General features: G+C 59.8%; 46 protein-coding genes and 2 pseudogenes. 22 read left to right on the top strand and 26 right to left on the bottom strand.

Features of this window, described 5'->3' with window-relative positions:
- The first annotated feature begins 1553 nt into the window (after positions 1–1553).
- Complete coding sequence (locus tag BJF89_RS18980) at positions 1554–1772, top strand: hypothetical protein (RefSeq protein ID WP_187344674.1); 219 nt, start codon at positions 1554–1556, stop codon at positions 1770–1772.
- 243 nt (positions 1773–2015) lie between these two features.
- On the opposite strand, the pseudogene BJF89_RS04445 reads toward BJF89_RS18980, so the two are convergent.
- From BJF89_RS04445 to BJF89_RS04400, 10 genes and pseudogenes are all read right to left on the bottom strand, one after another.
- A pseudogene (locus BJF89_RS04445) lies at positions 2016–2360 on the bottom strand (YsnF/AvaK domain-containing protein); the annotation flags it as partial.
- A 267-nt stretch (positions 2361–2627) separates the two neighbouring features.
- Positions 2628–4142: a sodium:alanine symporter family protein gene (locus BJF89_RS04440; RefSeq protein ID WP_255372486.1), complete on the bottom strand. Its 1515-nt coding sequence runs from the start codon at positions 4140–4142 to the stop codon at positions 2628–2630.
- A 319-nt stretch (positions 4143–4461) separates the two neighbouring features.
- Positions 4462–5169 carry a GntR family transcriptional regulator gene (locus BJF89_RS04435; RefSeq protein WP_075812619.1) on the bottom strand — a complete coding sequence of 236 codons (708 nt, stop codon included), beginning with the start codon at positions 5167–5169 and terminating at the stop codon, positions 4462–4464.
- A 409-nt stretch (positions 5170–5578) separates the two neighbouring features.
- Positions 5579–6481: a dihydrodipicolinate synthase family protein gene (locus BJF89_RS04430; protein ID WP_075812617.1), complete on the bottom strand. Its 903-nt coding sequence runs from the start codon at positions 6479–6481 to the stop codon at positions 5579–5581.
- A 134-nt stretch (positions 6482–6615) separates the two neighbouring features.
- On the bottom strand, positions 6616–8139 hold the full coding sequence (locus tag BJF89_RS04425) for an aldehyde dehydrogenase (NADP(+)) (RefSeq protein ID WP_075812615.1): 1524 nt from the start codon (positions 8137–8139) through the stop codon (positions 6616–6618).
- A 36-nt stretch (positions 8140–8175) separates the two neighbouring features.
- On the bottom strand, positions 8176–9177 hold the full coding sequence (locus BJF89_RS04420) for a proline racemase family protein (protein ID WP_075812613.1): 1002 nt from the start codon (positions 9175–9177) through the stop codon (positions 8176–8178).
- Between the two features lie 12 nt (positions 9178–9189).
- The gene (locus BJF89_RS04415; RefSeq protein WP_083650488.1) at positions 9190–10677 is read right to left on the bottom strand and encodes an FAD-dependent oxidoreductase; all 1488 of its coding nucleotides are present in this window, start codon (positions 10675–10677) and stop codon (positions 9190–9192) included.
- The gene (locus BJF89_RS04410; protein WP_075812608.1) at positions 10677–10985 is read right to left on the bottom strand and encodes a (2Fe-2S)-binding protein; all 309 of its coding nucleotides are present in this window, start codon (positions 10983–10985) and stop codon (positions 10677–10679) included. The genes BJF89_RS04415 and BJF89_RS04410 overlap by 1 nt, the downstream gene beginning before the upstream one ends.
- Complete coding sequence (locus BJF89_RS04405) at positions 10982–12190, bottom strand: FAD-binding oxidoreductase (RefSeq protein WP_075812606.1); 1209 nt, start codon at positions 12188–12190, stop codon at positions 10982–10984. The genes BJF89_RS04410 and BJF89_RS04405 overlap by 4 nt, the downstream gene beginning before the upstream one ends.
- Positions 12191–12849: 659 nt before the next feature.
- A complete protein-coding gene (locus BJF89_RS04400) occupies positions 12850–13809 on the bottom strand; it encodes an ornithine cyclodeaminase family protein (protein ID WP_075812627.1) in 960 nt (319 codons plus the stop codon).
- Between the two features lie 1365 nt (positions 13810–15174).
- On the opposite strand from BJF89_RS04400, the gene BJF89_RS04395 reads away from it, so the two are divergent.
- Both BJF89_RS04395 and BJF89_RS18830 read left to right on the top strand, forming a co-directional pair.
- Positions 15175–16668 carry a helix-turn-helix domain-containing protein gene (locus BJF89_RS04395; RefSeq protein WP_075812604.1) on the top strand — a complete coding sequence of 498 codons (1494 nt, stop codon included), beginning with the start codon at positions 15175–15177 and terminating at the stop codon, positions 16666–16668.
- A 283-nt stretch (positions 16669–16951) separates the two neighbouring features.
- Entirely contained in the window at positions 16952–17101 is a 150-nt protein-coding gene (locus BJF89_RS18830) for a hypothetical protein (RefSeq protein WP_158026034.1), read from the top strand.
- Between the two features lie 175 nt (positions 17102–17276).
- Here the strand turns inward: BJF89_RS18830 and BJF89_RS19325 are convergent, their stop codons facing one another.
- Positions 17277–17642 (bottom strand): helix-turn-helix transcriptional regulator, encoded by a 366-nt coding sequence (locus BJF89_RS19325; RefSeq protein WP_083650485.1) that lies wholly within the window; start codon positions 17640–17642, stop codon positions 17277–17279.
- A gap of 47 nt (positions 17643–17689) precedes the next feature.
- On the bottom strand, positions 17690–18169 hold the full coding sequence (locus BJF89_RS04385) for a hypothetical protein (RefSeq protein ID WP_075812600.1): 480 nt from the start codon (positions 18167–18169) through the stop codon (positions 17690–17692).
- Positions 18170–18252: 83 nt separating this feature from the next.
- On the opposite strand from BJF89_RS04385, the gene BJF89_RS04380 reads away from it, so the two are divergent.
- The 5 genes from BJF89_RS04380 (at position 18253) to BJF89_RS04360 (ending at position 22095) form a co-directional block, all read left to right on the top strand.
- A complete protein-coding gene (locus BJF89_RS04380) occupies positions 18253–18483 on the top strand; it encodes a helix-turn-helix domain-containing protein (protein WP_075812598.1) in 231 nt (76 codons plus the stop codon).
- A gap of 102 nt (positions 18484–18585) precedes the next feature.
- A complete protein-coding gene (locus BJF89_RS04375; RefSeq protein WP_075812596.1) occupies positions 18586–20184 on the top strand; it encodes an ATP-dependent endonuclease in 1599 nt (532 codons plus the stop codon).
- On the top strand, positions 20181–21263 hold the full coding sequence (locus BJF89_RS04370) for a UvrD-helicase domain-containing protein (protein WP_075812594.1): 1083 nt from the start codon (positions 20181–20183) through the stop codon (positions 21261–21263). Before BJF89_RS04375 ends, BJF89_RS04370 begins: the two co-directional genes overlap by 4 nt.
- Before the next feature lie 178 nt (positions 21264–21441).
- Positions 21442–21666 carry a hypothetical protein gene (locus BJF89_RS04365; protein WP_139311872.1) on the top strand — a complete coding sequence of 75 codons (225 nt, stop codon included), beginning with the start codon at positions 21442–21444 and terminating at the stop codon, positions 21664–21666.
- The gene (locus BJF89_RS04360) at positions 21667–22095 is read left to right on the top strand and encodes a hypothetical protein (protein ID WP_083650484.1); all 429 of its coding nucleotides are present in this window, start codon (positions 21667–21669) and stop codon (positions 22093–22095) included.
- Between the two features lie 538 nt (positions 22096–22633).
- Here the strand turns inward: BJF89_RS04360 and BJF89_RS04355 are convergent.
- A complete protein-coding gene (locus BJF89_RS04355; RefSeq protein ID WP_075812590.1) occupies positions 22634–22891 on the bottom strand; it encodes a toxin in 258 nt (85 codons plus the stop codon).
- Complete coding sequence (locus BJF89_RS04350; protein WP_075812588.1) at positions 22881–23150, bottom strand: ribbon-helix-helix domain-containing protein; 270 nt, start codon at positions 23148–23150, stop codon at positions 22881–22883. Before BJF89_RS04350 ends, BJF89_RS04355 begins: the two co-directional genes overlap by 11 nt.
- A 473-nt stretch (positions 23151–23623) precedes the next feature.
- Here BJF89_RS04350 and BJF89_RS04345 point away from each other — a divergent pair, with 473 nt between their 5' ends.
- Positions 23624–23893: a hypothetical protein gene (locus BJF89_RS04345; protein WP_075812586.1), complete on the top strand. Its 270-nt coding sequence runs from the start codon at positions 23624–23626 to the stop codon at positions 23891–23893.
- A 156-nt stretch (positions 23894–24049) separates the two neighbouring features.
- On the opposite strand, the gene BJF89_RS04340 is transcribed toward BJF89_RS04345, so the two are convergent.
- From BJF89_RS04340 to BJF89_RS04325, 4 genes are all read right to left on the bottom strand, one after another.
- Positions 24050–24310 carry a hypothetical protein gene (locus BJF89_RS04340; RefSeq protein ID WP_075812584.1) on the bottom strand — a complete coding sequence of 87 codons (261 nt, stop codon included), beginning with the start codon at positions 24308–24310 and terminating at the stop codon, positions 24050–24052.
- A gap of 17 nt (positions 24311–24327) precedes the next feature.
- Complete coding sequence (locus BJF89_RS04335) at positions 24328–24582, bottom strand: antitoxin VbhA family protein (protein ID WP_075812582.1); 255 nt, start codon at positions 24580–24582, stop codon at positions 24328–24330.
- 301 nt (positions 24583–24883) lie between these two features.
- Positions 24884–25714: a DNA-binding protein gene (locus BJF89_RS04330; RefSeq protein ID WP_075812580.1), complete on the bottom strand. Its 831-nt coding sequence runs from the start codon at positions 25712–25714 to the stop codon at positions 24884–24886.
- Positions 25715–26177: 463 nt separating this feature from the next.
- On the bottom strand, positions 26178–26999 hold the full coding sequence (locus BJF89_RS04325) for a hypothetical protein (protein ID WP_158026033.1): 822 nt from the start codon (positions 26997–26999) through the stop codon (positions 26178–26180).
- Between the two features lie 1737 nt (positions 27000–28736).
- Here BJF89_RS04325 and BJF89_RS04320 point away from each other — a divergent pair.
- The 3 genes from BJF89_RS04320 (at position 28737) to BJF89_RS04310 (ending at position 31401) form a co-directional block, all read left to right on the top strand.
- Positions 28737–29576, top strand: a complete 840-nt coding sequence (locus tag BJF89_RS04320) for a hypothetical protein (RefSeq protein WP_075812576.1) — start codon at positions 28737–28739, stop codon at positions 29574–29576.
- 525 nt (positions 29577–30101) lie between these two features.
- Complete coding sequence (locus tag BJF89_RS18825; RefSeq protein ID WP_075812574.1) at positions 30102–30785, top strand: hypothetical protein; 684 nt, start codon at positions 30102–30104, stop codon at positions 30783–30785.
- A gap of 16 nt (positions 30786–30801) precedes the next feature.
- Positions 30802–31401, top strand: a complete 600-nt coding sequence (locus tag BJF89_RS04310; protein ID WP_075812572.1) for a pentapeptide repeat-containing protein — start codon at positions 30802–30804, stop codon at positions 31399–31401.
- A gap of 318 nt (positions 31402–31719) precedes the next feature.
- Here the strand turns inward: BJF89_RS04310 and BJF89_RS04305 are convergent, their stop codons facing one another.
- Positions 31720–32124 carry a hypothetical protein gene (locus BJF89_RS04305; protein ID WP_075812570.1) on the bottom strand — a complete coding sequence of 135 codons (405 nt, stop codon included), beginning with the start codon at positions 32122–32124 and terminating at the stop codon, positions 31720–31722.
- Between the two features lie 148 nt (positions 32125–32272).
- Between BJF89_RS04305 and BJF89_RS04300 the strand changes: the two genes are divergently transcribed.
- From BJF89_RS04300 to BJF89_RS04295, 3 genes are all read left to right on the top strand, one after another.
- Positions 32273–32530, top strand: a complete 258-nt coding sequence (locus BJF89_RS04300) for a hypothetical protein (RefSeq protein ID WP_075812568.1) — start codon at positions 32273–32275, stop codon at positions 32528–32530.
- An 8-nt stretch (positions 32531–32538) separates the two neighbouring features.
- Positions 32539–32670, top strand: coding sequence for a hypothetical protein (locus BJF89_RS19320; protein WP_255372485.1), 132 nt, complete (start codon positions 32539–32541; stop codon positions 32668–32670).
- Positions 32671–32750: 80 nt separating this feature from the next.
- The gene (locus tag BJF89_RS04295) at positions 32751–32981 is read left to right on the top strand and encodes a hypothetical protein (RefSeq protein WP_075812566.1); all 231 of its coding nucleotides are present in this window, start codon (positions 32751–32753) and stop codon (positions 32979–32981) included.
- Here the strand turns inward: BJF89_RS04295 and BJF89_RS04290 are convergent.
- From BJF89_RS04290 to BJF89_RS19315, 3 genes are all read right to left on the bottom strand, one after another.
- Positions 32978–33163, bottom strand: coding sequence for a hypothetical protein (locus BJF89_RS04290; protein ID WP_075812564.1), 186 nt, complete (start codon positions 33161–33163; stop codon positions 32978–32980). The genes BJF89_RS04295 and BJF89_RS04290 overlap by 4 nt on opposite strands.
- Before the next feature lie 173 nt (positions 33164–33336).
- Positions 33337–34260, bottom strand: a complete 924-nt coding sequence (locus tag BJF89_RS04285; RefSeq protein WP_075812562.1) for a nucleotidyl transferase AbiEii/AbiGii toxin family protein — start codon at positions 34258–34260, stop codon at positions 33337–33339.
- A gap of 336 nt (positions 34261–34596) precedes the next feature.
- Positions 34597–35328 (bottom strand): type IV toxin-antitoxin system AbiEi family antitoxin domain-containing protein, encoded by a 732-nt coding sequence (locus BJF89_RS19315; protein ID WP_075812560.1) that lies wholly within the window; start codon positions 35326–35328, stop codon positions 34597–34599.
- Positions 35329–35558: 230 nt separating this feature from the next.
- Here BJF89_RS19315 and BJF89_RS04275 point away from each other — a divergent pair, with 230 nt between their 5' ends.
- Positions 35559–35909: a hypothetical protein gene (locus BJF89_RS04275; protein ID WP_075812558.1), complete on the top strand. Its 351-nt coding sequence runs from the start codon at positions 35559–35561 to the stop codon at positions 35907–35909.
- A 291-nt stretch (positions 35910–36200) separates the two neighbouring features.
- Here the strand turns inward: BJF89_RS04275 and BJF89_RS04270 are convergent, their stop codons facing one another.
- Positions 36201–36521 (bottom strand): hypothetical protein, encoded by a 321-nt coding sequence (locus BJF89_RS04270; RefSeq protein WP_075812556.1) that lies wholly within the window; start codon positions 36519–36521, stop codon positions 36201–36203.
- A 1927-nt stretch (positions 36522–38448) separates the two neighbouring features.
- Here BJF89_RS04270 and BJF89_RS04265 point away from each other — a divergent pair.
- From BJF89_RS04265 to BJF89_RS04250, 4 genes are all read left to right on the top strand, one after another.
- On the top strand, positions 38449–39933 hold the full coding sequence (locus BJF89_RS04265) for a hypothetical protein (protein ID WP_075812554.1): 1485 nt from the start codon (positions 38449–38451) through the stop codon (positions 39931–39933).
- 418 nt (positions 39934–40351) lie between these two features.
- Positions 40352–40942 (top strand): ParA family protein, encoded by a 591-nt coding sequence (locus tag BJF89_RS04260; RefSeq protein WP_075812552.1) that lies wholly within the window; start codon positions 40352–40354, stop codon positions 40940–40942.
- Complete coding sequence (locus tag BJF89_RS04255; RefSeq protein ID WP_075812550.1) at positions 40939–41196, top strand: hypothetical protein; 258 nt, start codon at positions 40939–40941, stop codon at positions 41194–41196. The genes BJF89_RS04260 and BJF89_RS04255 overlap by 4 nt, the downstream gene beginning before the upstream one ends.
- Positions 41197–41486: 290 nt before the next feature.
- Positions 41487–42026, top strand: a complete 540-nt coding sequence (locus BJF89_RS04250) for a MerR family transcriptional regulator (protein ID WP_075812548.1) — start codon at positions 41487–41489, stop codon at positions 42024–42026.
- Here the strand turns inward: BJF89_RS04250 and BJF89_RS04245 are convergent.
- Both BJF89_RS04245 and BJF89_RS04240 read right to left on the bottom strand, forming a co-directional pair.
- Entirely contained in the window at positions 42023–42412 is a 390-nt protein-coding gene (locus tag BJF89_RS04245) for a hypothetical protein (protein ID WP_075812546.1), read from the bottom strand. The two genes, BJF89_RS04250 and BJF89_RS04245, sit on opposite strands and share 4 nt — an antisense overlap.
- A 36-nt stretch (positions 42413–42448) precedes the next feature.
- Positions 42449–42664, bottom strand: coding sequence for a hypothetical protein (locus BJF89_RS04240; protein ID WP_075812544.1), 216 nt, complete (start codon positions 42662–42664; stop codon positions 42449–42451).
- A gap of 335 nt (positions 42665–42999) precedes the next feature.
- On the opposite strand from BJF89_RS04240, the gene BJF89_RS04235 reads away from it, so the two are divergent.
- Positions 43000–43575 carry an SOS response-associated peptidase family protein gene (locus tag BJF89_RS04235; protein WP_255372484.1) on the top strand — a complete coding sequence of 192 codons (576 nt, stop codon included), beginning with the start codon at positions 43000–43002 and terminating at the stop codon, positions 43573–43575.
- 528 nt (positions 43576–44103) lie between these two features.
- On the opposite strand, the gene BJF89_RS04230 is transcribed toward BJF89_RS04235, so the two are convergent.
- Positions 44104–44748 carry a LysE family translocator gene (locus BJF89_RS04230; protein WP_075812540.1) on the bottom strand — a complete coding sequence of 215 codons (645 nt, stop codon included), beginning with the start codon at positions 44746–44748 and terminating at the stop codon, positions 44104–44106.
- A gap of 86 nt (positions 44749–44834) precedes the next feature.
- On the opposite strand from BJF89_RS04230, the pseudogene BJF89_RS04225 reads away from it, so the two are divergent.
- Positions 44835–45069, top strand: a pseudogene (locus BJF89_RS04225) (cupin domain-containing protein); the annotation flags it as partial.

Raw genomic sequence — 45069 nt, 5'->3', positions numbered from 1 at the left:
TACTTCTTCTTGTCCACCCACTGTTGTTCTTCAGCGGTGAACCCGTTGTCTGCGGCGACACCACCCTTGGCAGGTGACGTCTTCTTGTCTGTTGTCGTCATGGCTAGGCGACCTCCATCTGACTGGCATGAAGTGTGTTGTGGAACACACACTACATATTGTGTGGCTGATGTTACCCAGGCAACACATGTCTGGCAACGCTGGATACGTGTCCGGCGAGAGGGGTCGCAGGACAGTCGTGCGGGTGGTATCGCAGAGTGAGGGGGTGGTGCTGAACACTGCGACAGCAGCTGCTGACCGGTTTCACCTCGGAGGTGGCGCCGAGGAGCTGCCTTGAGCAGTCGGAGCCTGTCGAGCCGGATACCGTCTCCCGCACCTCGGCGGGGATGACGCGGCAGTCGGCAGGTCCAGGGTGTCAGGTGGGGCTGTGGCCGGGGATGGGCAATATGACCTAGAAGACCCTGCTGGGAAAGCGCTCCACAGCGAAACCGGCAGGGCCATGCCGGTGACTTGAGTTTGCCCCTCGAGCTCCCGGCACCACAGATAGTACGTACAACCCAGGCAGCGTGCAGAAATAGTGGATCCCCCTCAGCGAGCAGCGAAAGATGCTGAGGGGGATCGATGGTCGTTAGTACACCACATGCTCACGACCGCTTTACTGACACGTGTACCGGCGACGCCGCTACAGAGAATGCTGACCCATAAGCCAGCATGCATAAGCATACCTAAGATCGAGCGCCGTTCCGTCGACAGGCCCCAACGTCTACACCTCGCAACATAGAGCGACCCCCGCCGTGGCAATTACTCTACGGTTCAGCGGGGGTCTGCCGGGTCGCGTGACATGGAGCCGACCGGCAAGTGCCATGCTACTGAACGACGTTAAGAGAGCAAGGGGCACCCCTGAAGGTGGGAGGGGATACCTGTAGGCCTGCCAGGCGGGTAGTAGTCTGTAAGGGCTAGCCCCTATCGACAACTGTCCTCGCCGGTAGGGGTTAGTTGCTGTCGGCAGCCATTGCACAGAATTCCCGACCCCATGACGCTAGAAGACCCTCACCCTGGCTAGCGATAGAACAAGGTGAGGGTCAACCCGCTCTGATACCACAAGAGCGAGTGTGTCTACTTCGACCAAGAAAGTAGACTGGCGAAACCGGCCACACTACATAACCGATCTAGCTTTCTGACCTGCATATCGGCGAACCGATTCGGCAAGTGCCGATCCCGAGATCGGCAATTCCCATGCTACTTCAGGGCACTTTTTCAGCAACCACTTTCTGTCGACTCACCCCCGAAGATGGGAGTAACCTCAGCCGACACGGCGGCTTACAGCACGGCCACTTACCCAGGTACCCCCTGACGGCGCGGGCGGTCGTACCGGCAACCCTAGCGCGAGGGTCGAAGCACTTGATTAAATTTAATCGCCAGGATCAGCGTGTTTGCTACATGGGGGTGATTTACGGGGGTGTTTTTCTCTCGTCAAACGATCACGATTAGGTAACGTCGGCCTAGCCACCGCAGCACGAGCTGACGGTGACCCAATCTCCAAGGAGTACAGCATGTCCGAAGTCGTCACTGATCTGATCTCGAACCTGCCGGAATCCATCCAGGGATTCTTCACCGACCTCGTGGACGGGATTTCCGGCTCGCTCGGATCCGACGCCCCTGAGGCCCCCGAAACCCCTGATGTGCCAGAAACCCCGGAAACCCCGGAAACCCCGGAAACCCCTGAGGTTCCCGACACCGAGGCGCCCGAGGCTGAAGCACCTGCTGCGTAAGCACCCCTCGCCAGTTGTAAGCCCCCACTTCCGAGGAATAGAGGAGGAGTGGGGGCTTCGCTGTGTCTGCCGCAGGGGATACGCTAACTCGTCCACGTTGACAGGCCGCCCACGGGCAACCAACAGGCTGCATTCCCAACGCTGAGGAGAAAACGATGATCACCAGATCGTGGGTCGGTTCACCATTGAGCACTTTCTCCCACCGCCGTCGAGGTTTCGCGCGGTAAGCAGCGCCTGTCGGCGCTACTTCGTGTCGGCATCAACCCTGGAGGCATCCGTGTCGATGTGCTCCTTGCGAACATCATCCGAGGACGTCTTGGTTTCCTCGACGTCCTCCTTGCAAATCGACACCTTCTCCACCGGCTTGGTCTCCTTGTTCACACTCACCTGGTCCTCATACAGAGTGACCGAGGCCTCCTGCTCACCGATATCATCAGGGTAGCTGGAGGCATCGTCGCTGATAGGGGAGCGCTCGACGGTGACCTGATCACGGGACACTGGAACCTCCACCGTCTCGGTCTCGGTGCTCACGTACTTACGAAGACGAACTTCTTCTGTGTCCAATCGCTGCTTGTCGACATCGAGGTGCTCTTCAGAGCGTACAACTCCATTAGCGGAGGAGTCAGTGAACTATCCGCACAGCGCCGTCAGCGCTCTGGGGTGCTCTTTAACAGGGCGGATCTGTTCAGGCGGGGATGGGCGTTGGCCACCGTAAAACCCCGGCGGTGAGAGCTCACTATTCAATCATCCATGATGTGACAGTGAATGCCCCAGACGATAGCCATGACCTCCCTCAGTGCCATCCGGCGGCGCACTGGCCGGTACTGGCTCCAGCTGCAACAGGAAGTATGTATCCTAGGCCTGACTAATGTTCTTCTGATTCGTCAACTCTTGCGCCCTCCTACCCTCGATATTCGTATACCTTTCGTTCCAGAATGCGGCATTTTTTATACCCAGACTAGTTGGATCGAATTCCGGCTCCAGCCCCTGCTTTCTTTGCCTCTCGTAATCTCTGTGTACCTTGAATACGATCGGAGAGAGCAGGGTGATGACGATCATATTAATCCACCCAAGTGTGGCGTATCCTATGTCACCAGCTGCCCACATTGCCTTTGCGGGGACGACTCCACCGATGAAAGATATCACCAATGCGCCGAGACGGAGAATCCAGGTAGCGACCTTATTTTCCTTCTGGCCAGTGAGGTATTGCAGATTCGACTGGGCGATGTAAAAGAATGCGACCTGGCTTGTGAAAGCAAACAGGAATATTGCCACCGCTACGAACGGTGATCCGAACCCATGCATCGTAGTATCAATTGCGTGCTGTGCGAATTCCGGACCGGCAGCGATTGCTTCATTGATGTTTGTGTGAATTCTGTCACCGGTGGACGTGATGACATTATAGGAATCCGTGGCAACGATGAGGGTGCCGGTGGCCATACAGACGAAGAGAACATCAACATAGATGCTAAACGCCTGAACTAGTCCCTGCTTGGAGGGGTGGCTGACGTGCGCTGCCGCTGCTCCGAAAGTACCTTCACCGACGCCGGCAACAGATGTGAAAATCGCCCGACGGATACCCCAGGTCACGGCATACCCTGCGATCCCGCCGAAGATTTGATTGACTCCCATAGCACTGCCAAAGATCACAGAGATCGTCTCAGGTATGGAAGTGATGTTAATGAGGATAACGACAATCGCGATGATGATGTATCCCGCAGCCATGAATGGCACGATCGTTTGCGCCACATTAACAATCCGCTTTGTTCCGCCGATGAGAACGATCCCGAGAATCACGGTGACAATAGTTGCTGTGATCCATGCTGGTATGTCGAATGCGTAGCTGACGCTGTTTGAGATATTGTTCGACTGGATTCCGGGAACCAGAAATCCGTAGGCAAGGAAGGCGACAAGCGCGGCGATTGCAGCGAGCCAACGCCATCCCAGACCGTATCGGATGTAATAAGGGATTCCTCCGCGATGTTCTCCGTCGATCTTTCTCTTGTATACCTGTGCGAGTACAGATTCGGCATAACTACTGGCTGCACCAACGAATCCAGTTACTGCCATCCAGAAAATGGCACCTGGCCCGCCAAAGCCGATCGCAGTTGCAACGCCACCGATTGCTCCGACTCCGACGCGACTAGCTAGAGTCATCGATAGCGCCTGGAACGAGGAGATTCCTTCGTCATGTTCATCTTTTGCTCTGCCATCGCTTACCTGACGGCCGGCAATCTGCTTCATCATGTCTGGTAGACGTCTGATCTGGATCGCTCGAGAGCGGAACGTGAAGTAGAAGCCTAGAAGGAGTGCGGCGTAGGCCATCCACTCCCACATATGGTCCGAGATGGTCTGAAGGGTTTGGGTCACAGTTCTCGTCTCCGTTCGGGTTCAGAAGTGGACCAATGCACCTGAGCAACCTCACCCACAGTGCTATGGCATGTGTGACATGGTACATAGCACAAGCCTACGAGCGGAAGGGTTTCGCGGAACTTGCATCGGACAGCAGGGAGCGCCCGGCCGGTCTGTGATGGAGAATCGGCGCCCTACCTGGTCATTCCCAGATATGAAGTTGGGGTAACATTCTTGTTGCAGGAAAACTTGCTTGCTTGAAACGGCGGATGTCGCTGTGTGCGGAGGGTAAATGTGTCTATTTACCGGAGGTAAATGGGTGGCGGGAGTCCTGCGCTCAACTGGAGGATTTCGGCGCTTTAGTGTTTAACGATCGCGCGGGTGGGGCTGACCATTCACCTCGGACGTGGTTGATGTGATCTTTCATGGCGGTCTCGGCCGCGCCGGCATCTCGGCTCTCTAACGCGTCAAGGATGGCGTGATGCTCCTGGGCAGAATCAACAAGTAACCCAGCTTCTGACAGGTCTTTGAGGCCGAAGAGTCGTGTGCGATTCCGTAGGTCGGAAATAATGGACGAGAGCTCGGCATTCTCTGTGAAGGAGATCAACCTGAGGTGGAATGTTCGGTCACTGTCGAGGTAGCGTACGAGGTCTCCCTGGACTGCTGCATTAACGATGGATTGCGCCATGTCCCGGAGCTCTGGAAAACAAGACTCAGGCACAAGAGGGGTGATGTCTCGAACGCTGGGCGGTTCGAGAAGTAGCCTGATCTTTGCGATCTCATTGAGTTCTCGTGGGGACGGTTGCGTGACTCCAAAGCCTTTATTTCGTACGGGCTCCACCAGTCCTTCGCGCGCGAGGTCGACCATCGACTCCCTGATCGGGGTCGGTGAGACACCGAACTGTGCAGCAAGCGTAGGAGCTGAGTACACCTCACCGGGCGTCATTTCTCCTGCGATGATCGCCCCGCGTAGCGTGGAGGTGACCGTCTCACGGATACTTCGCCGCGGCGCCAGGGTGCCGATCCGGTCCTGGTTTGGGAACACTACAACTCATCTCCGGGTACTGTTGAGCCTCGCATTGTGACGTTCATCGCCGCTGGTTCACAGTGCCCTATTGTCCCTGGCTATTGCAGGTGAAAGGGTATGTGGTCATTGGATCATACGTGTGATCTGGTGACCACACTACCGGCCGTGGTGGCCCAGAGCGACGATGGAGGGGATACTCACTAGAAGCCTATCGCGCTGTGATCTCAAGGCGCAGAGGGTCCCGAGATGGGTGCTAGAAGTGCGTCAGCATGACCCGGTGCGCCGTTCTGTTGCTGCTTTGCCGTGGTTATGCGTACACCGAACAGCGAAACGACCAGGCATAATGCCTGGTCGTTACCTTCTACTCTGCCTCGACGCTGTGCGAAGCGGCGTGATGGAGCACGTGTGTTAACACTTGATAGTGGGGCTATTTGTAGCCGAGCTCCAAGACCTTCTCGGTAGCCTTGATGATCTCTTGGCGGATCTCAGCCGGCATGTCCATGCGCGGAGGACGGCACTTACCGCCCCAGCGCCCGGCGACCTCCTGGGACAACTTAATAGCCTGCACAAAGTACGTCTTCGAATCCCAACGCAAGAGCGAGTGAAGGTCTCCGTAGATCTGTCGAGCCTTTGCCCAGTCCTCAACGTTCCCGGAGGTGGAGAGGCGGAACAGCTCCGTGGTGGACTGTGGAATCGCATTGGTGTAGCCGGCCACCCAGCCCACAGCGCCGGCAATGCCCATCTCGAGGACGACATCATCGCTGCCGATCGACAGTGCGAGGTCTGGGGCGAGCTCCCGGGTCTCGTATGCCCTACGGACGTCTCCTGAGAACTCCTTAACGGAAACGATGAGGTTCTCGTCGCTGAGCTTTTGCAGCAGAGGCGGAGTCATATCGATCTTGGTGTCGATCGGGTTGTTGTAGGCCAGAATCGGCAGACCTGCTGCAGCCACGCGACGATAGTGATCAAGAACCTCTTCGTCGGAGGCGCGGTAGGCGTTCGGGGGAAGCAGCATCACGCCGTTGGCGCCTGCTTCTTTCGCATGCTCTGCATGGCGGACGCTCTCTAGTGCGCCGTATGCACCTACCCCGGGGATCACGTTGAACCCATCTGGGGCAGCCTCGATGGCGACCTCCACAACTTTCTGTCGTTCTTCGGGAGTCAGCGTCTGATATTCGCCGAGTGAACCATTGGGGCAGACGCCATCAGCACCATTCTCAGCCAACCACTCGACATGATCAGCGAAGGTGTCATAATCGACGGTGAGGTCTTCTTTGAAGGGCAGGGTGGTGGCAACATTAACCCCGAGCCAGGGTTTCTGGTCAGTCATTGACTACTCCTAGGTGAGTGGTGGTGGGAATCTGGGCCATGCTGGCCAGTGCACCTCTAGTGTAACAGTACAATTTCACATTGTACATGGTGAGAGTCCTCTCTGTTAGAACGGAGGGGTGCTCCCTCGAAGTGTTAGTTTTTGCGCAAACCCCAGGACTGGGATTCGCCAGCGGGGCCATGGTGACGGGGGATACCCCATGGGTTCGTATCCTGCAATGCTGGCGGCAGGACGGACTGGGGGGCATTCTGAAACGCCACCCCGCGCAGGAACCTGCTGATTGCCGCAGTCCCTACAGAAGTGGAAGAGTCATTGGTGGTTGCCGGGTACGGGCCACCATGCTGCTGGGCATAGCTCACAGCCACCCCGGTCGGCCACCCGTTGAACAGCACCCGGCCCACCTTGCGGGAGAACACAGAGATCAGCGCCGACAGGTCCGAGCTTTCCTCGTTGTCACCGATGTGGATTGTCCCGGTGAGGTTGCCCTCGAAGAACGTTTCGATCACTGCGGGAACATCGGCCTCGTTGTCGTACTCGACAAGGACAGAGAACGGGCCGAAGACCTCGTCGAGGAACTTGCCGTCATCCTTGGCCAACTTGCTAGCGGGAACCGACACAATGGTCGGGGTCGCCCACACTTGGCCATCCTCGTCAAGCTCAGCGGAGCCTTCCACGACAACACGGACATCGGGGTCAGACAGGAAGATGTCGGTACCGCCGATGTAACTCTGTCCGATACTCGGGTTGAGCAGGCGGTGCTTCGGTACGTCAGCGGCGGCCTTGGAAATTTCTTCCTCGAAACCGGCGACATCACCCTTGGAAGGTATCCAGAGGAACCCAGGCTTGGTGCACAGCTGTCCTGCCGACCCAGCAACGGATCCCAGGAAGCCCTGAGCGATGTCTTGGCCGCGCTGCTCGAAGGCGGCGGTGGTCACCACAGCAGGGTTGACGCTGCCCAACTCCCCGAAGAAGGGAATAGGACGGGGGCGGGCCGCAGCGATGTCAGCCAACATGCGTCCGACCTTGATCGATCCGGTGAAGGTACCGATGTCCACCCGATCGTCGTTGAGTGCTGCGGTTCCTGCCTTCTGTCCCTGGATGAGAGCAAAAACTCCGTCGGGTGCGCCAGCGGCTGCAAATGCATCGACAACGACTTGTGCTGTTTCAACCGAGAGATCCGGGTGCCCGGAGTGTCCCTTCACAATCACCGGTGATCCCGCGGCGAGTGCAGCTGCGGAGTCGCCGCCAGCAACCGAAAAAGCGAAGGGGAAGTTGGAGGCAGCGAAGTTGAGCGTGACACCGGCAGGCACCAGAACGCGACGAAGGTCCGGACGTGTACCGAGAACGAAATCGGGGTCAGCATCATCGATGCGGGCGTCCAGGTAAGAGCCGTCCCGAATGACATCGGCGAACAGGCGGAGCTGGACAGTGGTGCGCTTGAGCTCACCGGTCAGCCGGCCGTTGGACAGGCCAGTTTCACGCTCGGCCGTTGTGACCAGAGAACTCGCATGCTCGTCGAGCGCGTCGGCAACGGTGACAAGAGCAGCGGCCCGGTCAGCAGGGCTTGTCGCGGCCCAGGCCGGTGCTGCGCCAGCAGCCGCGGTGAGGATCGATTCGAGCTGGTCCTGGGTGGTGTGTCCAGAGGAAATGGTCGTCATGATCTTGCTCCTATCTGTAGTGGTGTCTTCTGGGGTTCAGAAGTCGAATCCGGCAGGGAACGGATCCGTGGGATCGAGCATGTACTGCCCGATCCCCGTGACCCACGCACGGCCGGTGATCGTGGGGGTGACTGCGGTGCGGTCACCGACTGTGGTCGTGCTCACCAATCGGCCGATGAAGCGCGTACCGATGAAGGACTCATTGATGAAATCGGTGTCGAGCTCCAGCTCACCGCGCGCATGAAGCTCAGCCATACGTGCAGAGGTACCTGTGCCACAGGGCGAGCGGTCGAACCAGCCCGGGTAGATGGCCATGGCGTGCTTGGAGTGGTGAGCATCCGATCCCGGAGCGATGAACTCGACATGGTGGACGTGATCGACCCCGGCGATTTCCGGGTGAGCGGGGGCATCCTGGGTGTTGATAGCTTCCATGATCGACATCCCCATCCGACTGATGTCCTCTTTGCGGGACCGGTCGAACGGCAACCCGACATCTTCAAGGTTGACCATCGCGTAATAGTTACCGCCGAAGGCCAGAGAATAGGGTACTTGCCCAAATCCCGGCACATTGATAGTCGCATCGAGACGCTCACAGAAGCTTGGCACGTTCTCAATCGTGACCGAGTCGGCGTGGCCTTCGCTTACCGCGACACGGGCAATGACCAGGCCGGCCGGGGTGTCCAAGCGAATGACCGTCTCGGGTTCCACAACCTCAACCATCCCGGTTTCCACCAACACGGTGGCAGTACCGATAGTTCCGTGGCCACACATGGGAAGAAGCCCGGAGACCTCGATAAAGAGAACACCCCAATCCGCATCCGGCCGGGTCGGAGGCTGGAGGATGGTTCCGCTCATCGCCGCGTGGCCACGGGGTTCACAGACCAGGAAGCGGCGTAGATCATCACGTTCGTGCATGACGTGCAGGCGCCGCTCGTTCATTGTGCTTCCCGGGAGCACCCCGACCCCGCCGGTGACCACGCGTGTGGGCATGCCTTCGGTGTGTGAGTCGACTGCCGAGATCAGCCTGTTGGCTTTCATGCCTTACCTCCCTTAATTCTTCATAGTTGGTGTTGTGGGATCTGTTTCCTCGACCGGGCCGGCCAGCTCACTGATGCGGATTGGCGTGTGGATTGGACGCCGGTCGATGATTCCGCCATCCAGGGATTCGACACCGGTAGCCTGGGCGAGAAGTTCTTCAGCACTGCGACCGCAGATACGTCCTTGACAGACACCAAGGCCTGCCCGTGTTGAGAGTTTCTGCGAGCGCAGGCTCGCAGAGCTGGTGGCACAGGCCTTCCTGCGCAGGTCGACGGCAGTGACCTCCTCGCAACGGCACACGATGGTGTCGTCGGTGACCCAGTCGCGCCAACCTGGGCGGATGCCATGGGCAGCTTCCAGCCGGCGGGCGAACGAGCTAAAGATCTTGCGGCGTCGCTGAACTCCCCGGATCTCCACGTCGCTGGCCAGCCCACCGGCGGCACAATGACCAGCGATGCTTCCTTCGGCTAATGCGAGGTCCACGCCGCCGACGCCTGTGAGTTCCCCAGCAGCAAAAACGCCAGGGGTACTGGTGCCACAGGCCTCGTCAATGACGACGAATCGGTTGTCGGAGAGTTCGCATCCTGCTGCGATCGCGACTTCCAGACGAGGGGTGAAGCCGTGGGTCACACAGAGCGCGTCACAGTCGACCCGGCGTTCAGTGCCCGGGATGGGCCGCCAATCGGCATCAACATCCGAGAGCACCGCACGCTCGACCCTGCCGTCACCCTCAGCTGCGATGACGGCGATACCAAGATGGTAGGGGATACGGTGTCGTAGATGTCCACTGACGTAGCCGACGAGCTCAGCCATCTTGTTCGGTGCACCGACCAGCTCCCATGGACGGGGGAGCCAGCCGGCGGCCAGCCGGCGGATGCGATTTGCCTCGTTGACCGAGTGCACACGAGCGCCTGCCTGGGTCAGGGAAGCTGCCACCGGCAGAAGGAAAGGACCTGCACCGGCGACGACGACATTGTCGCCGAGGGCAATGCCCTCACTCTTGGCAATGGCCTGGGTCGCTCCACCGGTGTAGACCCCAGGAAGATCCCAGCCCGGGAACGGCAAAGTGCGGTCGTGGGCACCAGTGGCGATGACAAGAGCGTTGGCGCGGTACGTCACCATTGTGCGATCGGTGCCGTCTGCCGGACCGGCCACCGTCTCGATGGCCAAGTCTGACACGCAAGTTTCATTAGCACTGGTGGGAGCACCTGGGGTGCCGAGTGAGCTGACTGCCCACACACTGGTTTCGTAGCAGACGGTGATGTCTGCGCTTTCGTGCACTTGTTCTTCCATGCGTAGGAACCGGGACCACCCGTGGTGCATCACACCCTGGGCATCCTGCTCGTCGTGGGGAGCCTCCTTGGGAAGGTGACGCCAGAACTGACCTCCCAACTGACGCCCTGCTTCAAGCAGGGTAACTTTTGCACCCGCAGTGGCAGCTCCCAGTGCGGCTGAGATGCCGGCTGGTCCACCTCCGACGACTATCACGTGTGATGGCATCATCGATCACCCCTGTCTACTTGGTGCTTCCCGTCGTCCTGGAAATCCACGATGTCGCCCTCACATGCTTGACGTTGGCACGCGCGGACATCGCGAACCCCGTCGACGGTGACAAGGCAGTCGAAGCACACCCCGATACCGCAGAACAGGCCCCGCGGACTATCTGTTGCGGCTGTCGTCCGCCATGCTCGGAGGCCGGAGGCGAGCATGACGCCAGCGATGCTCTGCCCGCGACGGCCTGTCATAGGGGCGCCGTCAACGGTGATGGAAACCATCTCGAGTGAGGAATCCCGTGGGGCTTCTGTCATGCGCTCGTCCTTTCATTACGGGTGGGGTGGGCTTCAAGATGTGGTTTCAGGCTGGGGCGTGAAATCGAGAAGGCCGCGGGGTCCAGCTCTGTCGGCGCATCGTCCATGATGTCGGCGAGCAGGCTCGCTGTGGGCAACGACAGTCCGATACCTGCACCCTCGTGTCCTGTGGCGTACCAGAGCCCCGGAACGTGGTTGTCGGGGCCAATGATCGGGAGATGATCGGGAAGGAAGGGCCGGAACCCTGAGTAGCTTCGAGTGACCGCGGTGTTGGCCAGGAAAGGAAACAGCTTGGTTGCTTTGCTAGCCACACTGCGGAGAACCTCGGCGCGGAAACGGTCATCGAACCCGACTTGTTCACGGCTGGATCCGATCAGCACGGTGCCACCCTGAGTGGATTCGATGACACTCGAGGTCATGAGCCCTTCGCTGCCGGACCCGACAGCGCCGACGTAATCGGCGTCATAGACCTTGTGGAAGACCCGTTGCGGCATCTTCGCTGTAACCATGACGATACCGCGGCGTGGTTTGACCGGGATCGATGCGCCAAGCATAGCGGCGACAGCACCAGACCAAGGACCACACGCGATGACGGTGTGTTCAGCGTGGATGTCTCCGGAGGTGGTCTGGATACCGGTAACCGTGCCATTAGTACGCAGAGCACTGAACACTTCACTGTTTTCGCGGACCACTGCGCCACGTTTCCTGGCCAGCGCAACCAGTGCCTCGGAGGCAATTGTCGGTTGGACTTGGCAATCACCGGGGTACCAGATTGCAGCGGTGAAGCGGTCAGTAAGCCACGGCTCGAGGTTCCGGACCTGGGCGTCGGTGAGATTCTCGGCGGTGACCCCCGCGCTGCGCTGGGTCTCGGAAAACTCACGCAGCTTGTCGGCCCCGACGTCACTGGTTGCCACGACAAGTCCACCTTTGGGCTCGAATTCCACACTGGGGAAGTCGGGCCCGAGTTCTTCGTTGACCTGTTGATGAAACTGCCGCCACTGTTGATTACCCAGCCGCGCGAGGTCGAGTTCGGGGCCGGGCCCCTTGTCGGAAACGAGTAGGTTTCCTTCACAGTGGGCACTTGTTCCGCTCGCGACACGGTGGCGCTCTACTAGGACAGTTTTCTTACCCCGACCAGCGAGTTCAGCAGCTACTGCGGCACCTACGATGCCTCCACCGATGACCGCAACGTCATAGGACTCCACGGGGGTTACCTCCTTGGGGGAGCATCAGCACGATGACTTGTACAATGTTACATACTACTATGAGCCGCGTCACTCGGTTGTGTCAAGTGGTGAAACGTCTCAGTTGCTGGTCCGGGTCAGTAGCTGAGATAGCTATAGGTTAGGTCCACGTCCTCTAGGGGCTACCGGCGTTCGGCGGCTGTTTGCCGTCGTTGGTCGGCACCCTCGGATTCCTAGTAGTCGGCATTCTTGATCCCGAGTGCTACCGGGTCAAACTGTGGATCTAGATCGGCTTTCCGCTAGCATTCGTAGTCACATAGGACCTTCGGGACCATGAGTCAGACGAAGAGTAGGCATGCCATGTGGATCCAGGTCAGTGAGGCGTGGCCGACGTCTTCGATCGCCCAGACGAGGTCTGCAGATTGCGCGGCACCGTGAATTGTGAAGGCCATGGAGCTCGCGAGGAAGGGCCCACCAATGCCAGAATGGAGGGAGTTGGCGGCGTCGGCTGGCCAGCACCGGCGACAGCAGGGAGAGTGTATCGTGCCCTATCTTTGTGCAGTGCTGGATACATGAGCTTTGTGAAGCTGAAGGTGCTGAGCAGGCCGCAGCATGAAGAGGGGAGTGACCGCGCCTCCCTCAGGGGCCGCGGTCACTCCCAGGTTGATTAGAAGTCGTTGTTAATCGTTCGTCGACCGGTACACTACTTCGGCGAGCACGAGGTCCTCCCACGACATTCCCACACCCGTGAACAGAGCGGGCCTTCCGGCGGTGCGTTTAAAGTTACCGTGCACGGCATCGCGAATATTCGCTGTGTTGCGATCCTGCCATTCCTCGAGTGAGCGAGCAGGGATAATGTTTCCGCCCTCCCGGAACATTCCGCCGCGGCTTTCAAGCACGACGTCAGAACGAAGCACGAGCTCGGCGTCCACTTCCCGCGCATCCAGGCCATGCTGCCCCACGGAGGCAACGATGGCTCCGGGACGGACCCACTCGCCACGGAAAAGTGGTGTCGAAGAGGTGGTTACGGTGATGATGATGTCAGCTTCACGAACCGCCTCTTCAACTCCGTCTGTGACATCAGTGACCTTTATTCCCTCCCCTCCCAGGAGGTCAATGGTTGATCGGATTCGTTCGGGTCGACGCCCCACGACCTGGAAGTTGGCGCCAGGCCACGCCCACTTAGCAGCACGGATATGGTTGATTCCTTGGGTGCCTACTCCGAACACGAGTACTGTGGGCTCTTCGGGGACCTCATCACCTGCAGGCGCGCTGGCAGCGAGTGCACGGAGGCCGGTGATGGTTACAGATGGGGTACGGACCGCCGTCACCTCCGTGCCGTCCATGACACAGACAGGCGCTGCGGTATCAGCATTGAACAAGAGGTACGTTCCCTGGATCTTCTCGAGGCCTCGATCGGGGTTCTCGGGGGAAAGCGTGAGAACTTTCACGCCCATTGCAGCCGGTGACGTTGCCGGCATGATGAGGAACTCGCCTTTAGGAGTGGGGGCAAAGAGGCGGGGGCCGTCGTCTTCTGGATCAATACCGTTCGACAGCGCTTCCTCGATACCCTCGATTGCGCCCTTCCAGGGGAGGGCTTTCCGGACGCCTTCGGCGTTGACGTAGGGGATGGTACTCAATTCAGAATCTCCCATTCTGTGGAGGGGTGGAATTACGGGAAAATCCACATTGCACCAGATGTATGAAACGAAATACCTGCTTGAATGCCGCGGTACCCTGGAGATGTGAAATCTCCCGGATTGGTCCCTGAAAACTGCCTGCGCCAGAGGCGGGCGTTGCGCATTTCTGCATCTAGAGCGCTGACTCGTGGCTTCCGCAGGGACGTTTCCATACGTCCACTTATACAATATCACATGGTACCGCAGGGTTCAATGTAAACTTGAAGGTGTGGTTTCCGCACCTATACCGAAACCATGCGGATGTCGCTGTCCAGGCGTCATGGCGTAGAGGGTGATCGGCATGTTTAGGGACACAGAAAGATCAGTGGCGGAAACCAAGGTAATATTCTGGCCTCCATCGGTACGCGAGACCGTTGGTGTGTACATCTCGTGTTGATTGTGACAAGTCCCAAGATGCCTGCGAGGGTCACTGATTTGTCCATTATCAGTTGATCTGTCGGTTTTCGCAGTCATTCTGTCACTGTCGATCAGGGCAAACACCGCAGTTGGTGTGCACGCTGACGCAGGATCTTCTCAAATAATCTGTCGGGCCCATGACTGGCTAGTGTTTCCACTTCTGCGCAGTTCTCGGGCTCCGGTAGGTGCCGTTGCTCGGCAGTGGCTTCATCGGTACAACAGGTTGAGTGCGAGGGAAGGGGATTCTGCGATGTCTCATGATGACTGAGGAAGACCGCCTGACGTCGCTCGGCCGTGGTCGCGAATCGCCCAAGTGTCATAATCATAATTATCGGCGTTATTTGGAAGGGGTCTGACCTAGGCGTTTAGGTGCTTGTCGCTTGACGGTCCCGTTCGTTGACCTCGTTGGTGGATCTTAGGTCAAGTCCCTATTCTAGTGGAGGCGGCGATGCTCCACGACGCTCATTCGCATCTCGCGATCGTGATTCGCTGGCTCGATTTCGGTCCTATTGATGTTCCGTGTGCGATGTACTGAACTGCATCTCCGGCCCACATTTCTCGACAGTGGTCCTGCTGCCGGCCGGCACGAAATACGTCACAGTGACGGAATGTGAGTGACCCCTGGTCGGTTATATAGGGCGCTGTCGTCGCTCTAGGTATGACATTCCCCCGGCCCGCGCAGTACTAGGTGGCGCTGGACAGTCGTGAGTACCATGAGCTGCTTTGGCGCGTACCTTACTGGTCAGTCGCTCGCATTCTCCTCGAACACCGTATGTGCGCTGGCGGTACACTACTCACCGCAGTTGAGGTGGCGCGTCGTATAGTAGATGGACGTCCCTCCCATGTTCGTCCTGCTTGTCGGTTTCGACGTGAGTGGCCTGGCACCGCCCGATCCAACAGGAGACAACATTGATCGTTCCCGACGGACGCACGGACGCAGAGAAGCTCTCCGAGCTGCTTACAAGCCCGGAGCAGACACACCTCGAGTTCAAATCAACACTGGACCTGACGTCGTTGAGACACAAGCTGAACTTCGTCAAGGACGCGGTGACCATGACAAACACTCCACCCGGCGGCTATATCCTGGTGGGTGTCGAAGACGGCGGTGACCTCGCCCTCCCGTCAGGGTCAATCGAAGACCGCTCTACCTTTGATAGTGCGCGACTTGCTGATCTCATCAAGAAGTACGCCGATGGAGTGGTCCAGCCGATCTCACAGATCCATGACCTCGATGGTCACGAGGTCGTGCTGATCTATCTACCGCACCCCGAGGACGGTTTGCCGGTACCGATGAGCAAGGAGGGAAGTTACCGCCTTCCCGGGGATAAGAAGCAGACGATCGTCTTTCGCCCAGGAGACGTGCTGGTACGCGAAGGCGCCCAGAACGTGCCGTTACGACACATCCACTGGGCTACGCTGCTCAAAAAGCGCGACGATCGTATTCGTAGCGAGGCTCGAGAGCAGGTCGACGCCCTGATCGCTGATCTGGCGGTTGCGCTTCGTGCGCGAGGTGGGGTGAGACAAGCCCTGGTTCCCCTATCACTGGATATGACCGATGAATCGTTTGCGGAGGCGGTGATATCCCACCTTGACGCGGGCAATGACGTGAGGTTGCGTCAGTTCCTACAGACGGCATCGGCATCATCACTTTCCGTCGATGCGGGGGTTGATGCTCTCGACAAGATCGTCATTGTCGCCGCGCAAGCGATGCACTTCGAACAACCCACGGTTGTTACTAAAGCGACCGACGCGCTGTATCGGGCCTACGAGAACGCTGGCGACGACGCTAGACTCCAGCTCGATATCATCACCCGCGTCTACGTGCTTGGTAGCATGGCCGTTCGCCTATGCCTCTGGGAAACAGTGCATGACCTCGCACTACGCCCGTACACGCCGACAAATGAAACGTACATTCACTCCTCTTGGATCAGACATGGCCAAGTGGCAGCGAGCCGCGCCGGACTCTTCGAAGAAGGCAAGGCCGGGATGATGATCTCTGGTGCCCGAGAACTAATGCGCACTCATCCGACGATGCGCCCAGATATGTCCGATACCCCCGACTCCGGCACCCCCAGTGTGTTCCAGGCCGACGGCGTGCTCAACTCGTTGTGCCAGTTCGACATCCTATACTGCCTGGTCGTGATGCTCGAGGGCCAACACCATGGAGGTGCCTACCCCGCAGCGTCCGGGTTCGACCAGTCCAGGGCCAACCCAGCCTTCGAAACCGTGGCCCACAGCCCCGAGGCTAGGAAACTCCTGTTCCCGACTTCCGATGTCTCGGTTGTCGCGAAAGCACTCGACGCCGTGTGGTCCTCTGCGAAGCAGCAATCCCTAGGATTCATGGCGTTTTGGGGACCTCTCCCCCCTATAGCAGAACACTTCGTCAACCAACATTCGATCTGAGCGGGACTGACGCACGGATAGGTGGCATCCTTCCAGGCCGCCTTACGGCCGAGCTAGATCGATTGTCACCTATCCCTGTATCAGCCCCATTCAACGGCGACAACGCCCGCCCCAGAGACTGATAGCTCGCCTGGAGCCTGCTGACGTTCTAACACACAGAGGCCCCCGTCAGCCGCGCCGACGACGCTGACCATACTGGATGCCCTGGACACCTACCTTCACGTCATTGAGAACGACGAGGCCAGCGCATACGATGAAGGTAGATTCAAGGAGTGAGACCACCATGACTCAGAAGACCTCCAGCGCCGAACAACAGCGCCGCCTACGCGAGATCGACCGCCAGGGAGCACGCAAGGCCCGCGAAGCCCTGCACAAGGTCATGAAGCGAAATGGCCACACCCCGAACACTAAGAACAAGCACACCACCGCCTAGCAACCCCATCACAACGACACCCCGAGAGCCCCTGCTCTCGGGGTATCATCGTTGCCACCGTGGGCGAAAACCGCCGAGCAATTGACCGCGGGCGCCTGCCGGTGCCCGCGGACTCCCCTCAAACCTGCCTGGCGGCCGGTGTGCCCTCCGACCGCCACCACCGTGCGACCTCTGGTCAGATGCGGGTCCACTGGTCGTAGGTCGATAGATCAGGCGGCTCCGGGGCGTATATCACCAGTTTCTCGAACGGGCCTAGTAGATCGACCAGCCCCCGGAGGGGGACCGTATGGCGCTCCAGGTCTCCTATCTGGCCGTTCTCAATACGTGACAGTGTGCTGCGGCTGGTACCAACGAGCTCTGCAACGGTTGCCTGTGTCATCCCCCTGTTTTGACGAGTGTCCGCGATCTCCCGGCCGATGCGCTGCAGGGCTGACCGTGGCGTCCGGACTTTCACCAACCGATGTCTCTCCGTCAGCTTCCTCTCCTCCGCGGCCGACCCCAGGTGGCCACAACCTACTCGCCAAGTCGCTGGTGAAGCCATCCACCATCCTGCCCTGTTGAGCGCCCTGTCGGTATTGTGTGTTCACCTCACCTGTAGAACGCCTCATGCGGGTCTGGGGTGATTTCCGGGGCGATGTGGACGAGCTCGTCTTTGTCCCAGCTGATCTTGCCGTCGCGGAACCGTCGCTTGGCCACGGTGAGCAACTGGACTCCGGTGGAACCTTCGGACATTCCCAACACCACATGCGCCGGCAGCGAGTAGACGTACCCACCCGGAGTCTGGGCCCGTACCGGTTCGGCGAACATCACATCCAGAATCTGTTCGTCGCTTGAGTCTGGATGTTCCTGCTTGATCAGTTCCAGGCACTCCAGATCGTCGTACTCCCACATCGGCAGCACATTCGGTTCCGCCAGCTCATCGAAGGCGAACTCCGGTAGATACATCGTGCCGAAGTCGTCATCCAGCATTGACTCCGGAGACTGTGCTGCCCGCTTCTTTACCCGAGTGGCCCGGCGCTTCTTCTTCGCCGCGGCGCGCTGCTGGTTCATGCTGTTCTTCTTGCCCATGGGCTCCCTCCGTGTAGTGGTGACACCAATAATGCTACTCATAGTCTGTAGACCTTTAGTCATCAACGCCTGATCCTCAACATGTGGATCAGGACAGTCAGGCACTACGCGTATTCGGCACCCAGATACGTCGGCTGCGCCAGCAGCGCGGACTGTCTCAAGAGGGGCTCGCTAATGCTGCCGGGTTGCACCGGACCTACATCGGTTCAGTCGAGCGGGGCGAGCGCAACATCAGCCTGGTTAACATCCTCCGACTTGCCGGCACGCTGGATGTTGATGCAGGGGACATGCTCTCCGGAATGCGCTTGGGTTGACGCCAGTCGCGCGCTGTGTGAGGCGGCCGGGGCGCGTCGGATCTGGTATGTGCGGCGTGGCGGAATCTGATCGGGCGGTCAGCCTGGGAACATGGAAGAACTATGATCAACAAAATTATCATCCAGGGGTACCGCACGTTCCGGAGTCTCACCATCGACCCGGATCCGGAAATGAACATCATCATCGGGGACAACGAGGCAGGGAAGTCGACCCTGCTCGAAGCGATCACCCTCGCTCTTAGTGGGAGGATCGATGGACGCTGGGCCAATGAGGAGCTCAATCCGTACTGGTTCAACGCCGCGGACGTCAGCGACTATCTGGCCGCGTATGCGCAGCACCCGTACGCCCCCAGCCCTTCAATCACCATTGAGCTCTACTTCGACTCCGACGACCCGGACGTGCAGCGCCTGCGAGGGGTCCATAATTCCTTGCAGGAAGATCGCCCAGGCGTCAAGCTCCAGGTCGCTCTGAACCCTGACTACGACGAAGAGTTCGCGGCCTACATGGCAGAGCCGGGCCGCCCTGATGTTCTGCCGACGGAGTACTTCGAGGCGCAGTGGACGAACTTCAACGACGAGCAGCTTCGTCGCCGCCCGGCGGCGCTGGGGTTGTCTGTCATCGATTCACGGACAATCCGATCGAAAGCCGGGGTCGACTACCATACACGCGAGATTCTCAGCGCTTTCCTCGACCCGAAGGAGCGCGCAGCGATCTCAGTGGCTCATCGCAAGTCCCGCCACGAGATGACGACGTCGGCACTCAACGAGCTCAACGACAAGGTACGTCAGGGCTCCGAGGACCTTCACGATGCTCCACTGGGGCTGGCGATGGACCAATCCTCCCAAGCCTCCTGGGAATCTGGCGTTGTTCCACATGTGGACGGCACTCCGTTCACCATGTCCGGACAGGGCCAACAGGCATCGATCAAAGTGGCTTTGGCGATGAAGCGTCGCGCCGAATCTGCCCGCACTGTACTGATCGAGGAACCCGAGACCCATCTCGCCTATGGACGTCTCCAGAAGCTGCTGGAACGGGTTGCGGCTCTCGCAGGTGAGAGTCAGCAGCTGTTCGTCACAACCCACAGTTCCTTCGTACTCAACCGTCTCGGCCTCCATAAGCTGATCTGCCTCCACGGAGACACCGCTACCCACCTCACCGATCTGAGTAAGGACACCGTCTCGTACTTCAAGCACCTGTCTGGATATGACACCTTGCGTCTTGTCCTGGCCAGCCGCCTTGTGCTCGTTGAAGGTCCCTCCGATGAAATGGTTTTCAAGAGGGGCTACGCCGACAGGTTCGGCAAGCCCCCGGAAGCCGGGGGTATCGACGTGATCTCAATGAACGGCATTACCTTCAAACGAGCACTTGAACTGTGCACACGCCTTAATCGAGATGTCGTCGCACTGCAGGACAACGACGGCACCCCCGCGACTGATATCACTTCTGAACTCAGCGAGTACCTCTCGGACAAGCGGAAGATGTACATCGGAGAACCCACGCTGGGGAAGACTCTTGAACCTCAGCTGATCACGGCCAACGGTGTTGACAACATGCGCAAGATACTGAAACTGCGCCCACAGGACAACCCCGAGACGTGGATGCCCAACCACAAGACAGAGGGAGCGCTTCGGATCCTACAGACGAAGGAACCGGTGGCTATGCCCGTCTACATCCAGCAGGCGATCGAGCACTTCGCATGAACCGCGCGATCCTCGCTGTCGCCGGCGGGCGCAAGACCCAGTCCATCATCGACAACTGCACGGCATGCCCGGAAGATCGTCGCATCCTCGTTCTCGGCTACACCACAGCAAGTCAAGACGAACTCGCCTCCCGGATCCGGAGTGCCGGTATCCGGGGACATCGTGTTGAGGTACTGGGCTGGTTCAGCTTCCTTTTGCAGCACTTCATCCGCCCGTACCTCCCACTGCTCTACCCTGGTCACCGACTGACCGGGCTCAACTTCGATGGTGATCCGGGGCGGTACGCGAAAGATGCGAAAAGGTTCCTCGACATGGATGACCGTGCCTACAGGCTCCACCTTGCTCAACTCGCACACGATGTCATGCGTGCGAGCCGGGGTGGGGTCATCGATCGTCTGGAGCACATCTACGACGAGATCTACATTGACGAAGTCCAGGATCTTGGGGGTTGGGATCTGGAAGTCATCAACGCCTTGCTGAAGGCACACCTGAAAGTCACGATGGTCGGTGATATGCGACAGGCACTGCTCTCCACCAACATCCGTGATCCGAAGAACAAGAAGTATCAAGGGGAGAAGATCTTCGTATGGTTCCAAATGATGGAGAAGAAGAATCTCCTCGAGATCACGCAGCGGCCGACGACCTACCGTTCGAACCAGACCATCGCGAGCTTTTCCGATACCATCTTCGATCCCCAGCTTGGCTATGCACCGACGTCATCCGCTTCGACGGAGACGCATACGCACACGGGTCTGTTCACCGTCCGAAAAGCCGACGCCGACGAGTACGCCCAGCGCTACGGGGCCTTGTGCCTCCGGCACAACAAGTTGTCTGCTCGTGGCCTGGATCTTCCGTTCCTCACCTTTGGTCTGTCCAAAGGCCGCACTGTCGACCATGTGCTGATCTACCCCACCACGCCGATGACCAAGTTCCTTACTGGCGTTGCCGATCTCGCTGGCCAGTCTGCCTGCCAGCTGTACGTTGGTGTGACCCGTGCCAAACATAGCGTCGCTTTCATCACCGACGAACAGATCCCTGGCTTCACGGAGTGGTCGCCGCGACAAGGCCAGCTTCCTTGAGCGATCGGGAAGGGTTCTTCCCTCGAAGACGGCAGACCTGGCTCTGGTCCCTGCTATACCCTCTAGTCTGGTGCTTGTTGTGTCGATACTTCACTGATGGCCCGACGTAGGTCCACCTCGACAGCTCAGAGGAACACTCATGACGACCCCGCACATCACAGTGGAATACTCTCCTACTGTGAACGAACGACTGCCCTGGCTCATCGTTATCGACACCACCCCCGTGGTCCGTGTCGCCGAAGGAGAGCACGCCACCGCAGCACTGGCGGCTGTCCCCGGATTGCTGGACGACGGATGGGAACCGACCCAAGCGGTGTACCGGGCACTGGAAGACTCCGTGGCCATCACCCTCGACCAGTGGCAGGACGCCTCGGATGAGGCACACTTCGGAGACGAGACATAGATGCCGACTGGCAACGACCCCGTCGCAGACGCTGATATCGGTGCTGCCGTGGAACCCGGGGGTGCTCGGCCGCTGCCATTCGGGCTCCGCAAGTGCTACGCGATTCCCGGCAGCCTCGATGAATTGCGCGGCCCCTTCGACGGCATGATACTACTTCCCCAGTCGATCCACTGGGCCAAGAAAGGCGGCTCCACCGTCGACCTGTCGACACCCGGTGGGCGTTCCATCGCCTACGGTGCCGCGCTGGGCGAGGGAACTCTCGAGCAAGTGTGCGCGATCGTCAACCGAGATCACCTGTTGGGTGACTGGGTCGCCATCCCGAAATCAATCCGGATGACGGCGCTGTGGGAGAGCCGCTTCGACGAGCTCGAGCGCACCCTCACCGACCAACAGTGCGCCTACTACGCCAGCTTCCCCAACGAGTTCTAGACAGGACGCGGGGCGATAGCGCCGGCCTCGGCGGAGCCACACCAAGGGGGATGGTGAACAAGAAGGCTCAACGCCAAAGACCGGCAGTGCAGACGCCAAGGGGGATCCTCCGGGAACCGGAGGTGACGCCTGCTGGAAGCAAAACTACCTGACGTTCACACCATCTGAGGACGCATTGGTGAACAGGGCCCGGGCGGTGCAGGATCCAGCGCCTCCCACGTAACGTCACCGTTCTTCACCGGACCCGTGGGCCTCCGCTGCACACAATATGCATTCCTAATGCGTCGGGATTATTGGCACGAAGCAATGCACCATGACGCTTGGGATCTGCAGACACTGTGTCGCGGGGCAGCTGGTTGTCTCCGGTCCCGCGGTCCTGGTACCCACACGCCAGGAGCACTCATCTCCAGAGGCCAGTGACTGTCGTCATTGTCGCCCCAGTAGCTCCCCTGCTGGCCTCTCCTCTGGCGAGGTGCGTGCATCTGATCGTGCGGGGAGCGTGACCTGTTCTCCGGGGCGTCATGGATCGCATGAGCGCTCACAAGTCATCGAGGTACTTCGGTCGAGCCTTCATCGCGTGGATGATCAGTTCGTAGCCGTCATCGAAGACCAACGCGATCAGTTCCAACAGTCGACCAGCATGGTCGGTGCCGATCATCAGCCACCGACGCGGATCATCTTCATCGTCGAGCGGACGTGACGAGAGAACATGGGCTGCGGCATAGAGCACAGCATCATCGGTCAACCGATCGCGGCGGTAGTGTTTTCGGGCGGACTGGTGAAGCTCAGGCGACATGTGTCCACTGGCGTACCGCGGCCCGGATCGCTTCCGAGCGCGAGGTGATCCCCTCGGCCTTCGCCCGTTCGGTCAGTGCGGCGATCGTCGCCTCATCAAGGCGAACCGGGACCACCGTGCCGGGGCCATCGCCGACAGTGGGGCGACCCCGCCGCGGTGCCGGCAGTTTCGACAAGTCGTAGCCGGCCTCAGCTTCGTCAGCCCACTGCTGGATCTGTTCGTCGGTCACAGCTTTTCCGTGCAGCAGGTGCTCACTCATATCATTATCGTATACGAAAACCATCGCGGCGGATAGAGGCATCAGATCGCGGCACAGTCGGCGGCCACCGCACCATAGGTGCCAGCCATCAACAACGCCGTCCTTGCCGTACGGAACCGTACGTCTCATCGTCTGAAAAAGTGTGGCACACCTCTTGCAGATGAATCTGCGACTTCTCGTTGGCATGTTTTTCTCAACAACCTAGCCAGGTCGTTCGTGGTCATCCCTAAGCATCGTCGGCAACCGACACTCGGGACCTCGGTGAGTCCACCCCACCACTACCCTGCTCGCCTGCTTCCCGCCTTTCGGGCGCACCGTGACCGTGGTTTTCGCACAGTGCCGACCACGCTCCAGCGCCCATCCACATCGGCGGTGTCCGACCTTGTCGATACCATCGGATACATCCACCGGAAGGCCGGGTGCGGTCCCCGGTGCCGGCCACCATTTGATGCACCACGCCAGGGAGGTTTTACATGCTGCAACCCACGGAAGGAACGATCTTCTTCGCCGAGTACGACGTGATGAAGTCGGTGTCCAACTGGCTGAACACGGCCTACTTCAACCTTCAACGAGCCGCGACCACGGATGCCGAGCGGCAATGGTGGATCGCTCGGCATGCGGCCCTTCGTGAATATGTTGCTGCGGCAGTGGACACCGACCGAGAAGACCTGCTGAGCCGTACGCGCACAATGCGTGCCGAGTTCGATCGCCTCGGCGGTCTCAACTCCCCTGGTCGCGACTGACCGTCTCCCTACCGATGTGGTGAGCAATCAAGTCACCGAGAAGCTACAAGGGGTGGAAGAGACCTCGGTGAGTTGCCAAGCAGCACCGATGTACTGCAGAGCGTAGCCCCGAGGGAGATGCACTCCACCACGATGTAGGTTCCTGATCGGTGGGCATCAGGCCGTCCGGGGATCGACGCTGGTGAGCTTGTCGACCATCGCGGAGACCTCTTCCGGACTCATCTGGGACGGAGCCGGGCGAAGCACATCAGCAGCCAGCGAACGCATTTCGGCAGTGGAGGGCTCCCAGCCCTCTAGAACACTGGAGTGAGCTGCTTCGGTGACTCTCTTAGCATCCGTGTCACTCATGTTCGAGAACACTCCCGGGTAGGCCTCGCGGTAGCCGACGATACTCTTCAATGTGGCGAAATCGACCATGGATTCGTGCCCCTTCCCTATTCACCCGCGGCGATTCGGCACCGCAGTACTTCTGCCCGCTCGGAGTCACCGTGCCCACGGCGCGCCATAGCGTCCAGGACAGCCTGGTCGGCGGAGATCTCACCGCGCAGGATTCGACGGCCCACCGCCTCGACCTCCGGGGTTACCGGCTGTCCGGCCATCGTCAGTGACGCGGCGACGGCGAGTTTCTGGTCCTCAGTACGGTAATCCTTCACGATCTTCCCCACCCGTCCATCGTTGCTATCAACCACTCCATTCTATCACTGACTACCAGTGTTAGAAGCGACCACAAACCATCGTTCACCTGACCATTCATCCCCTATTACGGAGGTGGTTGATTGTGTATGCACCGCTGGGGCGGAGGACCGTTCGCGACCGGTCGCACATTGCACAGGGTGACCCGGAGGCGTGCACTCACTGCGATGGTCAGTCACCGTCGATGACAACGGGGTGGATCATCACCAAAGTGGTGCATTACACGCTCCAGGTTCCCATTACGATCACGGTCGACCATGGGGGAAGCACTGGAAAGACGGTCGTGCTGCCCGGCTACTAGTCGATGGCCTTGTCCGGGTTGTCCCGGCACCACTTCCGGTAGCGCTGACGACTCCACGCTTCGGGCACATGGAACCGCCGACCGCCATAGCTCACGACCACATAGCCGCGCGGCGGGTTCGACTCACCAGTAGCTGTAGCCGAGCCTGCTGATGACCATGACAGTGACTGCGACGACGCCACAGACCGACTAGCGCCGACCGGTGACGGTGATGCCGACGCCGCGCGGCGCAACCGATCGTTGTCGTCCCGCAGCCGAACAATCTCACGGCGTAGCTGGCGGTACTGCTCCACGATTGCGTCACGTTCGCGTTGCGCCTGCGACTCGCACTGACGGTCTGTTTCGGCGCGGGCGCCGGTGTGCCACAACCGGCGGCGTGCCGCCTCGATGATCTCCGCTGACTCTTCAGTCTGCGGCAGTGCGGCCACCACACTGGCCAGTCGGCGGGGATTGTTCTGAAGCCATTCGATGACTCCGCCACGGGTGTAGGACGGTGCGACGGGCAACGCCTGAAGCTCAACCACCTGGGTGCCGACCACTCCCTCGGCAGCCGCACGACGGCGCTCCCATCCACGGTGACGACACGACGACGAGCAGTAGTGCGGACGCCGGCCCCGGCCCTTGTAGACCAACTCCGTTCCGCATTCGATGCACACCAACCCCGGATCATTGGGTCGGCTGTCCGGGTCACCTCCCACGTGAATCTGTGGGCTACTGCTGGCTCTCGCGCCCACTGTCGTGCTGGTCGACGATGAGCCGGTATGTGCACCCGGGTTGGTGTTGATGGGCAGTCGCATCTGTTCGCGGTCGCTGTTGTGCTCGGCCATGATTGCACTCTACTTGTTTCGTGCCAACGATCCCGACACATTTGAAATGCATATGGTGTGACGGTCTTTGGGGCGCGGCATTCAACACTGGAAGCGAACAGGACTGCAGTGATCGGTACAGGTTCGGTACAGGCAAGGCAGGATCTTGGCGTGCGGTGACGTGAGCAACCTGTCGATGCGCGGCAGATCTGGCAGGGAAGACCGAGAACCTACGACAGTAGAGCGGGGATCGCACCATGGGTGGTTGTGATCGTTGACGACCGCTTTAGCCAGGGGCTGGAGCTCGACAGTTCCGACAGGCTATGGCGAGTCTCCCGGTGCCCTCGGGCCGATTGTCGAACGTGTTCACTGGCATCGCTGTCGACAGGCGGAGGGCAGAGGTGCCACTGGCATATTCCTCGTGCTCTCCTGGAGCCTCACATGGCGCGCTGGTGACGACAGCGACAGGGGGATCCTGTGGGGCCTACTGGACCGCCAGGTCGGGGTGGTCTCGACACCACTTGCGATACTGTTGTCGCGACCAGGACTCCGGCACATGGAACGTCTTGCTCGCCACCTCCACAACTTTGTAGCCGGGCCGTGGGGAGCGCGTTTCCTCGCCTGCATGCGACGTGCCGGAGAACGTGCGCTCATCATGACGAGACTGCGGCTCGGCCGCCGAGATGCTTTCGCCGGATTTACGGTTCAGTAACGCCAGTGTCTCGTCGAGCTGTTCGCGCAGACGACGGTTCTCCGCTCTCAACCTATTCGCCTGCGCGATCAGGTGACCGTTGTCGGCTATGAGCTCGCGCTCGCGAGTGACCGCCTGCTCATTGCGTCGTAGTTGCTTGTTCTGCGCGGCCAGCTCATCGCGTTCCTGAAGCAACCTTTTCTCCAGTGCCGTCCCGGGAAGACGCTCGCGCCCAACCGGGAGCCGCACACTGTCGAGTGCCCGCCCCAGCGATTCCACAGTACCGACGGCCCCAGCTGTCCGGGTCTTGGCCATCACCGACAACACTGCTTCGAATCGCTTCTGGTCTTTGGCCAACCACCGGGCCACACTCTCTCGGTCGTAGCTCCCCCGAGTCACGGCAGGAGGTTCGACTACCTCCTTCGCGACCAACCCTTCTTCCGCGGCGCTGCGGCGCGCCCATGCCCGGGTGCGGCATCTCCCCGAGCAGTACTTGGACGGCCGTCCTCTGCCCTTGTCGACGATTTCCGCCTCGCACTCCACGCACCTGCGCGCTGAGTCTGTTGGAGGTCTTGGCGGGGCGTCGTGATCTGGGCTGTCGGATGGTTCTGACATGCTCTCCGAGGCTACCATTTCGTCAAACGATAACCACGGGTAAAAGTGCAAGAGGTGTGTGATGTTTCGCCTTTACGCGAGCAGGAGGAAGACGAACGTTGATTGAACGGTGCAGTGTTCAGGACGTAGCGTCAGGCAGTCTTAGCGAGAGCCAGTCAGTCGGACGTCTGTGCTTGACGGAATGCGTCGAGGGCGGCGTGTGACGTAGCGGTGTCTCGGGGCGCGGTGCTGCGCGCGAGAGCGTCCGCAGCCGCGTCGGATTCCGCCCACGGCGGCATCTCTCGGTCGATGGAGTCCTGGTCGGTGTGCTCGGTTGTGGCAGGTTCTCCTCTCCGTGGGCGTGGCGTGTATCTGTAAGCACGCTGCAGGACGCGTTCCGGTTTGATGTGGTGACTGCGCACCAAAGCGTTGAGACCAGAGGTGTGGCTGGCGTAGCGTCATACGCGATGGGGGCGCTGCGTTGCGAACTCATCTCTGAAACAGGAAGCGGACGACCCGCCCGGCAAAAGACTGGTCGTCCGTTCCGACTGCTAGGGCACTGGTGGCCAGCCGAGCACATCACGGATGAAATCCGCGATCACTCGAGCTACCACTTGCTCCAGGACCCGTCGTAGGGAAACTCCTCTCCCTCGACGGGTTCGTCCTTTGTCAGGACTCCTGTGTCTGCCCATCAGCCCTCCTCTCCATGACGGGATTGGGGACACGGACGCCGCACACGCTGCGTTCCCTGGCCGCTCCGTCATGCGGCGCGACCGATTCATGGGACGCCGCGAGGAGGCACCTCATATCGTAAACCGCGCCTGTTCTGCTCCTCCTCCAGTCCGCGTCCCCGTGCGCAGAACTAGGGATACAGTCGCAATCAAACGGCGTACTCGGCGCGAAAACCGCGCTCACTGGACAGCAAGCTGACGTGCCTGCTTCGGCGTCGCCACTCCCCTTTCGGCGCGGTTTCATCTATCTCCCACAGGCACGCGCCTCATGTGTCGGATGACGTGCTCGCTCATGCATGGTCGGCCCGCGCCCGGCGATCGTTGACCGCGACTACCCTTCCGCGTGCCACAAGCGTGCATCGACCGATGTGTCGGAAGGTGTTTCACAACTCGCTTAGCTCGGCGCCTCGCTGGCGGTGCCAAACGCTGTGTCGTGCAACCGGCTCACAAGTAACGCGGGCCGACCTTGAGGCCACAGCTCATCCCCGGCACCGTCGGGCTGTGTCCGGACGGCACGCAACCGTGAAGTTGTCGTACCGTCCGGCAGACACCGCACTCGATCTGCAGAAGCGCTACCCCGGCTACATTCACGGCCACTAGTTGTCCTTCACTGGCCCATCATCTTGCGTGCTCAGTGGCACACAATGGCCGTCTTTTCGAGACGGTCAACCACTACACACCTCTGGCACCATTACCTCAGACACGATCCCTGCAGGTCGTCGCTGTGTCGTGTTCACCATCCAGACACCATTGGCATTTCATATGTGTCGGAAACGTTGGCACGAAACTGTGAAGGTCGCGACGACATGTCAACCACCACTCACGCAGCACTGAGCTCCCGTAGCTACTGCACTCTGTCCGGCAAAACCATCGACCATAAGGCGCGCTGGTGTGGGCTTCCCGGGACGGATCGGCGGAAACGAGCGATGTTCTTTTCATCGACAGTGCGCGGCTACTGATCGGCGACCGATCGATGAGGCCAGTTTGTGGTGATGCACTCTGGTGACACTGCGGCAGGATAGACGAGGTGACAACGCAACGAACATCCTCGGATCCACAGCATGAGCCACAGGAGTGGCTGACGCGGCTCGACAAGATCGCCCAGGCGACCAGCGCCTGGCGTTCACGGACACAGAATCCTTCGCCGATTGAGACGGGAAGCTCACTCGCCGCCGACGAACTCGAGAGCGTGAGCGTCGGGAACACGGCGTGGTACTCGATGTGTGTCTCGACCGAACATCTGGGGTTCTCACTCGACGCGATGAAGGCCACCGCAACGATGTATCCGACGGCCTATATGACCGTTGCTCGTACAGCATTCATGGCGGCAGCGAACGCCGCCTGGCTCCTTGCTGAACCATCGCGATCGCAGCGCCGCGAGCGGGCGATCCGACTCCAGGCCGACGAGCTGCGTGTGCAGATCACGACGCTGAAGTCCCTTTCTCTTCCCGATGGGGAGCCAGACACCGCACGCGTCGAAGCTGTTCAGCGTCTTCGGCAACGCCAGGAGATCCTCCGGAACACCGCAGGCCAACTCGGCATCACTGAGAAGGTGGAACAGATGCGGTTTAACCAGACCGAGGCCATCGACTGGGTGGCACGCCGAATGCCCGATTCCGACGACCCGTTTCTGCTGGCGGCCATGCAGACAATCTGGCGTTCAGGCAGTGCCGCCGCGGATGCACAACGACAGTTCGCACTCATGCGCATGGGTCCCCATGAGCTCGGTGAAGGGGTCGATGGTACGAGGATCATGAAGCTGCGCGGAGACCTCGACACTGATGTTGGCCCGGCACTCGGTGGAGCGGCGTTGACCCTCAGCGAGGCTTTCCGCCTCTACGATCTGAGCCGACTACGGAAGATCTGACTTCTACGTCGTGTCCTGGTGCCGACAATCACCCTCCGGGTCGGTGCCCGCCAGCCATGCGGATCGACACGCGACCACGGTGCTCTTCTTTCGTGCCGGGGGCCTAGCTGTTCCGCCTGTGTCGACCTCATTGGAGTTGCGCCCGCGGCCCCGTCACTCGTAGGGCGCAGACAGTGGCGGAACCATCGATAAAAGCATGCCAACGATAGAAGTCAGATGTATCTGCCAGAGGTGTGCCCCACTCTTGATCCGCCTGCTGGGCTACGCGCTGGCCGCACTGTCGGACCTTCTCGGAGGAACCCTCGCCGGCCTATTCGGCTGTGATGGGCGGGTCCAACAGGTGTGGTCAGTGATGTCCGGCGTTCTCGCTATGATGAGGGGTCTTACATATGCAGGCGGAAAGATTTTCAGAGTGTCGCCAGGCCGGACGGGTGCTCTTCCCCCACGTAGTCGCTTCTGCTCGGGGTCCCCCACTGGGAAGCTTCCGCCACCACTTCCCCTCAGCCCACAACGAGGACATCGACGATGAACAAAGCCCCGACCACGAAGACCTCTCCGAGAGCGAGTTCAGCGATCGGAGCCGGCGTGGTGCTTGTCCTCACGATGGCTGTCGTGATCGTCAGCGTGGGCTTCGTTGTTGTGGGGTGGCAAGGATGGATGACAGCAACGTCCTATACAACAGCGGTCGCACCAGCAGCGCTGACCACGACCGGTGCCATGATTGTTGCGCTTGTGCTCTACCACCGGTGGAACAGGGATCACTATCAGCGCGAGGATCTGGAGACGGCAAGGCTCGGGCACGCCCAGCGACTTGAGACCTCACGCCAGGAGCACGCTGACAAGTTGGAACGTGATCGCATCACACATTCCGAGGGTGAGGAACGTCAACGCTCACGCGAAGAGTACTTCCGTCACCGTGCCCAGGAACGAGGCAAGCGTCGCGAATCCATGGGGCAACGGATGGCCACTGCTGTGGAGCATCTCTCCAGGGCCAACGGCATGACACAAGCTGCTGGGCTGCTCGAGCTCGGCGGCCTGGTCGACGACTGGTGGGCCTTCGGACAAGAGTGGATCAATGACATCGATGAGCGTGATCACGAGTCGGTTGAGCGTATCAACGCCGAGGTTCAGCGTCGTCGACAGGAGCTTATTGACCTCATCTTCAAGCAGCGCGTCCCTTCCGTGGACGCGGAAGGGACGCGCTGCTGAACGTCACCGGTGGGCCATGGTTCAGGAGACCCGTGCTCGTCTCCTCCTAAACCATGACAACAACGCCCACGACTCCTGGAGGGGCCTCGACTTGTCTCACGCTTACCTCAAGGGATGCAACCTTACAAAGGCCGCTCTCGGGGGATTCAGATTCAATCGCGCCAACTTCAAGGGGGCGAGATTAAATGGATGCAACCTGGGTGATGCCAGTCTCTCTCATGCCTACTTTGAGGGAGCGCATCTCGAGAGCGCAACCTTCGATGGAGCTGCCATGAGTGGAGCTGATTTTAAAGATGCATCGTTCTTAGCGACGTCATTTGTCGGGGCATCACTGGGACACGCGAAGTTCCACGAGATCTTTCTCCATGCGGATCTGAGACATAGTATTCTTTTCGACGTTGACCTCCGCAAGGTTGAGATGGAATACGTCCAGCTCCAGGGGGCGAAACTGGTCGATAACGAGGTCCCCCTACGCTCTAGGATCACCCAGACGCGAATTGTCGATTACTACGAAGGCTTGGTTGAGTACGATAGTACGACTGTTTTCCCGGAGGGGTTCGATCCGAAGGGGGCAGGTTTCGAGCTTGTCGAAGCCACAAATCAGGATCGCACTTAGGAGTCAAGGGTTACCGCGGTGTCATCCACAAAGCTGGAACTTTCCTATCAGGGCAGGAATCACACCGAGTCTTGAGCGAAGCAGTCGTCGGCACCCGCGGGGATAGAGCCGTCAGCAGTCCGTCGTGGTGGCATCCTCCTGCTGGACACTGTGCTTGCTAGGGGAAGTGATCGCAGTGTCTGCGCGTCACCTCGTGCGCTGTCCGGCGAGCTCTATGGCCTCCCTCATGATGCTGTGCACGCTCCTTACATATCCTCGTCGACCATGTTGTCTTCCAGCCGACCGATCCCCACCAACGCCTTGTGGACGGTGTGGTGATTAGGCGTACTGCACCTTCCCCTTGGTGACAGCTCGTACCCACTTTCCTTCCTCAGCCGTGCCGTAGCGCGTGATCAGTGGGCTGAGCATGTGATAGCTGTAGTACTTCTCCTGCGGATCAGTCAGCACACGGGCCAGACTCGCCACATCGTTGTGCCGTAACCAGTCAAGCAGCGTGTTCGCGGCCTGCAGCCGTTCAGGATCCGTACTGTTGTTGCGACCACGCAGGATCATCTCCACTGACCTCTCATCAGTGGATAGATCGATACCCTCAGCAATGACACGTTCTAGGATCAATCGGTTGTGCAGAGTCTGGCGGTAGGTACGCGGGGAAATCGGGCCGCGGTAGGTCTCCACCGTGAACTCAGGAGCAGGCAGTGAGCCTGCAGGGTGCTCGGACATCATGTGCTCCTCCTGGCTCTCGACACAGTTAGTGATGTTCCAGGTTACCGTGTCGCGTTGGCTGTTCGAAGAGTCGTTTTCATGTCCGACCGTCCAGTAAAATGGAGACCATTAGACAGGCAGACACCGGCTGTGAAAAGGGTGCTACTTCATGGTGGATTTCGACACGCTGAAGGGTGTGGATGGGTACCGCGCGGCCTTCCCGGAGGTGTTTGACCGGATGAGCGACGCTGATACAAAGCAGGTCGTCCGGGCTGTGCACTCCAGTGTGCTGTCGGGACGCGAGCCCACCGCTGAGGAGATGCAGGCCTCCGCTGACCGGATCTTGAACCGGCGTCCCGGAGGATTGACCAGCGCGGACGTCGAGGAGATCCTCGCCCAGGTGCGGCAACGATCGCGCCGCCGGTGAGGACAACTATGTCATCGATCCCAGAGCGCCAGCGGTTCTATGTCACCGAGTACGACGCCATGCAGTCCTTGGCCACGAACGTGAACGCGGCCGATCCGAAGCACGACCGCGCGGCTGTCATTTACCATGATCGGTTCTAAGGGTCTGGCCGCCTACCTGTGCTTTCTGCGTGACGAGTTCCGCTGTCTAAGAGACCGAATAGTGTCAAAGGAGTCGAGTAGTGACACGTGATTACCGCACCGAAGACCAGAAAATGGCGGCTGTAGCCGCCTCTATGACCATGGCTGGCCAGCCGGTGACTCCCGAGGACGAAGTCCGTTGTCGACGGATCTTCCGCGGTGAACTCACTGATGACCAGGCAGTCCTAGAGATCTTGGAGGAGGAAGGACTGGCAGACAGCTCGCGGGCTGCCGAACTACGCCGCCGCATCGCCCACCAGACTGATGACTAAGTCGCATCCTGCTGCTGATCGGCCGTGGAACGTGCCGAGCGTGTGTGGGCCTCGTTCTTACGTTTGCGTGCGGCACGGGTCTCATCGATATCGGGATATTTCTCCCGGATGATGCGACGGGTCTCCTCTAAAGACTCGCGTTTAATGCGTGCGAGCTGCTCGGGGGTGATTCTGGTGGTCATAGTTCCTCCTCGGGGCCTAAGGCCTCATTCTAGTGGGGGATCCCTCCTGCTAGCAGGCCTGTGGGCCACCATCGCTACCCCAGCATCGTGTTGGCAGACTGCCTACAAAGGTCACCAGATAACAGCACCTGTTCCGCTAAATCAGGGTGAGGAGAAGGAGGCGTGCCGGTGGCTCACTTCCCGGATGATTCTGCGTGCCACGTCAGTGTGCCAGGGTCCCAGGTGCCCGATTCTGTCGCTGCGTGGAGAGGTAACAGAGGATCAATCAGCAGTGCAGTAATCCCTAGCGCTTCATCGACGTCCTCGAGCTGGGTGCGGGTGCCACCGAACTTCCTGGCTTTGGTTGGGTACTCAGTCAGCCACTTCTCGTCCGGCGCCGTGATCCGCTCGGGCAGTGTCATCTGTCGGATCCGGCACTGTGTCGCCAGCGCCTGCTGGAGATCTGCCGCCTCCACGCTCAACTCCAGCGCGATCAGGGCGATGTCGTAGAGATCACGGTAGCGCGTCGAGGCTTTCCCCGGCGGGGTGGCACCATGACGCTCGTACATGGCACAGACCTTGTCGGCTACCTGGTTGGCGACCGGATAAGAGTGAACCTGAAACTGCCGTGGCAGGAAATCTGCCTCCACCTCATAGGTGGCCAGTACTGTAATCGGCTCTATGGTGCGGTTGACCTGCAGTTCACCGCTGACATCCACTTTGAAACCAGTGAACCTGCCTCCGGCGCCGAAGACGACCAGAACGTCGATCCTCTCGCTATCGATCATGCCGACAGGGCTGGTCTTACTCGAACGCTGAACCCGGAAAGTGTACGGCCCGACGCGATGACCATCCATGGACCCAACAAGGTCTTGCGCTGCGCCGGACGAGGACACCGGTTCATCCTGGCGGTAGAGGTCCAGGTCCTGGGTCTGTCGTGCACCGGGGATCCGGCAGTAGATGTTTGACCCTCCCTTGAGCACCCAACCCGGGTGAGCGCCCATCAGCTCGTGGAGGAACACTTCCCGGAAGAACTGACTGTAAGCATCATTGATGTTCACCCCCTTCGTCCTCGCCTGGTCCTTCAGTGCTTTCACGAGTTGAGGATGGGTTGTCATCGGTGCTGTCCTTGTTCTGTCGGGAACGCTTCTGTACCGGGGTGATCGGTCTGACGGTTCTGCTAGCCGGTGGTAATCCGAGTGCCTCCGCTGCGCCGAGACTGTCTAGGTCTCCGATTGCTGCTCCGCTGAGCCCTAACGTTCTTCGGAGCACATCTCGTGCATTGGACGTTTCCCCCAGGGCTCCTGAGCCTATGTAGTCGTGCATCGACACACCCGGTTTTCCGAAGGCTGGCCCGAGGGCATCGCGCAGTGGCGCACTCGAGTCCCTCAGGGCTGGTCCGAAGATATCTCGAAGTGCCTGATTACCGGTCAATTGTGGTGCGAGAGCTGAGCTTAAAACCGCCACCTGCTCCTGGAGAGGCCGAAGGCTTCGCTGAACAGTGACAATGTTCTCTTGTCTGGCTGCTCGCCAGGAAAGTACTCGGCCAGCAGATCAGCCATCCCGTCCTGGTCACCAGCATCCACGCCGAAGGCTGCCTCCAGGCCGTCTAGGCTCTCGAGCAGTTCGTCTTCACCTACCAACCGCTTTCGGGCGGCGTCGGCGACCATGTCGAGAAGATGCCCTGGTTCGTGGCCGGCCCGCGCCAGATCCGCGATCGTGCGGGAAACCACCGTGACAGGCAGTCCAGCATCCGGATGCACCGTCCAGTCAGTGTCGCCGAGCGCTGCGCGGTGGAAATGCACATCGGGTTGGCGACTTTGGCGCCGGTCAGCCACGGTGAAGTGTGCCCCGTCTGGCCACAGGTCACCGATCCCCCACAGATCAGCCGCTGTGTCATGCGAGACCACCGCCGCTGCGGCAAGTTTGGCATCACTGGTGCGGTCGGCAGCCATGAGCTCTGGTTGCAGCGCGAGCCATTGTGCTTTGAGCTCCAGCTCGGCCGATAGCGCTGTGGCTGTGGTGGCGTAGACGCCATGGCGAACCCTTACCAACACCCCATGGTTGGTCAGCCGGCGCAGCGAGGGGAGATCGACCCCGGCGGCTTTCGCCTGGGCCGAGCTGACCAGGCCCCACTGCTGGGAGGCCAGGTCACCAACGATCTCCGCTGCCTCTGCACTCTTCATTCTTCATAAAGTACCATATAGACACTTTTTGAAGTAGCGAAGACTCGTCGATGCGCTTCGAAAACTACCGTTTGGGTGTTTTTTGCAGTGCGTCGGTAGTCGACCGTACTTTCCTGTCGAATGCGTGTTCGGCCCATGCCCGGGGCAGGTCCAACCCCACTTCTAGCCTGTGAGGTGCACGTACTCATCTGACCACACGGCACCAACCACACCACGCTACGGAGGCAACCATGACATTCACACCGACCCTGTCCATCCCCCGCGACGACGTCGCCGCGACCCTGACGGCCTACGAACCATCGACGACCCGTGAGGACATCGACCGTTATATGTCACAGATGCAGTCCATGTTCACCCATCTGGTCACCGTCGATGGTCTGGACGCGCAGGCGGCCGAGCAGAGCGTTCGCGGAATGTATCTCGAAGAGCTTAGCGCCGCGACCGCCGAGCGCAACGACCAGGACGAGATCGAGGAAGCCACCGAGGACGATGTACTGAACATGACCTTCGAGGAGGCCATGAGCGGTGGCGGATGTGACAGCTACGAGGAGTTCGAGCAACGCTACAGCACGTGGCTCTGAACAATCGGTCACAAAGCCGTGCATAGCGACCAAGGGCTGCGGCGTCTGTGCAGGCGAGTAGCAAATCCGTACCGGGCGGTAGCGTTCAGAGCGGTAGAATTATTGAAGTGGGAGGCGGGGTGATTCGTCCGCCGCACGGTTATCCAGTGGGTCTACGGCGGCGCACCTCCGTCTCCCCGCTGCGCCTGCTGCCCCTGCTCCTCCAGCGCCGATAGCCCTGTGGCCGAAGAGCTGCTCCTGTGCCCCGGCAAGGCCCGCCATGAGGTGAGGGCAGGACTACTCGCTTCAGACTCAGGGAACTTCGTTCTGTGCTGCCCAGGGCACAATGACCTGATCGTAAAGCTGCGCGGTAAGGTCATCCTCCGACAGCACGTGCAGGTACTTCGTGTCGATGTGGGTTGCTGGCTCATCCCCACCCGGGTTGTGATCGATGGAGACGACGACTGTATAGGCATCGCCGACCTGCTCGTCGGTGAACTGGTAGGTCAGCTCTTCGCCGTCTTCACGACGGATCACGACTCGGCGGTCATCCAGACTCTCGTAGCCGATGATGAAGTCGTGGTCTTCTTCTGCTCGTTGAGCGAACTGGGTCTCGTCGGTGATATCGAACATCGCTTCGCCCTTCCGTAGGGGAACTCCGGATCATCAGCAACAGTTTCCCTGTACACGGTATCAGCGAGGGGGTGGGACCCGCGTCGTGTACGAGGCGTGGGGCTGTCGGGGTGTCGCTTCTAGGTGCAGTGCGGACGCCTTCGCGTCTATCGCCCTACGTGACTGTCCCCGGGGGTCGTAGTTGCGAGCCGGTCAGCGGAGTTGATGACAGCAGCCCTCGATGCGCTCGAGGCAAGTGCATTCCGGATGGCCCGATCGCGCTCAGATCGGGTGGAAATGGCCTCCTGCTCTGCATCCTGGTTGCCACTGACCGTGTGGGCAGATTCCGCACGCGAACCGGCAGCAGTAGTGGTCTGGGTGTCTTCGAGTGCTCTGCGAAGTGATCTCGCGCTGACCTCGCTGTTATCGGCCACGGGTAATGGGGCTACCGTCATCTATTCGATCCGGCTGAAGTGATCAATGACGATGTCCTTAGCGTTCGAACTGTCGAACCCGAGCATGTGGTGAACGGCGATGGCGGTACGGTGATCTGTGGGTATCTGTACAGAACGCGCCCACTTCTACACCATTAGTATGATTCAGTGAACTATACACCACGAGGTTCGAGGAGACTGCAGTGGTGGTCCTTCGAACGCACAGTATCGGTGTCGAACATGCTGATGCGGTCGATGCGCTCTGGATGCACAACCGTGAGCGGATCGTGTGGATGTGAGCTTGGCTCCGGCGCGCCTCCCCGGCCAGGTCGGTCACACCCGTTACGGTGGCTGCCAACACATATAAAAGAGCGCCACCCAGGTTGCCGCCCGGATGACGCTCGCTAACCCCACGACTCAGACCTCGTGGAGAAAGCCTGCACATGAGTATACGCCATGACGCTTCGCCGTCACGATGCAACAACGGCGCGTCGCCAGAGTTTTTCTCCCCGGTGCGCCGTCCACGTACTCCCCTCCCCCACCGTGCTCCTGGTAGCGCAGGAGCCTCTACCTGCAAGGTCGCAGAAAGTCTTTCGCCGAGCATCGCAGGAACAGAGCTGGCCTCCCCCTCCCCCACTTCGATGCGTATTGGCCATCCCTTGGCAGGCGACCCCACAGAGCAGGCAGTGTCTACCCGACGTCGCTCGCCGAGAGCACTCCCGGCTGTACTACTGCTCGCCCGAGTCGTAGCTGGTGGATGGGTCTTACCTCGTCGTCCTGGACTCTCGTGTGGGGTCATCCCGGGACGGCCTCCGCCGACGGCTTCTGTGGTGAGTGCTCCTCACCTGACTGCCCCTGCTTCTCCGTGTCGCCTGTTCCCCGAGCCTCGGGGATGTGGAAAGATTGTCGAATGACATATCTGTAATTACCTCGAGGAGGATCTACCTGCCCAACCCCCGATGTGATGGAGCCATCGCCCAGCTCACCTCACCCGGCTAGTTAGCCGTGTGACCAGGGCGCTCGACACAACTTCACAGGGAATGGACAAAATCTGCCCGTCACCGGCCGAAACAAGGGTGACCGGCGGTATGCATCAGTGACCGCGCCACGTGGCCCCTGCCAAGGGCTACAGGATTAGGACTGGCCGAACCGATAGCAAAGCCGCTGCAGACAGAGAAAAACCCCCGGGGCCAACCGAGGGTCTTTCGAAAAGTTCTGGCGAGAAGAAGGGCCAACTTCTTCTGCTTTTTGTTCCCCCCGAACACCAGGGAGCGTCATTGCTATTCGACGTATCCCAGGATAGCTGCACCCTCTTACCAGATGCAAGAGGACACAGCCATAACCTGGGTTTTTCTGTATCCACTGCAGTTCAGACGGGTATCACCTCACCTGCGACAACTCAACAATCCCCTCCAACCGACGGTAAACAGCACCTGCCGCGGTGGCGTCTGCGACCGCGCATCGCCGCCGGGCTGGTATCCACCGCGCTGCAGCTCTCCGAGCGCCGCGACTCGGTGGAACCGGACTGGTGGACCCGCCAGCAGATCGCCGAGACCGTCACCGAGGAGCAGATCACCGCGGCCAATACCACCGCCCGCTCGCTGCGACGTATCGCCAACGTCGCGCGGACAGTCATGCGCGCACGTTTCCAACGCGGCGAAATCAGTGCCTGGTCGAAAGTCCTAGACCTGCCGGCAGATTTCGTCGACGCCCGCGACGAGCTGACCCACTACGCCGACACCATCGCTGAGGACCTGTCCCGCGCGCGTAGCGAGATCCAGCCGGCGATCGAGGCACTCAACGCCGCCCAACGCTCCGCGACGTCCTGGGAACTTCCCGCCACTGCCCTGGCCACCCGTGGCTACTGGGCGGGGCGTGACCACTGGGTCGAGCACGCCGATGCCTGCATCGACACCGCCCGGGCAGACGGGGTCACCTTGGACTGCTCGCCGCACAACATCCGTGCACTGATCCGCGGATTGGCGGACTTCTTCGATGCCTCCGGGCATGGCTGCACCGCGGCCAACGCCACCATCGTCGCGCGTGCCCAACAGGTCCACGGGGCAACGATCGCTGAATCCACCGGGGTCCGTCGGCTCAGCACGATCACCCGGGTCCTCACCGAGCACAAGTTCCTCAAGCCCCAGGCGAAGGGGCGTTATCTCACCAGCATCGAGCGTATGGCTGCCCGTTGCCACCATGGCAACACCCAGCACCGAGCGGCCAATCACTTCGACGCCAATATCCCTCGCCACTTGCTGCCCACCGGTACCCCTCCCCCACCGGCACCCGCCTGGGCCAGTACGACCGGCAGCCGGTTGGCAGACGTCCACCGCGCCCCGTTCCCTGCGTGTACTGGCGATCCGGTCCAGTGGCGCATGGCCATTCTGAAACACACTGTGACCTGCAGAGAAGAACAGCAGTCTACCTATACTGATAGTTACTGGCGATTTTCACCCCCAGATGAAAATTGGGTTACTCACCAGCGGGCGCACGCGCCCGCGGACACCGAGATTTCCTCATCCTCACCGAATTATGCGTCCCCAACGACCCAAGAGCCGGCTTCGCCGCCTCATATCACAGACCAGAAGAGAATCGAATCACGGATCAGTCTGCGGGCTCGGCGTATCGCTGACGACCTGACTCGCCACGAGCCTGATAACTCGTTGGCCACCGGCCCCTACGCGCATCTGCTGACCTGTGGTAACCGGTCCCTCTCATTGAATAGTCTAGCGAGACTCATTGATCGACTTACTCCGGACTGGGCAGGAACCCGAGACGTCCTCGCCGGCCTGGTCCACGCCGCGACCTCCCCCACCACCGGCCACATCGCACTCGGACTAAGTACCCGACCGGATAACCCGGCCGCCTGGATGAGATCCGTACTGTCCCGCATCACATGGCAGACCCCAGACAACTTCCCCACACGCGCCACTGTCGACGAAGCATACGGGCTCACCTGGTGCGGACTACGGAGGGAATGGGTCAACGTTGGCTAGGCCCAAACTTTGCAGAAGAGACCAACAAGGGGTGTCTATTCCAACCTCCAGGTAGCACTTGACACGTCTGGCCGACCACGGCCTTAGTTCGTGATGTATATACAGCTTGCTGTATATACAGAGGGCCTCTGGTTCTGGATCGACATGTGCCTAGTCTAACTGTAAAGACAGGTATACGGCAGCTGTAAATACAGTAGCTGTAAAGCTGCGTCAACGTAAAGCTGTATACCTGTAAAGGGCCAGTAGCTGTACCAGGATGTCCGCCGTGTAGATCTGTAACTGTAATGCTGTCAAGACAGTTAGACGTATAACTGTATAACCAGTTAGATGGCTACCGTGTTGCTGTATAGCCGGTTGCTGTAGTGCTGTATGCTGTACTTACAGCAACCGGCTATACAGCAACACAGGAGTACAGACGATGATAATCGCAGTGGTGAATACGAAGGGTGGCACCGCGAAGACTACAAGTGCCGTCTTCCTTGCCTGCGCTTTTGCGCAGCGAGGGTATTCAACGACGGTCATTGACCTGGATGCACAAGGTTCTGCCAGTGACTGGGCAGATCGTGCAGAGATGGCAGGGGAGTCGCTTCCTTTTTCGGTCGAGGTCACAAACTTGCGGAGACTGCCTCGACTAGCCGAGCGCCATCGCGGCCCGGAGGACGCGGTCATCATTGACACTCCGCCCGGGGACCCTGACTCCATTGACACTGCAATCAAGGTTGCGGACTTTGTTCTCGTCCCCAGTCAAGCTTCTCCGATTGAGATTGCTCGAGTGTGGGAGACACTGCCGGCACTCCAGAACACTCCACATGGCATCCTGATCACGGCTGCGCGACTTGGAACTCGAAGCCTGGAAATGGCCACTAAGCAGCTTGAGGAGCACGAGGTATCAGTGTTCACGACGCGTATCCCGATTCGAGAAGGGATTAGAGATACCTTTGGCGAACTGCCGTCGAGAACCTACGGCTACGAGGACGTCGCCAATGAGATCCTGGAGGTGTTGGCATGAGTCTGAAGAAGGCGCCAGTAGGGAAGTTCGGGCCAAAGACCCCCCTTGCTGCGGGGTCGACGCAGCAAGAACGCTCCGTCAGGGAGGGGTTTGCGCAGCCTAGTGATCGGATGAAGAAGCTTACGGTCCAGTTTGATGCCACGTTGCACTCAGAACTGAAGCAGATTGCTGCCAGTGAAGGCACGACCATGCGAGAGATCCTCGAGCGGTTGGCCACTGACTATGTCGATACCCATAGAGATCGCCTGAGGTAGACAGCAATACAGCTAGACGGTCGCTGTATTGCTGTATTGGGGCTGATCGCCCAGCCTATCAGATTGGCTGCTTACGAACGTGCAGCCATCCAAGAATGTTCACCGACGTGACGGTACGACGATGTCGATATTTGCTGCTGGGTCAACGGATTTGACTTGCCTGTCTTCGTCTTTTCAGTCGACTACCAACAATGGCGAGCTGGGGCTATCGGCTGCGTGCGGTGTCCACTACTGTGGAGCGGGTAAATACCAGGCACGTCATCACCCTTGGGGAAGAAGGGCACGAGACCATGACCGCAGCACAACCGGTGCCCATCCAGGGCACTCTTTTCGACACTGCCAGCCCGGCCAACGAAACCATCGGCTACCGAGGCACGACCGTGTGCCAGCTCGCCGGTATCAGTTACCGTCAACTCGACTACTGGACCCGCACCAACTTAGTAAGCGCATCAATCGCCAGCGCCGCCGGCTCCGGGTCGCACCGGCTGTATTCGTTCCGTGATGTCCTGATGATCAAGATCATCAAGACCCTCATCGACGCCGGCATCAGCCTGCAGAACGTCCGCAAAGCCATCGGCCATCTCGCCGATAGGGGAGTGGCGGACTTGTCGAGCCTGACACTGTTCTGCGATGGCACCACCATCTATGAATGTCGCAGCGCCGACGACGTCATCGACCTGCTGGCTGGGGGCCAGGGTGTGTTCGGTCTGGCAGTGCCGGGCCTGATGAAAGACCTGTCGGCAACGATCACTCAACTCGACCCCACTGCAACAGAAGTGGCCACGACAGATGAACTGGCAGCACGACGTGCGGCCAGGGCAGCGTCCTAGATAGTGGCATCGGGGAAGGGGTTATCCGCAACCCGCTGCACCCAGAGCGCCTCGAGCCACCCGGCCGCCGCTGTATCCACGTAGCCGGCAGTGGTGCTGATGTTCTCGATGAACTGCGAGTCGTCGAGGTGATAGACCGGCTCGGAATGTGAATACCGGTTCCGCACACCGTTGAGATAGTCCATTGCCGCATACAGCTCACCGCGGTCACGCTTACTACGTACCCTTCCGGTGAAACCACGGGCAACCACCGGCCACACCGTGGCCTGATACTGGGTGCTCAGCAGGAACCTCCAGGTACCGAACATGAGTTCTGCGACGACTTTTCCACCGGGAGCCTCTGGCCCACCGGCGGTGGATACCGCCTTATCGAGGTTTCTGATCATCTGCCGGTTGAACCCATAGTGCTGGACATCGAGATACTAGGCGATCTGAGCAGCTCGATCGGTGGAGGACAGTTCGCGGTGGATCACGTTGCGGACCAGAACTTCAACATGAAGGATCAGCTCGGACATGTGTGTTGATCGCTGTGCGTTGTACATGTAGAGCTCGACGGTATCGGCCGCATGGGTCCGGTATCTGTGCAGACGCTCGGGCGAGATCCACGCCTCCAGCTGGTCTGCAGTGATCCGGCTCATCTGGGCTAAGGGAGCATCGTGAGGTTGGCACAGTGGGGGAGTGCGGGGCACTATACTAAGTGAAAGCCCCGGGACGATCCCTGGTTTGACTGGACTGCACGGTCTGGAACACGGACTAGATCGCCGGGGCTAACGAATTTCCGGGGAACAGGCCACAGGCAGTGGGGGAGTGGCCTCGAAAGACGTGAGCTTCAGTACGGTCGTGTTACCGAAGAGACACTGTGCGCGGGCCGCGAGTAGGTGCGAACAACAGGCGCACGCCGTGGAGCGCGGTGCTCTAACCTTGGCTCATGTGTGCAACCTACGGGCTTCAGCCATTTTTCGACCTGCCGCCGATGGATGAACAGGAAAACCGACACCTGTTGGAGCAGTGGATTGAGCGGCGCGGTGGTACCGCGAGGATCACCGGGAAGAAGGCCGTGAATCTGAACCCGTTGATTACCGCCGACGCGGATGGGCAGCGGGAGATGCAGTTGGCCTGGTGGTGGCTTCACGTCGGCAATGAACCGGCGAAGTTCAGCGCGTTCAACGCCCGTGACGACAAGCTGCTGTCCTCGCGGGCGTGGAAGGGGTCGTTCCGGGAACACCGCGCTCTGGCACCGGCCACCTGGTACGTCGAGAAGGGTAAGCGTTTTGCCCTGCCGGATGGTGAAGGCTTCGGTATCGCATCGATCACCACCACTGCTTACCGCGGTGATGAGGAGACGTTGACCTATGCACTCGTGACGCGGGATGCGGTGGCTCAGCCGGCGACGGTGCATCCCCGGATGCCGCTGGTATTACCGCCAGAGCTGCACGATGACTGGCTGGACCCGGAGCTGGTGGGCGACGGGGAGCTGCTGGCTGAGGCACTGTCGGCCTCCGAGGAGATGAGCCGGTCCATGGTGATCGTCGGTGACACTGCAGACTAGGCACATAGCCGTCTGAAATGGGGTTACGTGGACTCGATGAGTTGTCACTACCGGGGGCCACAATGATGCACGGTGTGGCCATCAGGCCGCCCTCCTTGCCGCTGCGTGGATATGTGCTCGCGCGCGCGAGGTCCACGCAGCTGCGTGGACCCAACCAGTGGAAAGGGGGTGGTTGCCGTGGTTCACGCTAGAGATAGTGATGATGACCAGGGCAAGCAGCCCGGAGACGGCAAAGGAAAAGCCGCCGCCACAATCCCGGTATGGATTGGTGTGGCGTACGGCTTGGTCCAGATCGTCTCCGAAGTGCTCAGCTGGTTCAACTAGCTGAACACACCAGAGCACGCTAGCTGCTCGACAACCTCCGGAGCTTGGACCCTCCGGGGGTTGTTTTCATGATCAGAGCGACTACCGAGGACACGGGGAGTCTCCCTGACACCCATTACCCTACATCGGTTTCCGGAGAATCTCATCACGTCGTGCCGACTTCTCCTGGTTATCGCACATCGCTCGGCCTCCCGCAGGGCCTGGTCATCGATGGTTTCCGGAGAAAGCTACGGACATTCCGACACCAATGATCGAGACTCCGCCGATTCTCCCGATGGCGGTCATGCGTTCCGGTGATTTCGCCAACCAGGTCCGGGCGCGTCCGGCGACTAGCGCCCAGGTTGCGTCGGTGATTAGTCCGATGATCATGGGCACGATGCCGAGCACGAGCATTTGGATGGTGGTGCTGCCGGCACCCGGGTTGACGAACTGGGGAACAATCGCGGTGAACAGTACGAAGCTCTTGGGGTTGGTTAGCCCAACGATGGTGCCGGTACGTATCGCCGCCCACGGTGTCTTGGCCGCCTGATCTGTGTCGACGTCGTTGGCGGTGGTCACCGGTCCGGCATGACGAATCGCTTGGATACCCAGGTAGACAAGGTAGAGGATGCCGACCCATTTAATGATTTGGAACAGGATCTCCGAACGTTCCAGCAGTGGGCCGAGCCCGAGGGCGATCAGAGCACCGACGCTGTAACAGCCGATCGCGTTGCCCACGACGCTGCCCATCGCGCTGGTGCGGCCGTAACTTAACGCTCGTCCGACGACGAACATGACTGACGGGCCGGGAACGGCGATAAGCACCACGCAGGCCAGGGTGATACCTACTGCTTGTTCGAGAGGAATCATCCTTACAACCTAGCGCGTCGTCGGCAGAGCGCTCTATACCCTGTCTGGTTGGTGGTGGTCAGGGCGATGTGGCGTCAGGACCGCACATTGAGCCGGTGCTGGTTACTCTGCATGATCGCTCGGAAATCCATCCGCGGTTTCAGCATCCCGGCACTGAGCTTCTTTACATGCTTGAAGGTGAGATGACTTATCGCCACCAGGACACTGATTACCATATGCGGCCGGGGGACGCTTTACTGCTCGACGGCGAGGCAGTCCACGGTCCCGTGGAGCTTACTGAACTGCCCATCCGGTTCCTTGCAATTACCGCCTACCCACAGG

The organism is Corynebacterium sp. CNJ-954, from assembly GCF_001942345.1.
GTDB lineage: Bacteria > Actinomycetota > Actinomycetes > Mycobacteriales > Mycobacteriaceae > Corynebacterium.
The sequence above is the reverse complement of the archived record's forward strand: the minus strand, read 5'-3'. Positions and strand labels throughout refer to the sequence as shown.

What these genes read in the sequence shown, in the direction of transcription:
- BJF89_RS04235 (WP_255372484.1), top strand. Translation starts at nt 43,000, where the DNA reads ATGGATGAACAGGAAAACCGACACCTGTTGGAGCAGTGGATTGAGCGG.
- BJF89_RS04300 (WP_075812568.1), top strand. Translation starts at nt 32,273, where the DNA reads ATGGTGGATTTCGACACGCTGAAGGGTGTGGATGGGTACCGCGCGGCC.
- BJF89_RS04330 (WP_075812580.1), bottom strand. Translation starts at nt 25,714, where the DNA reads ATGGCCGAGCACAACAGCGACCGCGAACAGATGCGACTGCCCATCAAC.
- BJF89_RS04340 (WP_075812584.1), bottom strand. Translation starts at nt 24,310, where the DNA reads ATGGTCGATTTCGCCACATTGAAGAGTATCGTCGGCTACCGCGAGGCC.
- BJF89_RS04325 (WP_158026033.1), bottom strand. Translation starts at nt 26,999, where the DNA reads ATGTCAGAACCATCCGACAGCCCAGATCACGACGCCCCGCCAAGACCT.
- BJF89_RS04275 (WP_075812558.1), top strand. Translation starts at nt 35,559, where the DNA reads ATGACATTCACACCGACCCTGTCCATCCCCCGCGACGACGTCGCCGCG.
- BJF89_RS04425 (WP_075812615.1), bottom strand. Translation starts at nt 8,139, where the DNA reads ATGACGACCATTTCCTCTGGACACACCACCCAGGACCAGCTCGAATCG.
- BJF89_RS19320 (WP_255372485.1), top strand. Translation starts at nt 32,539, where the DNA reads ATGTCATCGATCCCAGAGCGCCAGCGGTTCTATGTCACCGAGTACGAC.
- BJF89_RS04410 (WP_075812608.1), bottom strand. Translation starts at nt 10,985, where the DNA reads ATGACAGAAGCCCCACGGGATTCCTCACTCGAGATGGTTTCCATCACC.
- BJF89_RS19315 (WP_075812560.1), bottom strand. Translation starts at nt 35,328, where the DNA reads ATGAAGAGTGCAGAGGCAGCGGAGATCGTTGGTGACCTGGCCTCCCAG.
- BJF89_RS04250 (WP_075812548.1), top strand. Translation starts at nt 41,487, where the DNA reads ATGACCGCAGCACAACCGGTGCCCATCCAGGGCACTCTTTTCGACACT.
- BJF89_RS04290 (WP_075812564.1), bottom strand. Translation starts at nt 33,163, where the DNA reads ATGACCACCAGAATCACCCCCGAGCAGCTCGCACGCATTAAACGCGAG.
- BJF89_RS04310 (WP_075812572.1), top strand. Translation starts at nt 30,802, where the DNA reads ATGGTTCAGGAGACCCGTGCTCGTCTCCTCCTAAACCATGACAACAAC.
- BJF89_RS18825 (WP_075812574.1), top strand. Translation starts at nt 30,102, where the DNA reads ATGAACAAAGCCCCGACCACGAAGACCTCTCCGAGAGCGAGTTCAGCG.
- BJF89_RS18830 (WP_158026034.1), top strand. Translation starts at nt 16,952, where the DNA reads ATGACTCAGAAGACCTCCAGCGCCGAACAACAGCGCCGCCTACGCGAG.
- BJF89_RS04270 (WP_075812556.1), bottom strand. Translation starts at nt 36,521, where the DNA reads ATGTTCGATATCACCGACGAGACCCAGTTCGCTCAACGAGCAGAAGAA.
- BJF89_RS04360 (WP_083650484.1), top strand. Translation starts at nt 21,667, where the DNA reads ATGCCGACTGGCAACGACCCCGTCGCAGACGCTGATATCGGTGCTGCC.
- BJF89_RS04375 (WP_075812596.1), top strand. Translation starts at nt 18,586, where the DNA reads ATGATCAACAAAATTATCATCCAGGGGTACCGCACGTTCCGGAGTCTC.
- BJF89_RS04345 (WP_075812586.1), top strand. Translation starts at nt 23,624, where the DNA reads ATGCTGCAACCCACGGAAGGAACGATCTTCTTCGCCGAGTACGACGTG.
- BJF89_RS04305 (WP_075812570.1), bottom strand. Translation starts at nt 32,124, where the DNA reads ATGATGTCCGAGCACCCTGCAGGCTCACTGCCTGCTCCTGAGTTCACG.
- BJF89_RS04415 (WP_083650488.1), bottom strand. Translation starts at nt 10,677, where the DNA reads ATGCCATCACACGTGATAGTCGTCGGAGGTGGACCAGCCGGCATCTCA.
- BJF89_RS04385 (WP_075812600.1), bottom strand. Translation starts at nt 18,169, where the DNA reads ATGGGCAAGAAGAACAGCATGAACCAGCAGCGCGCCGCGGCGAAGAAG.
- BJF89_RS04370 (WP_075812594.1), top strand. Translation starts at nt 20,181, where the DNA reads ATGAACCGCGCGATCCTCGCTGTCGCCGGCGGGCGCAAGACCCAGTCC.
- BJF89_RS04255 (WP_075812550.1), top strand. Translation starts at nt 40,939, where the DNA reads ATGAGTCTGAAGAAGGCGCCAGTAGGGAAGTTCGGGCCAAAGACCCCC.
- BJF89_RS04285 (WP_075812562.1), bottom strand. Translation starts at nt 34,260, where the DNA reads ATGACAACCCATCCTCAACTCGTGAAAGCACTGAAGGACCAGGCGAGG.
- BJF89_RS04260 (WP_075812552.1), top strand. Translation starts at nt 40,352, where the DNA reads ATGATAATCGCAGTGGTGAATACGAAGGGTGGCACCGCGAAGACTACA.
- BJF89_RS18980 (WP_187344674.1), top strand. Translation starts at nt 1,554, where the DNA reads ATGTCCGAAGTCGTCACTGATCTGATCTCGAACCTGCCGGAATCCATC.
- BJF89_RS04430 (WP_075812617.1), bottom strand. Translation starts at nt 6,481, where the DNA reads ATGACTGACCAGAAACCCTGGCTCGGGGTTAATGTTGCCACCACCCTG.
- BJF89_RS04245 (WP_075812546.1), bottom strand. Translation starts at nt 42,412, where the DNA reads ATGATCAGAAACCTCGATAAGGCGGTATCCACCGCCGGTGGGCCAGAG.
- BJF89_RS04240 (WP_075812544.1), bottom strand. Translation starts at nt 42,664, where the DNA reads ATGAGCCGGATCACTGCAGACCAGCTGGAGGCGTGGATCTCGCCCGAG.
- BJF89_RS04355 (WP_075812590.1), bottom strand. Translation starts at nt 22,891, where the DNA reads ATGTCGCCTGAGCTTCACCAGTCCGCCCGAAAACACTACCGCCGCGAT.
- BJF89_RS04230 (WP_075812540.1), bottom strand. Translation starts at nt 44,748, where the DNA reads ATGATTCCTCTCGAACAAGCAGTAGGTATCACCCTGGCCTGCGTGGTG.
- BJF89_RS04350 (WP_075812588.1), bottom strand. Translation starts at nt 23,150, where the DNA reads ATGAGTGAGCACCTGCTGCACGGAAAAGCTGTGACCGACGAACAGATC.
- BJF89_RS19325 (WP_083650485.1), bottom strand. Translation starts at nt 17,642, where the DNA reads ATGGCTTCACCAGCGACTTGGCGAGTAGGTTGTGGCCACCTGGGGTCG.
- BJF89_RS04420 (WP_075812613.1), bottom strand. Translation starts at nt 9,177, where the DNA reads ATGAAAGCCAACAGGCTGATCTCGGCAGTCGACTCACACACCGAAGGC.